This window comes from Streptomyces sp. NRRL F-5630 (assembly GCF_000719475.1).
Taxonomy (GTDB): domain Bacteria; phylum Actinomycetota; class Actinomycetes; order Streptomycetales; family Streptomycetaceae; genus Streptomyces.
Map to the genome: position 1 here is coordinate 1 of NZ_JOGO01000044.1, position 54,886 is coordinate 54,886.

The following is a 54,886-nucleotide window of genomic DNA, read 5'->3' on the forward strand; positions in this document are numbered from 1 at the left end:
CCCCCGGACCCCGCACGGCCCCCGCGCCGCGCGGTCGCACCACCGCACGGCCACGCCCTGCCCGTGGCCGTGCGTTCCGCCCCGCCGCCCCGCCGGGACCCGCCCGCGCCGGAGCGGCCGAACGTCCCTCACTGGAGCACACCTTGTCCGCATCAGGACCGAAGCCGGCAAGCCCCTTCAAGCAACCGAAGGCCGTCTGGGCCGTCGCGTTCGCCTGCGTCATCTCCTTCATGGGCATCGGCCTCGTCGACCCGATCCTCCCCGCCCTCTCCACGAGCCTCGAAGCGACGCCGAGCCAGGTCTCGCTGCTCTTCACGAGCTACCTCGTCGTGACGGCCGTCGCGATGCTCTTCTCCGGCTTCGTCTCCAGCCGGATCGGGGCCAAGCGGACGCTCGTCGGCGGGCTCGTGGTCATCGTCGTCTTCAGTGCCCTCGCCGGTGCGAGCGGCAGCATCGGCGGCATCGTCGGCTTCCGGGCCGGCTGGGGCCTCGGCAACGCGCTCTTCATCGCGACCTCGCTGGCCGTCATCGTCGGCTCCGCGAGCGGCGGATTCGCCGGCGCGATCATCCTCTACGAGACCGCCCTGGGCATCGGCATCGCGATAGGCCCCCTCCTCGGCGGCGAACTCGGCGCGATCAGCTGGCGCGGGCCCTTCTTCGGCGTCTCCGTGCTCATGGCCATCGCGCTCATCGCGACGATCGTCCTGGTCCGGCCGACGCCCAAGCCCGCGCGCAAGGCATCCGTCCTGGACCCGCTGAAGGCGCTGCGCCACCGCGGCCTGCTCACGATGGGCCTCATGGCCCTCTGCTACAACTGGGGCTTCTTCACCGTCCTCGGCTACGCGCCCTACCCGATGGAGCTGGACACCCACCAGCTCGGGTACGTCTTCACCGGCTGGGGCCTGCTCGTCGCCTTCTTCTCGGTCTTCGGCGCGCCCTGGCTCCAGGCGAAGCTGGGCGTCGCGAAGGCGCTCTACCTGAACCTGGCGCTCTTCGCCGCCGACGTCCTCGTCATCGGCCTCAACACCGAGCACCGCACGACCCTCATCGTCGCCGTCATCGTCACCGGCTGCTTCATCGGTATCAACAACACCGTCACGACCCAGGCCGTCATGACCGTCTCGCCGGTCGACCGGCCCACCGCCTCCGCCTCGTACGGCTTCGTCCGCTTCATCGGCGGCGGCCTCGCCCCGTACTTCGCGGGCAAGCTCGCCGACCACTGGAACCTGCACGTCCCGTTCTACGTGGGCGCCGGGGTCGTCGTCCTCGGGATCGTCATCCTCGCCACCGGCCACCGCCTCCTCGCCGAGGCCGAGCGCGCCCAGGCCGCCGACGCCGCGCACCACAGCGCGAGCGCGAACAAGGAGGAGGAGCTCGTCCGCCAGGCCGAGGCCGAGGACCTCGGTTCGGCCACCTGAGCCGACCGGCCCAGGTCACCGGAAACCCGTACATCCGGCCCCGGACGCCGCGCGTCCTCCGCGCCCGGTGTCCGGGTATTTCCGTTTATGCGCCGGTATTTCGGTCTCGTTGCCTCGTGCCTGCGCGTGCGTCGGGCGGCCGGAAAGGCACCCCGGCTGTACGCGGCAGGGTCCGGACGGGTAGACAGGAGTCGTGAACACCGGAGTGAAGGCCCCGTGAGCGGGGCGGCGGAAGCCGCCCGGAAAAAATACGCGAACGGCTGAGTATGACGGCCGGAAGCCGGGGTACACGGGCCGCAGCGCGCCGCGCGGTGCGGCGCAGGAGCTAGGAGGTTTTCATGGGTGCGGTAAGGACCGTCACGACAGCGGGAGAACGGACCGAAGCTGCCCCCGCCCTGCCCGAGATCGCGGAGCCGCACAAGGTGGCTCCCCGGGACGCACGGGAGCTGACCCGGCTCTTCTTCGACCGGCTCGACGCGCTGGAGGAGGGGACGCGGGAGTACCAGGACGCGCGGAACACGCTTATCGAGATGAACATGTCCCTCGTGCGCTTCGCGGCCCGCCGCTTCCGCAGCCGCGGCGACGACATGGAAGACGTCGTGCAGGTGGGCACGATCGGCCTCATCAAGGCGATCGACCGTTTCGAGCTGAGCCGCGAGGTGGAGTTCACGACCTTCGCCGTTCCTTACATCGTCGGCGAGATCAAGCGCTTCTTCCGCGACACCACCTGGGCCGTGCACGTTCCGCGCCGCCTCCAGGAGGCGCGTGTCGAGCTGGCCAAGGCCAACGAGGAACTCTCCACGCGCCTCGGCCGGGCACCCAGGGTCTCCGAACTCGCCGCGCTCATGAACCTCAGCGAGGAGCAGGTCGTCGAGGCCCAGATCGCGGCCAACGGCTACTCCTCCTCCTCGCTGGACGCGACCATCGGCGGCGAGGACAGCGGCGAGGGCGAGGCGGCCCTCTCCGACTTCATCGGTGCCGAGGACCCGGGCATGGAACTCGTCGAGGACCTGCACGCCCTGGCCCCGCTCCTCGCCGGCCTGGAGCCGCGCGACCGGCAGATCCTGGAGCTGCGCTTCGGTCAGGAGCTGACGCAGGCCCAGATCGGCGAGCGTCTCGGCGTCTCGCAGATGCACGTCTCGCGTCTGCTCAACCGCACCCTCAGCACCCTGCGCGCCGGACTGATGTCGGAGCGCTGAGCCCGTCCGCGCGACGACCGGGCCTCCTCCCGCCGTCAGCACGTGACATCCTCGCGCCCCCGTCCCCACGGCCCCCTCACCGGCCGTGGGGACGGGGGCGTCTCGCGTGCCGGTCCGCCGGGGCGGAGCCTCCGCGACCCACCCCGCCGGACGCCGTGGGCGACCGGCGGGAGAGGCCACACGGGCCCGGAAAACACAACGTCGACACGATCCGCGAAGGCGGCTACGTTCACCTGGTCCCCGGTGACCCCGGGCCCCCGACCAGGGAGAGACACATGCCCCTCGCGCTCTACACGTTCGGCGTCCTGAAGTCGCCGCTCGCCGATCCCGCACCCCTCACGCGCGCGTTCCACGACAGGGGCGCCGCCGTCTACGAGCGGATCGCCGCCCACCCCGGATACCTCGCGCACGCCGAACCGGCGCCGGGCGGCCGGGGCACGCACTTCGACCTGGACTGGGGCGCGTGGGGGGAGTTCGTCGTCCCGGACTGGTACGGGAAGGGCCGTACGCCGGAGACCGTCGCCCTGGCCGCGACCCTCTCCCTGTGGACCGGGCCCGGCTCCGCCTTCGACGCCGTCTACGCCGGTCTCCACCGCGAAGCGCTGAACAGGCGCTCCGACTGGTTCGAGAGGACAGGACACCCGGGCCACGTGCTCTGGTGGGCCCCCGAGGAGGCGATACCCACCTGGCGGGACGGGGTCTCCCGGCTGGACCACCTCCACGACCACGGCTCCGCACCTCATGCCTTCACCTTCCAGCGTCTGTTCACCCCGCAGGGGACTCCGACCGGGCGCGAGCGCACCGGGGCGAAGGGAGAACCCGTCGTCTGAGCGCGCGCCCCGCCCGCTCCGTCGCCCCCGAGGCCGCTCGCCGAAGCCCGCGACTCTCCGCGTCACACGCCCCGCCCGCTCCGGTCGTCCCGGCGGGAGCACGCACCGCTGGCCCCGGGAGCGCGCACCGGCGCCCGCTCACGTCTCCCGGTACCGGGCACTCGCCATCGAGAAGGCGCCGTAGCCGAGCAGCCCGATCGCGACGACCACGAGCAGCCACGGACCCGCGGGAGTCTCCGTGAACGAACGGAGCGTGTCGTCCATGCCCTTGGCCTTCTTCGGCTCGAACTGGTACGCCGCGACGAGGGCGAAGACGCCCGCGGCGCCGAAGAGGACGCCGCGCGCCGTGTTCCCCGCGATCCCGAGCGCGTCCACGACATGCTCCGTGCGGCGGCTCATCTCGCCGGTCCTGAGGTGCTTGCGGAACTTGCGCAGCACGGCACGGACGACGAGGCCCACGCCGATACCGACCACCACCGCCCCCGCCACGGCGACGATCCACCGCCCGCCCGGCCAGCCGAGCGCCGTCGCCGTCACGTCCTTCGACTTCTTGTCCGAGGACCCGCCACCGCCGCTGCCCATCGCGAAGGAGAGCACGGAGTAGGCCACGAAACCGTAGAAGACGGCCCGGCCGAGGGATATGAGTCGCTTGCCCGCCTTGTCGCCGTCCGTGCCCGAGGCGCCGAAGGCCGCCTCCGACAGCCGCCACAGCGCCATGCCCGCCGTGGCGATGCCGAGCGCCCACAGCAGGAAGAGACCGAAGGGCTTCTCGGCGATCTCCGCGAGCGCCCCGGAACGGTCCGCCTGTTTGCCGTTCCCGGGGTGGAAGGCGAGTCTGATCGCGATCACGCCGATCAGCAGGTAGATGATTCCCCGGGCGACGAACCCGGCACGGGCGGCGCGGTCCACCGCTTTGCTGTCTGCCGCGCGCTCCGCCTTCTGGTGCGCGCGCCGCGTCGTCGATTCGCTAGTCATGCGGCCCGGTTGCCCCCGCCCGCCGCACGGAAACGGGAAAGCGCTCAGAACGAACACCGTCCGCGCCCAGGCGTGCGCCGCGGGCGACGGGGCACTCGCACACCGGTCCCGCCGGGACCACGGGCCCGCGCGGCCCGCCGCCCTCCCCCGGGAGACACCGTGCTCGCCTATGTCGCCGCGGCCCTCTTCGCGCTCGCCTACCTGCTGCTCGCCACCGGCACGAGCACCGAGACGTGGTGCTCGCCGACCGCGCTCGGCTTCGTCGGCCTGGCCGTCCTCGCCGCCCACCTCGGTGGCGCCTCCTCGCGCCTCGGCGGTCGCCGCCACCGCTGAGCCTCGCCGCGCGAGAGGCGGAGCTGCCCCGGCGGGGGAGAGGCGCAGTGGAACGGCGGAAGGGGCGCGCGGTCACGAGGACCGCGCGCCCCTTCCGGTCGCGTGACGCCGCCTCAGTAGCGCAGCACCGCGGCGATCCTGCCGTGCTCCGCGAGCGCGTCGTCCGGGACGAAGACGACGTCCGCGCCCGTCCCGAGCGCCGTCTCGACGAGCGTGTCGACGATGTCGTCCTCGACGTCCGGGTCCTCGGGTGACGCGGCGGGGCGCAGGTGGGTGGCCTCCGGGATCGCCGAGACCTGGAAGCCGTCCTCGACGAGGAGGAGGTGGACGCGGCCCTCCTGCACGTTCTGCCAGATCTCGTCGGTGCCCGCCGCGAACCGTCGCTGCCCGATGCCCTCGCCCAGCCGGTCGAGGGCCGCGCGCCGCTGCTCGGCGGTGTACTTCTCCCGCGCGGGACGGATGACGTCGAGCAGGAGGTGCCCGGTCAGCTTGTCCGCCCCGGCCCGCTCGACGCGCTCCCCGACGCGCTCCTTGTTCCGGCTGCGCTCCACGAGCGTGTTGATCTGGTTCGCCGTGCCCACGACGTGCACCGGGCCCTTGCCCGTGCGCAGCGCCTCGGCGAGCTTGTCGTCCACGTCGCGCAGGTACTGGCGCAGCCGCTCCTCGCGGTACGGGGAGGGCTGGGTGCCGAAGTTCGCCCCCGGCTCCGCGTCCTGGGGGTCGGGCAGTCCGGGCTTCGCGGGGAAGCCGAAGCCGGTCACCTCGGTGAGCGACTCGCCGGCCCCGTGCCACAGCCTGCTGCCCTCCTCGGACAGGACGAGGACCCAGTACGGGCGCTCGTGCAGCCACGAGGAGACGAGGTTCCGCGTCAGGTAGGTGTCCGCGACGACGACGCGCTCGGGGGGGCGTGACGGGCAGCTTCCAGACCTCCCAGTCGTTCGCCGAGGCGAGCAGGAGCGTCCCCTCGGTGATCTCCGACGCGTCCACCGAAGCCGCGGCCTCGTCGATCCGCGCCCCGACGGCCTGGAGCGCCGCCTTGTCCACGCCGGGATCGTCCGCGAGCCGCTTCTTCGCCTCGGTCACGAGATTGCGCAGCCGGATCGCGTCCTCCGCGCCGTCGGGCGAGGCGGGGTGCGTGGGCAGCAGCAGCGACACCGCCGGGTACGGGCGCGGGGCGCGCAGCGCGGCCAGGGTGTCCGGGTTCAGCTCGAAGGTGTCTCGCACAAGGGGCTCCCACGTGGTCGGTCCTTGTTGGCCAGGGTGGCACCGCCCGCCCCGGCACGCAGCCCGGAAGGGGCCGGGAGGGCGGGGTGCGCTCCCTGGTGTTCCCGATCGGCGGCCGCCTATGATCCCCGGTCATGAGTTCTTCACCGCTTCCCGGCCGCTTCCCCGGGGACTTCCCCTTCGAGGACGGGCAGCGCGCCTCCGACGCCGACAGGGACGTGGTCGCCGAGCGGCTCAGGGAGGCCGCGGCCGAGGGGCGGATCGACTTCGAGGAGCTGGACGAGCGCCTGGAGGCCGCGCTGAGCGCGCGGACGTACGGGCAGTTGCGGCCGCTCCTCGCGGACCTGCCGGCGGCACCGGGACCCGTCCCGCCGCCCGCGCCGCCCGCCGGTGAGCCGCTGGAGCTGCGCGGCGGCACCCACGGGGTCCGCCGTGCGGGTGAGTGGGCGGTGCCCGCGCACCTCGTGGTGCACGGCGGCCTGGGCGGGGTGGCGCTCGACTTCACGCGCGTACGGACGAGCCTCGCCGAGATCCTCGTCGAGGTGTACGGCGAGATGGCCGGCGTGCGGATCGTGGTGCCGGAGTCCTGGAGGGTCGAAACCGACGGCGTCGCACCGGGCCTGGGCGGGGTGCGCGACCGCACGACGCCGCGCCCCGAGCGGGGCGCCCCCCTGCTGCGGCTCACAGGAGCGGCGGGCATCGGCGGCGTGCGGGTCAAGAACCCCGGCCGCCTCGAACGCGCCCGCCTCCGCATGAACCCCCCCACGTACCTGACACCACCGCCTGTCCTGCGCGGCAGGCCGCGGCCGGCCCGGGAGAGGCCCCTCGCGGAAGAAAGCCGTGAGGCCGTCAGCCTCCCGCGCCCCGGGGCCGGAGCATCCCGAGCAGCGCCCGCACCGGTTTGCCCGCCTGCCCGGACACCGGCTCGCCGCGCGTCATCCGCTCCGCCGCGCGCGCGATGTTCCGCGCCATCCCGCCGAAGACCACCGCGTGGAACGGCGACACGCTCCACCAGTACACCTGTCCCGCGAGTCCGCGCGGGTGGAAGACCGCCCGCTGCCGGTACACGGACCGGTCCGGGTCGCCGTCCTCGGCCGGGTCGGCGCGCAGTTCCAGCCAGCCGAGGCCCGGCATCCTCATCTCGGCGCGCAGCCGCAGCAGTTTCCCGTGCTCGATCTCCTCGACCCGCCAGAAGTCGAGCGAGTCCCCGACCCGCAGCCGCCGCGCGTCACGGCGCCCCCTGCGCAATCCCACCCCGCCCTGGAGCCGGTCGAGCCAGCCCCGCACGGCCCAGGCGAGCGGGAAGGAGTACCAGCCGTTCTCGCCGCCGATGCCCTCGATGACCCGCCACAACGCGGACTCGGGGGCGTTCGTCGCGCGCTGCCGCTCGTCGGTGTAGAGCGAGCCGCCCGCCCAGTCCGGGTCGGTCGGCAGCGGATCGCTCGGCGCTCCGGGCACGGAGGCGGAGGACCAGCGTGTCGCCACATCGGCCTCGCGCACGCGCTGGAGCGCGAGCCGCAGCGTCTCGTCGAAGGGCAGGGGGTGACCGGCGCCGTCCGGCACGTACCGGGCGATGTCGTGCTCCGCGCAGACCACCTCGTAGCGCAGTGACTCGGCCAGCGGTCGCGCGAGACCGCGCGGCACCGGCGTGACGAGGCCGATCCAGTGCGAGGACAGGCGCGGGGTGAGCACGGGGACCGGCACGATGAGGCGCTTGCGCAGGCCCGCCACCTCCGCGTACCGCTCCATCATGTCCCGGTAGGTCGTCACGTCGGGCCCGCCGATGTCGAAGTCCCTGTCGACGTCCTCGGGCAGTTCGGCCGCGCCCACGAGGTAGCGCAGCACATCCCGCACGCCGATCGGCTGCACCCGGGTGCTCAGCCAGGTCGGGGTCACCATGACCGGCAGCCGTTCGGTCAGGTAGCGCAGCATCTCGAAGGAGGCCGAACCGGAACCGATCACGACGGCCGCCCGCAGCACGGCCGTGGGCGTCGGCCCGGCGCGCAGGATGTGACCCACCTCGGCGCGCGAGCGCAGGTGCGGGGACAGTTCCTCCTCCGGCACCCCGGCAGGCGTGAGGCCGCCGAGGTAGACGAGCCGCCGCAGCCCCGCCGCGCCCGCCGCCGCGGAGAAGCCGCGCGCCGCCGCGCGGTCCGTCTCCTCGAAGTCCGGGCCCGACGCGAGCGCGTGCACGAGGTAGTAGCCGACCTCCATGCCCTCCATCGCGGCCCGCAGGGACGCGGGGTCCGTGACATCCCCCTTGACGATCTCGACACGGTCCGCCCAGGGGTAGTCACGCAGTTTCCCGGGGGTGCGGGCCAGCGCGCGGACGCTGTGCCCCGCTTCGAGCAGTTCCGGCACGAGCCGGCCGCCGATGTACCCGCTCGCTCCGGTCACCAGACAACGCACCGCGGCCTCCCTCGGAGTGACGTTCTTCCCACCATGGCATCGGCGGGCGGGGAACGCGCGCTCGCGGGAGGCGAGGTCACGGCCGCGTGCGGTCACGGAACGCGCGTGGCGCTCCGTGACCGCACGCCGGGCTCAGTCGGTGATCTCCGTGTGCCCCTTCCGGGCCGGGGCGGGGACGCCCTCGCCCGCCCCCGCGGCACCCGTGTCCCCGGCGCTCGTACCGGCCGTCCCTGTCCCGCCGCCGGTCGCCTTGCGCAGCAGCCCCGTCAGGTCCACGCCGGTCGTCGAGGTGAGCAGTTCCAGCCCCTGCACGACGTTGTTCGCGACGGTACGGGGAAGCTGGCCCGCGCCGTCCGTGGAGATGACCGTGAGCTTGTCGACCGCGCTGAGCGGCTCCGACGCCTTGGCGACGACCTGCGGCAGTACCTCGACGACCATCTGGAGCACCGCCGCGTCGCCGTACTGCGCGAAGGCGTCCGCCTTCTTGCGCATCGCGTCGGCCTCCGCCGCACCGCGCGCCAGGATCGCCGCCGCGTCCGCCTCGCCCTCCAGGCGCACGGCCTCGGCGAGGGCCGCGCGGTGCTCCTTCTCACCCGTACCGGTGAGCCGGGCGCGCTGCGCGTCGGCCTCCGCCTGCTTGACGAGCGAGATGCGCTGCGCCTCGGCCTCCTGCTCCGCGCGGTAGCGGGCCGCGTCGGCGGGCTTGCGGACCTGCGTGTCCAGCTCGCGGTCGGTGAGCGCGGCCTGCCGCTCGGCGACCTTCTCCTGCTCGGTCAGCACCTCCTGGTTGCGCGCCGCCTGCGCGAGCGGCCCGGCCGCCGCCGCACGCGCCGCGGCCTCGTCCGTCTCGGCCTTGATCTCGGCCTGCTTGAGCGCGAACGTGCGCTCCGCGATCGCGATCTCCTCGGCCGCCTTGAGCCGCGCCTGCTCCGAGGCGCGCCGCGCGACCGCCTCGGCGATGTCCGCCTCCTGCTTGGCGCGCGCCGCCTCGGGCCGCCCGAGGTCCTCCAGGTAGGAACCCTCGGTGGTGATGTCCTGGATCTGGAAGGCGTCGAGCACGAGCCCCTGCCCCGACAGGCTCGCCTCCGCCTCCTCGGCGACCTGCCCTGCGAACGCCGCGCGGTCCCTGATGATGTCCTCGACCGACATGCGGCCCACGATCGAGCGCAGCGCCCCGGAGAGCACCTCCTGCGTGAAGCCGACGATGCCGCCCTGCTGCATGAGGAAGCGCTGCGCGGCGGCGCGGATCGAGTCCTCGGTGCCGCCGACCTTGACGATCGCGACACCCTCCAGATTCGCCTTGACGCCGCGCAGCGTCACCGCGCCGCGTACCGCGACCGGGATGTGCCGCGAGGACAGGTCCAGCGTGAACCGCTGCTGCACGAACGGGACGACGAAGACCCCGCCGCCGACCACCACTTTCTGGCCGCTGTTGTCCGTGAAGACCCGTCCGGTCTCCGGGTCCGTACGGGACTTGCCGCGCCGGCCCGTCACGATGAACGCCTCGCTCGGCCCCGCGACCTTGTACCGCGTGACGACCACCAGGGCCACCAGGACGACCAGGACCACGATGCCGCTCACGGAGAGCACCACAGGACTCATCCGCTCCACCCCCTTCACACCCCGCCGCGCGGGGATCACTCTCGTACGTCGTGCTTGTCGTGCGTGCCGGGTGCGCCGCGCGCCCCGGGTGTGCTCAGTGTTCGACGAGGCGTACGCGCACGGCCGTCGACGAGAGGGTCTCCTCGACCCACACCTCGGCCCCGCGCGGCACCGCGACGGCGCTGCGCGCCGCGTACTTGACGGGCTGTCCGCCGAGCGAGAGCAGCACCTCGCCGAAGCCGTCGGTTGGGATCGCGGTGACGACCGCGCCCGAGGTGCCGACGAGGTCGGTGCCACGCGGAGTCGCCGTCGTCGTGCCGCCCATGAGGGCGCGTGTGAGGCGCCAGGTCAGCCAGCCGGCCGCGAGCCCGGCGGCGAGGCCGATCCCGGCTGCCGCGCCCGTGCCGAGGTCCGTCGTGGCGAGCGTGAGCGCGCCGGTGAAACCGAGCATCGACACCGTGCCCGCGACGACGGGCAGCGAGAACAGCCCGTCGAGCAGCCCGTCGAGGAAGGACACTCCGTCGAAGAGCCCTTCGAGCAGTCCGTCCACGACGAGCGAGAGCGCGAGCACGGCGAGCCCCGCGACCCCGGCCACCAGGAACCACGTCACGGCGACACCCCTTCCCGGTCACGCACTCCGCCGGGGACCGCTCGGTCCCGGGCGGGTGCCCCGAGCCTCCCACCGCGCCCGCCGCTCCCGCACTGCCAGGTTCCGGCAGTCTTCATGGCCGGTTTCCTGCGGCTTCTGGCCGGGGACCGCTCGTACGGGTGAGCCCGCGCACGTACCGAGCGGGGCGGCGCCGTGTCGCACGGGGCGCGGAAGGAGGCGCGCGATGCCCGCGACGCCCACGGGGCGCGTCAAGGCGCCCGGTACGGCCCGCCGGGCGCCGCGCGACCGGTCGTACGATGCGGACATGACTGTGCACGATGTCGACATCAGCGCCCTCCAGGGCGGACCCGCCCAGCTCGACCAGTACCGGGGCAAGACCGTCCTGGTCGTCAACGTCGCCTCGCGCTGCGGGCTGACGCCCCAGTACGAGGGCCTCGAACGGCTCCACGAGACCTACCGCGACCGGGGCTTCACCGTGCTCGGCGTGCCCTGCAACCAGTTCATGGGCCAGGAGCCCGGCAGCGCCGACGAGATCGCGGAGTTCTGCTCGGCCACGTACGGCGTCACCTTCCCGATGACCGAGAAGGTCGAGGTGAACGGCGAGAACCGGCACCCGCTCTACCGCGAACTCGTGGACGTGGCCGACGCGGAGGGCCACAGCGGCGACATCCGCTGGAACTTCGAGAAGTTCCTCATCGGCCCCGACGGCGCCGGCGTCGCCCGCTTCGCCCCGCCCACCGAGCCGGAGTCCCCGGAGGTCGTCGCGGCGATCGAGAAGACGCTCACCCCTGCCTGAACCGCCGCGCGCGGCAGGCCCCGCACCGGGCCTGCCGCGCGCCGCGCCGCCGCCGGCTCGGCCCGCAACTCCCGCCCCCGATGCGGCCAGCGGCCGGGAACCGGCCAGGAACCCGCCGCCCCGCCTGTCGCCCCCGCCGACCACCCGGGGCCGGCCAGGAGCCGTCAAGGTCCCGTCAGCGGCGGCCCCACCGGGATCAAGACCCCGTCAGGGCCCCTCCGGCGTCACCCGGCACGGACGTACGTTCCCGGCAGGACGTTCCCGCGACCCGCGGGACCCGAACCACCGGAGCACGCCATGCCCGCCCGCCGTTCCCTGCCCGCGCGGCCCGCCCCCGCGGAGCCGGACCCCGAACCGGAACCCGTTCCCGCCGGGGCCGCCCTCGCCCTCGTCCCGCCACCCGCGCCCCGCCGCTGCTACGTCCCCGTGACCCAGGGCCCGCACGGGCAGTCGCCGCGCCTGTGCCGCACACCGCACGGCCCCCGTACCGCCGTCGCCTTCACCACCGCGGAGGCCCTGCGCGCCGCGCTCGGCACGAGCCAGGCGTGGACCGTCCTGAGCCCCGCCGCCCTGCGCGCCCTCGTCGCGCCGCTCGGCGTCACCACCCTCACGCTGGACCCGCGCCTCGTCCTCGCCGCCGGGAACGCGCATCTCGCCGGAGGTGCCGCATGAGCCTCCTCACCGGCACCGAGACGGACCTCGCGCTCTGGCCCGCCTCCGCGCGCCCCGCCGCCCACGGCGACGTCCGCGTGGGCGGCGTCTCGCTCACCGACGCCGCCGAACGGTACGGCACACCGCTCTACGTGCTCGACGAGGACGAGGTACGCGCCAGGGCCCGCGCCTACCGCGCCGCCTTCCCCGACGCCGGGGTGCACTACGCCGCGAAGGCGTTCCTCTGCCGCGCCCTCGTGCGCTGGCTCGCCGAAGAGGGCCTCGGCCTCGACGTCTGCTCCGCCGGAGAGCTCGAACTCGCCGTCGGCGCGGGCTTCCCCGCCGACCGCGTCCTCCTGCACGGCAACGCAAAGAGCCCCCGCGATCTCGCCTCGGCGCTGCGCCTCGGCGTCGGCGGGATCGTGCTCGACCACGTGGGCGAGATCGCCCGCCTCGCCGCGCTGGTGCCCCCCGGCGCACGGCAGCGGGTCCTGGTGCGGGTCGTGCCGGGGATCAGCGCGGGACACCACGACAAGGTCCGTACCGGCGACGAGGACCAGAAGTTCGGCCTCTCGCTCACCGACGGCAGCGCCCAGCACGCCGTCGCCCGCGTCCTCGCCACCCCGCGCCTCGAACTCACCGGCCTGCACTGCCACATCGGCTCGCAGATCGCCGAGGTGAAGCCGTACCTCGCCGCGCAACGGCGGCTGCTCGGGCTCCGCGCCCGGATCGCGGAGACCTACGGGGTCGTGCTGCCCGAGATCGACCTCGGCGGCGGCCACGCGGTCGCCCAGCGCCCGGGGGAGCGGGGGCTCGATCTCCCCGGCCTCGCCCGGCGCCTCCAGGCCGAACGGGCCGAATCGTGCCGCGCCGCCGGGCTGCCCGTGCCCCGGCTGCTCATCGAACCGGGCCGCGCGCTCGTCGCCCGGGCAGGCGTCGCCGTCTACCGCGTCCTCGCGGTCAAGCGCACCGCGCACCGCGTCTTCGTCGCCGTCGACGGCGGCATGGGCGACAACCCGCGCCCCACCCTGTACGGCGCGCCCTGCGTTCCCCGCCTCCTCGGCCGCGTCTCCGCGTCCGCCCCGCGTCCCGTCGACCTCGTCGGCCGCCACTGCGAGGCGGGCGATGTCCTCGCCCCCAAGGTGCCGCTCCCCGCCGACATCCGCCCCGGCGATCTCGTGGCCACCCCCGTCGCGGGCGCCTACCAGCTCTCGATGGCCTCCGCCTACAACCTCCACGGCCGCCCCCCACTCGTCGCCGTCCACAACGGCGCGGCCCGCCTCCTGATCCGCCGCGAGGAACCGGACGACCTCTGGCTGCGGGACCTCGGCGGGTAGCGGTACGGGGACGATCGAGGCCGGGACCGCCCGGAAAACCGCTGGCCGGGACCGTGCGGGTGCGCGATGCTGCACTCGCACGCTCGGGGGAGCGGGGAGCGTGCACCCGCCCGCGTCTCCGCCGCCGAGGACGTCGCCGACCGGGAGGAAACACACGCGGGTGAGGGTGTCCGAGATGACAGAGGCCGATCTCCCGCGCGTGATGCGCCTGCGCGCCCGGGCCTGGGCCGTCGCCTACGAGGGGCTCGTCCCCGCCGCGTACCTGGACGCCATGGACCCCGCGGCCGACGCCCGCGCACGCGCAGGGTGGTTCCGCGAGAGCCGGGACCGCGTCACCGACCTCCTCGCGCTCGGCACCGGCGACGCCCTGCTCGGCTGGGCCTGCTACGGGCTGCCCCGCCCGGGGGAGGGCCCGGCCGGGGAGCTCTTCGCGCTCTACGCCGCTCCCGAGCACGTCGGTACGGGAGTCGGGCGCCGCCTCCTCGACGAGGTGCACGCGCGCCTCGCCGGACCCGTCGCGCTGTGGGTGCTCGAAGGCAACCACCGTGCCCGCCGCTTCTACGAGCGCTCCGGTTACCGCGCCGAGGGGACGCGCCGCCCCGACGACTACGGCGCGTGGGGCGGGCCTGTGCTCAGCGAACTGCGCTACGTACGGGACTGACCGGGGCGGGGCCGGTCCAGCGCCGCTCGCCGTCCTGCCAGGAACCGTCGGGGCGCAGCCCGAGGGCGCGCGCGACGGCTTCCGACGCGGCGTGCTCAGGGTGCACGTACGCGGTCAGCCGCCGCACCCCCGCCTGAGCGAGCCGCGCCGCCAGAGCCCGCGCGGCGGCCTTCGCGAGCCCGCGTCGCTGCCACGCCGTGCCCACGACCCACGCCACCTCCGCCTCCTCGCCGCGCGTCACCGTCGCCTGCACATACCCGGCGAGAGCGCCGCTCTCCTCCAGCCGCACAAGGAGGTTGACCCACGCGACACCGGTCTCGCCGGGACCGGCGAGCTGCCGCGCGTACCGGCGCTCCAGCTCGGCGACCCCCGGCGGCTCCCCGCCCGTGAACCGGTACAGGGCCGGGTCGGCGAGCACGGCGGCCATCGCCGGGGCGTGCCGGGCGGCGAGCGGGACGAGGCTGAAGGACGGGGGCGCGGGCGGGGTGGAGCACATGACCGCATTCTCTCCGCCTGGGCCATTCGGGGGACAGCCGGTTTTCCGTGGACGCGCGGGGGCACGCGAGTCCCACGAAGCACCACGAACCCGTACCCGCGGGGGTGAGCGATGAGCACGTGCAGAGTCCGAGGGCGGCGGCCCGGGACGGGGAGTCATCCCGTCCCGGGCCGCCGCCCTTTCCTCTGCCCGGACCTCTCTCAGTCCGGCCCGTCCAGCCAGGAGTACAGCGCCTCCCGCGCGTCCGTCCGCCGTCCGCCGCGGTGCGCGAGCTCCCAGCGCTCATCGCCGAGCGCCCGCCGCGCGAACGCCTCGTACCGCTCGCGCAGCGGGGCCAGTTCGGGGGTGCGCAGCGCGTCGAGCGGCGCGGAACGCTCCCGTTCCCGGCCCACGAAGGTACTTCGCGCGTACGGAGTCCGCCCAGGCATTCGCCCCAGCCTCGCGCACGGATTCGGGGGGCGGGGCGAAACAGCGCGGACGGCGCCGGCCTGACGGGGCGTCGGACGGTCCGGGCAGCGACCGGCCGGTAGCCTCGCGTGTGGCCGGGCCGGGCGGGGGCAAGCGGCCGGAGGGGGGCTGACGACGGACCGTACGAGGAGGCAGGGCGTTGTTCGAAGCCGAGGACATCCGGGACTGGCGCGGCCATGACGTGGTGGACGCCGAGGGGCACAAGATCGGCACCCTGGAGGCCGTGTACGTCGACACGACCACCGATCTGCCCGCCTTCGCGACCGTCGTGACCGGGCTGCCCACCAAGCGGAGGCTGAACTTCGTGCCGCTCGACGGCGCGACGGTCAAGCCGGGAGCGCTCAAGGTGCGCTACGACAAGAAGCGGGTCAAGGACTCGCCGTCGATCGATACCGACGGCGAACTCGTCGCCGAGGAGGAGCCGAAGCTCTTCGCCTACTACGACCTCAGCTACCAGAGGGGACCCGCCGGGGCCCGAAGGCTCGGACGGCGCTGAGACGGCAGGCGCGGCGCCGGGCCGGGACCCGAGCGGTGGCCGCCCCCACGGCAGGCGGTGGCCGCCTCGACAGGGGCGGCGGTCCGCGTCCCGGCCCGGCGCCCGACCGTTTCCTCGCTCGCCACCCGCCTCCGCGCCGCCCTCTCCGCCCGGCCCAGTGGTCCGCGCCCCGCGCCGCCCTCCCGCGCTCCGCGCGCAGGGCTCCGGGCGCCCTCGAACCGGACGCACCGCCTTTTGGCCGGATTCATCGTCCGCAATGACTGAAAACCTTTTACTTCACACGCATGAGGCACTTAGTGCCGGGTAAGCGGTCAGAAGACCGCCTGCGGCCCATGTCGGCTGAGCCCGTTTCCGGGGAGGCGACGTCGACGCGAAGAAGTGGAAGGAATCATCGTGCTGATTGCTCACCCTGTCGTGCTGCGCAAGCTGCTGGCCCGCTACGAAGCCCTGAGTGCCGTTCAGGAACCGGGCGCGGAAACGCTCCGGGACCTCGACGACGTCACGTACACGCTGTGCGTCTCCACCGGTACGCGCACGATCGACGCGGCGCTCGGTGTCGCCCGCGAGCGGCTCGCCCGGGCCGCCGTCGAGGAGCGCACGGCATCGATGGCACGCAGTGCCAAGGAGTCGGCGCCCCGCCGGATCAGCGACTCCGGCTCGACCCCCCTCGTCCCCGCCGGGTGACACGTCTGCGATCCTCACGGCGTGAGCCCGTCGCAGCCGGTGGCGGGCCGATGCACAGCCCCTGAGATGGCAGAGAGTCCTTCATTGTGTCTTCCCCCACCCCGATCTACCAGCAGCTCGTCGAGGAGCAGGGTGACGTTCTGAACGACACCCGGCAGACCGCCGACGCGCTTCGCAGGAAGGCGGAGCAGACCCTCGGCAGGCCGTCCGTCCCGGCCCCCGAGCCGCAGCCGCGGCCCGCCGCGGCCCAGGCTCCCGCCGCTTCCGCCGCACCGCCCGCGCCGCCCGCCCAGGCGGCGCGGCCCCACCCGACGACCCCGCCGGCGCAGCCGGGTGCCGTCGCGCCGGGACAGGCCCCGGACGGTCATGCCGCCCCGCCCCCCGGCCCCCAGCCGCGCCCGCTCGCCGACGCGCGGCCGCACGCCCAGGAGCAGCCGCAGGCCGCGGCCCCGGGCCCCGCCGACGAGCGGCCGGAGCACGCGCCGGAGTCCTGACCCCGCCCGTACGGGTGCCGAAAACGCGCCCGTACGGGTCCGGGGTGACCCTGACGACCGGCGCCTCCGGCCCGTCCGTGCGGCACGCTACGGCCTGTGACCGGTCGGCCCGTACGGCCGGCCTCCCTCGGCCCCGTACTGCCGGGCCGAAGGGGCACGCCCAGCGGGAGCAGGCGCGGCGGGGACAGCCCATGCCCGGGCTGTCCCCGCCGCACCCGCTCCCGCCACCGTGTCTTTCCGCACCTCCCCTTTCACCACCCCCTTTTCAGCTCTCGCGCTCGGGGTACACCACTTCACGTACCGATACGGAGTTCCCCAAGGGCTCCCAGTGACGGGGTGAGACCATGCATCACCTGGACCAGGCCGGACAGGCACTCGCGCCCCCCGGCCGCGCCGCCGAAACCGGGCACCACTCCCGGCCCCAGCACGCCGCCGAGGCACGCGAGTCCGTGCGTGTCTTCCTCGACGGGCTCAGCCCCGCCGTCGCGGCCCGTACCGCGCAGCACTTCCTGCTGCTCGTCTCCGAGCTGGTCAGCAACGCGCTTCGGCACGCGGGCGCCGTCAGCGGGCTGAGGCTGCGCGCGACAGCGAGCACGCTCACCGTCGAGGTGTGCGACCCGAGCCCCGAGCGCCCCGCTCCCCGGACCCCGCGCCTGGACGGCACCACGGGCGGCTTCGGCTGGCCGATGATCCGCGAGCTCGCCGAGTCGCTGACCGTGCGCGCCGAGCCGGACGGAGGCAAGACGGTGACCGCCGTCCTCGCCCGCTGAGCACCCCTCCCCAGGCCGCACCCACCCCCGGACCGGGCAGTATGCTTCAGGTTGTCTCGCAGAGGTCCGCCACATGGACGCCTGCTCTTAGTGGGGGTGTGAAGTGGCCGAACGGCCCACGGGGCTCGAATCCTCGCTGCCGCGACCGCGTGCCGGGCACGCCGATCCCGGCTGGGAGCTCGACGTCACCCTGGTGCTGGTCGAGGACGACGCGGGTGACGCGCTGCTCGTCGAGGAGTACCTCGCCGACAGCGCCCTCAACATCGGCCTCACATGGTGCAAGACCCTCGCGGAGGCGCAGACGGTGCTCGCCCGCACGGCGGGCCCCCTGTGCGTCCTGCTCGACCTGCACCTCCCCGACGCCCAGGGTCTCGACGCCGTCCGCCGGGTCCTGGCCTCCGCCCCGGACGCCGCGATCATCGTGCTCACCGGGCTCGCCGAGAGCGATATCGGCCTCGACGCGGTCGCGCTCGGTGCCCAGGACTACCTCGTCAAGAACCGCGTGGACCCCGAGACCCTCGGCCGCGCCGTCCGCTACGCCGTGCAGCGCAAGGTCGTCGAGCGCGCGTCGGCCGCGCTCCAGGTGAGCCGGTTGCGCGCCGAGGAGAACGCCCGCCTCGAACTGGGCCTCCTGCCCACCCCGCTGCTGCGCACCGTGCCCGCCGACTTCTCGGTCGTCTCGCGCTACGAGCCGGGGCGCGACCACGCGCTGCTCGGCGGCGACTTCTACGACGTCGTCCAGACCGCCGACGGCACCGTCCACGCGGTCGTCGGCGACGTCTCCGGGCACGGCGCCGCCGAGGCCGCGCTCGGCGTGTGCCTGCGGGTGGCCTGGCGCGCGGCGGTGCTCACCGGCTGCGTGGGCTCCGACCAGGCGCGGCTGCTCAACGAGATCCTGTGCGCCGAGCGCGCGGGCGAGCACGTCTTCGCCACGTACGTGAGCCTCCGCTTCGCCCCCGACCGCCGCACCCTGCACACCGTACGGGCCGGGCACCACGGCAGCCTCATCCGCACGTCCGGCGGCATCGAGTGGTACGAGCCCGCGGGCGGCATGGCGCTCGGGCTGCTCGGCCCCGACATGCCCGCCTCCGCCTGGCCCGAAGCCGTGCTCGCCGTCGAGCCCGAAACCGCTGTCGTCTCGTTCACGGACGGCCTCTTCGAAGGCCGTACGGGGCCGGAATCACGTCTCGGCGAGTCCGGACTCCTCGACCTCGCCCGCCGCCACAACGACCTGGCGGGTCCCGCGTTCGTCCGCACCGTCGTCGAGGAGGTCACCGCGCTCGCCGGACCGGCGGGCGGGCTCTCCGACGACCTCGCCGTCCTGCACCTCGCCTGGGAGAAGAAGTCATGACACAGGGGCACAGCGCGTCCCCCCGCGCGGGCCGCACCGGGCGCCTCTCCGTCCAGGGCTGGATGAACCTCGTCCTCGCCGTCCTGGGCGTCCTGCTCGTGCTCGCCGCCGCCCTCGTGGCGGCGCAGATATCCCGTACCAACGAGCGCACCTCCGACCTCGTCGACCGCATACAGCCGGCGCGCTCGGCCTCCTTCCGGCTCCAGAAGGCGCTGCTCGACCAGGAAACCGCGGTCCGCGGCTACGCCCTCACGGGAAACAAGTCCTTCCTGGCCCCGTACGCCCAGGGCCGGAAGGACGAGAAGCGCTACGGGGACAGCGCGGCCGGACTCCTCGCGGACTACCCGAAGCCCCTCGCCGACCTGAAGAGCCTGCGCGCGGCGGCGGCGCGGTGGCGCGCGGGCACCGCCGAACCGGTCATCGGCCGGGTCCGGGACGGCGCCCCGGTGTCCTCCGGCACGCTGGACTCCAGCAAGACCGAGTTCGACCACATCCGCGAGCTCTTCACCGTGCAGATCGCGCACCTCGACGAGGTGCGCGACAAGGCGAACGACGAACTCGACGCGGCGAAGCGGCTGCGTGACGGCACCTTCCTCGGCATCCTCATCGTCCTCATCGTGGGCGGCGGCGTCCTCGCAGTCCTCCTGCGCCGCATCGTCGGCCGCCCCCTCACGAGCCTCGAACGCGACGCCCAGCTCGTGCGCGCGGGCGACTTCGACCGGCCCATCGTCATCGACGGCCCCTCCGACGTACGGGCTCTCGGCCTCGCCGTCGAGGACATGCGCCGCAAGATCGTCGCCGAACTCGCCGAGTCCCGCTCCCGCGAGGCGCTGCTCGCCGACCGCACCGCCGAGCTCGACGCCCAGACCGCCGAGCTCCAGCGCTCCAACGCGGAGCTGGAGCAGTTCGCCTATGTCGCCTCGCACGACCTGCAGGAACCGCTGCGCAAGGTCGCCTCCTTCTGCCAGCTCCTGGAGAAGCGGTACGGGGATCAGCTCGACGGGCGGGGCAAGCAGTACATCGACTTCGCCGTCGACGGTGCCAAGCGGATGCAGGTCCTCATCAACGACCTCCTCGCCTTCTCGCGTGTGGGCCGCATGGGCGGCGACCTCGTCGAGATGCCGCTCGGCGCGGCGCTCGACCGCGCGCTGAGCGACCTCGAAGTGCCCATCGAGGAGGCGGGGGCCGTCGTGGAGACCGAGGGCGAGCTGCCCCGCGTGCTCGGCGACCGCACGACGCTCACCATGCTGTGGCAGAACCTGCTCGGCAACGCCGTCAAGTTCCGCCATCCCGAGCGCACCCCGCACGTCCGTGTCACGAGCGTCCGCGAGGGCGACATGTGGCACTTCTCGGTCACCGACAACGGCATCGGGGTCCCCGAGGAGTTCGGCGAGAAAATCTTCGTCATCTTCCAGCGGCTCCACAGCCGCGAGGAGTACGGCGGGACCGGTATCGGGCTCGCGCTGTGCCGCAAGATCGTCGAGCACCACGGCGGCCAGATCGGGCTCGACCACTCCGTCACCGAAGGTGCCCGCGTACGCTTCACCCTCCCGGCCCTGCCCGATTCGCCCCCGGCGGAGGAGACTCCGGCCGACGTCCCCGCCCAGTCCCCGGAACCCCGTTCCTCCGCCCCGCTTGGAGCCACGAAGTGAACACGCCAGTCCAGCCCATCGAGGTCCTGCTCGTCGAGGACGACCCGGGCGACGAGCTGATGACGCGCGAGGCGTTCGAGGACAACAAGATCCGCAACACCCTGCACGTCGTGCGCGACGGGCAGGAGGCGCTCGACTTCCTCTACCGCCAGGGCGAGTACTCCGACGCCCCCCGCCCCGACCTGATCCTCCTCGACCTCAACCTGCCCAAGTACGACGGCCGGCAGGTCCTGGAGCGCATCAAGAGCGACGACGACCTCGCCCACATCCCGGTCGTGGTGCTCACGACGTCCTCCGCCGAGGAGGACATCCTGCGCAGTTACCGCCTGCACGCCAACGCCTACGTCACCAAGCCGGTGGACCTCGATCAGTTCATCGCGGCGGTCCGGCAGATCGACGACTTCTTCGTGACGGTGGTCAGGCTGCCGCGCGGGGCTGGGGCCTGACCGGGGGCCGGGCGAGGGTCCGGAGGAGCTGAGCCCGGCATCCGGTGCGGGCCGTCGCGCCCCGCCCATGCCGAGGGCGGGGGCACGACATCCGGCGGGCGTTCGCCGCGTGGGACGAGCGCGGCACGGCGCTCCGCCACTCCCACCCCGAGGCCGTCGCAGCGGGTGCGGTCACCCGGGCGGCATCGTGCGCAAACCGGGCGGGTCGGAGGCGCGGGCGGCCCGGACGTAATGGGCGGAGTGCCCGGTCCCGCCCCCACCGCTTCGCCGGACCCGCGAGCTTCGGGTCCAGCGGGTGCGGCTTGCCGGTCGCAGCGTGTTCGGGCCGCCCGTCGCAGTGGGCCCCGGCGCGCACGTCACAGCGGGTTCGGGGCGCCCAGGGGGTTCGTGCAGAAGCCGCCGCCGACGTGGGCGGTCTCCTCGGGCGGGGGCTGGGGGGTGTCGCGCAGGAGGTCCGCGTACGTCTCGGCGTTGTCCTGCGGCTCGTAGCCCAGCGCCCGCGCCTCCGCGAGCGAGTAGACGCGACGCGTGTTGTCCGAGACGCCCCACACGAGCCGGTAGCCCGGTGACGGGGCGCTCAGGCAGGCCTCGAAGAGGCGGGCGCAGTCGTCGGGCGAGAGCCAGGTGACGAGGCCGCGCGGGCCGAGCGGCAGCGGCGTCTCGAAGCAGGAGCCGATGCGCAGCGCGAGCACGTCCATGCCGAACCGCGAGTGGTAGAGGCTGCCGAGCGCCTCGATCGCCGCCTTGCTCACGCCGTAGTACGAGTCCGGGCGGGGCGAGGAGTCGGCCGGTAGCCCCTCGGGCCCCGCCTCCTCGACGCGGCGGAAGCCCACCGCGTGGTTGCTCGACGCGAGCAGCACCCGCGTGATGCCCGCCCGCCGCGCCGCCTCCAGGACGACCTGGGTCCCGTGGATGTTCGTCGTGAGCGTCGCCTCCCAGGAGTCCTCGCGGCTCAGGCCGCCGAGGTGGATGAGCGCGTCCGCGTCCGCGCACGCCTTCGCCATCACCTCCGGGTCGGTCACCGAACCCGTCACGATCTCCACGTCCTCGCCCTCGGCGGCCGGCTCCTGCGGCGCGAGGTCGAGGAGCCGCAGCACCCGCCCCGGGCGGCGTAGCCGCCGCCGCATCAACCGCCCGATCCCGCCTGCGGCCCCGGTGATCAACAGCCGCTGTGCTCCCACGGATGTGCTCCTTCGTGACGGCCCCCGGGCGGGGGCGGATGATGACCTCACTGACCCGGCGCGGGGGCCGCTCAGCGAATCCCCGCCCGCCGCAGCTCGCGCCCGAGCCGCGCGGTGACCTCGACGAGCAGCTCGCCGATCTCCCGTACCCCCGCGTCGTCGATCTGGTCCACGGGGAGCGAGCAACTGATCGCGTCGCTCGCCGGGATGCGGTAGGGGACCACGGCGGCGACGCAGCGGATGCCCGGCGTGCCCTCCTCGCACTCGGTCGCGTACCCCAGCTCCCTCGCCCGCTCGCACTCGGCGAGGAGGGCCTCGCGGCTCACGACGGTGCGCGCGGTGAGCGCGGTGAGCGTCGCGGGAAGGAGCCCGTTGACCTCGGCCGGGGTCAGCTCGGCGAGCAGCGCCTTGCCGAGTGCCGTCGCGTGCACGGGCAGCGAACGCCCCACGCGCGAGATGAGGTGCGTGGAGCGCTTCGCCTCGCGGGTCTCCAGGTAGACCACCTGCTCGCCGCTGCGCCGCGCGTAGTGCGCGGTGAACCCGGTGCGCTCCCTGATCTGCTCCAGCGCCTCGGTCGCGAAGGGCATCGCGGCGTCGCGGTCGAGGTACGCGGTCCCGCAGACGAGGGCGCGGATGCCGAGCCGGTAGCGGGCCGCCCCCGCGTCCTGCTCCAGCCAGCCCACGTCGAGGAGGGTGCGGAGCAGTCCGTGGAGGCTGGAGCGCGGGAAGCCGGTGAGCGTGTGCAGTTCGGCGAGGGTGAGCCAGGTGTCGTGCGCGGCGAAGGTCTCCATGAGGTCCAGCGCGCGCCTGGCCGACTTCACGCCCGTACCGCCACCGGCGCGCTCCTCCTCGTCCGCGGCGGCCCGGCCGGCCTGTCCCGTCTCCGCCGCCCGTGCCTGTGCCGTCCGTGCGGTCTCCTGCGTCCCCGGTGTCGCCACGCCCCTCAAGTCCCCTCTGCCTTCCCGGAGTCGAGCCTCCCGGAGCCGTCCGCGCCCACGCGTTCCAGCCGTCCCTGTCCGCTCCGTTGACTTGTGACGGACGCCATATTAGCTTCCGTCGCGTTCATGGAGACGGACAGGTTCCAGTACAGCATATGCGTTCATGTTCGTGAACGCCTCGCGGAATGACGGACGCTGAAAGGAAGTCATCGATGCATGCGTTCGACTGGACGGTCATGTGCGCGTACTTCGGGCTCATGGTCCTGATCGGCTGGTGGTCGCACCGCAGGGTCGGCGACGTGAAGGACTTCTTCACCGCCGGGGGCCGGATGCCCTGGTGGCTCGCCGGGATCTCGCACCACATGTCCGGCTACAGCGCGGTGCTCTTCGTCGCCTACGCGGGGGTCGCCTACACGACCGGGATCACGGTCTACTTCTGGGGCTTCGCGTCCATCGGTGTCGGCGTCGGGATCGGCAGCTGGCTCTTCGCCGCGCGCTGGAACCGGCTGCGCTCGCGGTTCGGCGTCGCCTCGCCCCTCGAATACCTCGCCCGCCGCTACAACGTGGCGACGCAGCAGGCCCTCGCCTGGAGCGGCAGCCTTCTCAAGATCGCCGACATCGCGGCCAAGTGGTTCGCCGTCGCGACCCTGCTCAACGTCTTCGCCGGGATCGACTACAACCTCGGCATCCTCATCACCGGCGTCATCACGCTCGTCTACTGCACGATCGGCGGTCTGTGGGCCGACGCCCTCACCGAGCTGGGGCAGTTCGTCATCCAGGGCGCCGCCGCCCTCGTCATGATCGTCGTGGTGCTCCACAAGCTCGGCGGGATCTCGGCGGTGTGGACGATGTGGGGCGACCTGCCCAGCGCCCACCTGCACCCGGCGACCTCGCAGTACACGACGGTCTTCCTGCTCGTGTACGTCCTCGTCAAGACGCTGGAGTACAACGGCGGGATGTGGAACCTCGCCCAGCGCTACATGGCCGCGCCGAGCGCGAGCGAGGCCCGGCGCGGCGCCCGGCTCTCGGCGGCGCTCTACCTGTTCTGGCCGATCGTGCTCATGTTCCCGATGTTCGCGGCGCCCCTGCTCATCCCCGGCCTCGACAACCCCAACAACTCCTACGCTGTCATGGCCACGACATTCCTGCCGCACGGTCTCATCGGGCTGGTGCTCGCCGGGATCTTCTCGCACACGATGGCGATGGTCTCCTCCGACGCCAACGCGATCTCGGCGGTCATCACGCGGGACATGATCCCCGTGCTCTCGGCACGCGCCCGCCACCGGACCCAGACGCAGGGGCTGAAGGCGGCACGTGTCACGACGGTCGTCTTCGTCCTGCTGACGATGGCGGTCGCGACGCAGGCCGAGAACCTCGGTGGCGTGCTCCAGATCGTCGTCAACTGGGTCGCCGCGCTCATGGGCCCGATATCCGTCCCGCTCCTGCTCGGTATGCTGCCGCGCTTCCGCACCTGCGGACCGCGCGCGGCGCTCGTCTCCTGGGCGAGCGGCCTGATCGCCTACGCGCTCGTCTACTACGTCTTCGACACCTCGCAGACGTGGCTCGTCGCGACCCCGGTCCTCGTCTCGCTCGCCCTCTACGGGGGACTCGGCCTCCTGCTGCCCGAGCCCTCCCCGGCGGCGGAGGACATCCTCGCGCGACTCGCCGCCACCGACGACGACCCCTCGGAGCCGCCGCACGCGAGCGAGGAGAGCCCGGTACGGGCCTGAACGCGCTCCCGGCGCGCGCCCGCCGCGTCCTGGCGCCCCCGCAGGGGCACCTCGACGCACCTCCAGTACGGGCCCGCCGCGACGCGCCTCCGTGGGGGGCGGCCGTGGCGCTCCTCCGGCACGCGGGTCAGTGGTGCCCCGCGCCCGAGGAGCGCAGGCGCGACCGGCGGCCACGGTGCAGCGCCGCCCGCTCGTGCTCGTCCAGGCCGCCCCACACCCCCGACCGCTGCTTGCTCTCCAGCGCGTACTCCAGGCACTCGGCGCGCACCGGGCACCCGGCGCACACGCGCTTCGCCTCCTGCCGCTGCACGGCTCCCGGCCCTTCGGTGCTGACGGGGAAGAAGAGTTCGGGATCGGTGTCCGCGCAGGCGGCGCGTCGCATCCACTCCATGGAAGATCACTCCTCGTATCGGAAACGTTCCGATGCGGGTGACCGGCCCATCCGCCCGCAAACCCCGCCGTGCCGCCTTCACGGGGCCCGCCGCACTCCCTTCACGCGAGCCACGCCGTACCTTCGCGCGACGGACGGGGGCGGACGGGACGGGCGGGGCCGCCGGAGCGAGCAGTGCTCTCGTGGCGTACCGGGCCGTCCGTGCGGGCGGGGCGCTTTCGCCGGACGGGCGAGGGCGGGGGAGGGGCGGCGTGGCCGCGGCCCGGCCGGGCTCAGTCCTCCACGTCCTCGATCTCCTCGGGCACGGTGTCCTCGGGAAGCCCGTAGTACGCGTACAGGGCGCTCTCCTCGGCGGCGTCGATGTGGTCCTCCGCGTCGCCGGGGCGCGGTGCCTCGCGCACCCGTTCCTTCGGCCAGGGGACGGTGATGCGGCGGCCCTCGCGGACGGCGCCCGCGAGCGGCACGAAGTGCTCGCGCAGGCCGAGCAGTCCCGTGCGGACCGTGACCCACTCGGGACGCCCCGTGCGGTCGTCCAGGTAGACCTCGTCGACGCCGCCGATCTTCTCGCCGCCGTCGTCGTAGACATCGAGGCCGTCCAGCTCACCCGGCGCGCCCAGTCGCTTGCTCTTCGCCACCGTGACCACCTCCTCGCCGTGCGGTGTCCTCCCTCCATGGCGCACCCCACGCACCGCCGGGGCAACCGGAGGAACCACGGGTGTGCGAAGCTCTCGGCCATGACCACGGACAGCACGCACACGGTGGGGTGGACGGCGGGGGAGTGGCTCAACCGGCCGCCCGCCGTCCGTACGGACGAGGAGGACGGGGCACTGCTCGTCACGGCGGCCGAGGGCAGCGACTTCTGGCGCACCACCTCCTACGGTTTCCTCCGGGACACGGGGCACGCCCTTCTCGTGCCCTTCGCCGGCGACAGCGCCGTGGAAGTGACCTTCCGCGCCGACCTCCCCGAGCTGTACGACCAGGCGGGTCTCTTCGTCAGGGTGGCCCCCGACACCTGGCTCAAGGCGGGCGTCGAGACGAGCGACGGCCTCCCGCACCTCGGCGCGGTCGTCACCCACGGCACCTCCGACTGGTCGCTCGCCCCCGTCCCCGAGTGGGCCGGCCAGGACGTCACGATCCGGGTGAGCCGCGCGGGCGACGCCCTCACGGTCCGCGCGAAGACGGCCACCAGCCCCTGGCGCATGGTCCGCCTCGCCCACCTCGCCCCGGACGCGGAGGCCGCGGCGGGCCCGTTCTGCTGCGCGCCGGAGCGCGCCGGGCTGACGGTGCGGTTCACCCGCTTCACGGCGGGCCCGGCGGACCGGGGACTGCACGAAGGGGTGTGAGCGGGAGTGGGACGAGGGGGGCGGGCCAGCGGGGGTCCCCCCTCGCGCGTCCGGAGCGGTGTCGGCCGGGCTCTGCGCGTCCGCAGCGGTATCGGCCGTGCTCTGTGCGTCCGGAGGTGGTCGGCTTCGGATGTCCGGTGCCGGGATGGGCCCGGCACGTCCCGAGCGGTGTCAGTCGAGCCGCGTGGCCGCCGCGTGGAGTTCGCGCAGGGCCGCGAGGGTGTGGTCCCCGAGGGTGCCGGGTTCCTCGTCCCGCGCCGGGTCGATCCACCGCCCGTACCCGGTCTTGAAGGCGAGCACGCCCAGTTCGGCGGCCACCCGCGCCGCGACGGCGGGCACTCCCCGCGCGACGAGCGCGTCCTTCATCGCCTCGGCCATGCCGACGCTCTTGAGCGCCTCCCGCTCCTGCAACTCCTTGTTCGCGTCGACGGCCGCGCGCATCAGCGGGCTCAGTTCCCGGTTGAACGTCGTCATCTCCGCCGAGACGCGTGCGAGGCCGTTCGCCACGGCCGCGACGGGGGTCGCGTCCGCCGGGGCCGCGCCGATGCCGTCCGCGAGCAGCCGGCTGAGGGCCTCCTGCCCCGCGGTGAGGATGTCCCGCTTGTCGGAGAAGTGGCGGTGGAACGTGCTGCGTGTCAGACCCGCGTGCGCGGCGATCTGCGCCACTGTCGTGTCGTCGTAGCCGTGCTCGGCGAACAGCCTGAACGCGGACATGATCAGGCGCTGCCGCGCGTCCGGCTTCCATCTCGGCATGAGTGCATTCTAGCGATGCGACATGTGTCGCCTCGCCGGATACAGTGATGAGACATCTGTCGCATCACGTCTGGGAGTACGACCCATGAAGGTTTTCGTCACCGGTGGCACGGGGCTGATCGGTTCGGCCGTCGTCGCCGAATTGCTCCGGGCAGGACACACCGTCACCGCGCTCACCCGCTCCGAGACCTCCGCGGCCAAGGCGGAGGCGGCGGGCGCCACGGCCCTGCGCGGTGGTCTCACCGACCTCGACGTCCTGCGGGCGGGGGCCGGGGAGGCGGAGGGCGTCGTCCACCTCGCCTTCGGCAACGACTTCAGCTCGCCCGAGGCCCTCGCGCGGGCGGTCGCCGAGGAGTCCGAGGCCCTCACCGTGCTGGGCGAGGCGCTGATCGGCTCGGACCGCCCGCTCGTCACCGTGTCGGGCACGCCCTTCGTCCCGGGGCGCGCCGCCACGGAGGAGGACCCGGTCCCGACGGACGGCCCGGTCGGGGGCCGTGGCCGCTCCGTGGAGCGCGCCCTCGCGCTCGCCGCGCAGGGGGTGCGCAGCTCCTCCGTCCGCCTCCCGCGCACCGTCCACCACGACGGCCAGGGCGGCTTCACCGGAATCCTCACCGAGGCCGCCCGCCGCTCCGGGGTCGCCGGCTACCCGGGCGACGGTGCGCAGCGCTGGCCCGCCGTCCACGCGCTCGACGCCGCCGTGCTCTTCCGCCTGGCCCTGGAGAAGGCTCCGGCGGGGACCGCCTGGCACGCCGTCGCCGACGAGGGCGTCGCGGTGCGCGACATGGCCGAGGTCATCGGCGAGCGGCTCGGTCTCCCGGTCGAGGCCGTGCCTGCGGAGTCCTTCGGCACGCTCGGAGAGATGTTCGTGACCGACCAGCCCGCCTCCAGCGCGCACACCCGCGCCGGGCTGGGCTGGGAGCCGAGGCAGCCGGGTCTCCTGGAGGACCTCCGTCACCTCACGAGCTGACACGGGGAGGTGGTGGGCCGCCCGGCGCCCGCACCGGCGGCCCACCATGCGTCCCGGGCGCTGCCCGACGGGTGCGGCGGGCACGGCTCACGGGCCGGTCCGGGTGGACGCGCGAGGTGGCGCGCGGGTGCGCGCGAGCGGCGTGCGGCCCACGCGGCGTCCCGTCCGTGCGCGAGGTGCGCGCGGCGGGTGGGGGACCGGCGGGGCTATCCGGTGGACCCCGCGTTCTCCTCGCGCTTCCTCGCCTCCCGCCTGCCGCCCCGCTGGCCGGGCAGGCGGGAGGCGGGACGGCGGCGGGGCGTGAGGCGGGTCCTGGCGCGCGTCAGCAGGGGGTGCCGTTCGCGTTGTTCACGGGCGTTGCGGTCGAGTTCGTCCAGGAGCCGCTGGGATCGCTGTTCCAGGTCGAGTTCGGCGAGGATGCGGTCGATCTCGGTCAGCAGTGCTCCGTACAGGTACCAGTGGCCGTCCTCCGTACGGGCGCTCTCGCGCAACAGCGTGCCGACGCGGGCGCGTTCACGGCGGGCGGCGTGGAGTTCGGCGGCGAGCCGGTCCTCGGCGGCCTCCGCGCTCTCGCTCACCGGGTGCGTCACGAGGACGGAGAAGCTCACGATCGCGTCGGCGACCTGCGCGAGCAGGCTCTCCACGGCCTGGGCCGCCTTCGGCTCGAAGAGCGCGGCGGTGTCCTCGGACTCCCGTACCCGCGCCAGGTCCGTGAAGGTGCGCGCGAGCACCCGCAGGACCACCGTGCAGATCTCCAGCGTGTCGAGCCCCGTGCGCAGCACGACCCGGTTGAGCAGCCCCTCGCGCACGCGCGGGTTGAACCGCAGGCTCTCCTCCGCCTGCCGCAGTGCCGCGTCCACCTCGGCGATGTCCCTGTCCAGGTCCCGCGCCTCCTGGAGGGTGGCCCGCGCCTCGCGCACCGGGTCGCTGCTGCTCAGCTCCTCACCGATGCGCAGCAGGAGCCGCCGCATCCGCCGGGCCAGGTCCTCCAGCGCGTCCCCCGCGGTCCCGGTCCACACCGGCGGCGCGAGGACGGCGTTGACGAGCAGTCCCACCGCCGCGCCGATCACCGTCTCCAGCACCCGGTCCCAGGCCGTGTCCGTGACCCGGCTGACGCCGAGCACGAGCATCGCGCTGATCGCCACCTCCGGCACGAACTCGCTGACCCGGACAAGGTGTCCGACGACGAGGGCCGCCAGGATGAGCAGCCCGAGGCTCCACCACGTCAGCCCGACGAGCGCGCTGAAGCCGATCGCGACGAGCACCCCCGCGATGACCGCGTTGACGCGCCGGACACCGGTGGTGAGGGTCGCGTAGAGCGTCACCTGCACCGTGAGGAGCGCGGTGAGCGGGGCGGTGAGCGGCGCCGGAGTGTCGCTCACGTGCTGGGCGACGACGTACGCGAGCGTCGCCGCCCCCGCGGCCCGTACGGAGCGGACCACCGTGGCCTCGCGCCACACCCGCTCCCACAGGTGCGCCACGCGCTCCGACGCGCTGCCCTCACCGCGCAGCCGCCGCCACGCCGCCCCCAGCTCTCCCCTGAGCTTCGCCCTCTGTTGATCAAGCACGCCGGTTTCCTTCCCCGCTTCCCGCGAAACCAGCCCTGCGGTCGCGGGTTTCTTGCCCAGCGCACCGGGATCGATCCCGCAGGGGATGAGCAGGACCGCATTCATGCATTGGACGCATTGGATGGGCCATGCATACATTTTCGGGGTGACCCCGCCCCCCGCCGAAGGCCCCTCCGCCGCGGGCTCCCCAGCCCCCGGCCCCCGCCCTCCCGCCGCCCCGCGCGTCCTCCCGCCGCCCCACCACGCGGGAACCCCCGCCTTCCGGCGGGCCTCGGGCGCCCTCTTCGCCGCCGGGCTCGGCACGTTCATGACGCTCTACTGCGTGCAGGCGCTCCTGCCGTCCCTCGCGCACGACCTCGACCTCTCCCCGGCGGGCGCCTCGCTCAGCGTCTCCGTCGCGACGCTCGCGATGGCCGTCGGCGTCATCCCGCTCACCGCGCTCTCGGACGCCTGGAACCGCACGACGATGATGTCGCTCGCGCTCGGCGCGGCGGCCGTCTTCGGCATCGCCTCGGCCTTCGCCCCGAACTTCCCCGTCCTCCTCGTCCTGCGCCTGCTCCAGGGCCTCGCGCTCGCCGGGCTCCAGGCCACCGCGATGTCGTACCTCTCCGAGGAGGTGCACCCCGGCTCGCTCGGCGGCGCGATGGGCCTGTACGTGGCGGGCAACGGCATCGGCGGCATGCTCGGCCGCCTCGCCGCCGACGGCGTTCTCCAGCTCACCCACTCCTGGCGCTGGTCGATCGGCGCGGTCGGCGTCATCGCCGCCGTGTGCGCGCTCGTCTTCCGCCTCACCATCCCGCCCTCCGTCCGCTTCGTCCCCAAGGGCGCCTCCCCGCGCGCCCTCGCGCGCGGCGTCGTCCGGGCCCTGCCCGACAGCGGGCTGCTGCGCCTCTACCTCATCGGCTTCGTCGCGATGGCCGCCTTCGTCACCGTCTACAACTACCTCGGCTTCCGCCTCATCGCCCCGCCCTTCTCGCTCTCCGAGGGCACCGCGGGACTGCTCTTCATCACCTACGTCTCCGGCTCCTTCTCCTCCGCGCTCGCGGGCCGCCTCGTCGACCGCCTCAGCCGCCGCCTCGTCCTCGTGCCCGCGCTGCTCGTCACGCTCGGCGGTCTCGCGCTCATGCTGATACCGAGCCTCGGCGCCGTGATCCCCGGGCTCGTCGTCTTCACCATGGGCTTCTTCGCGGCGCACGCCGTCGCGAGCGGCTGGGTCGGGGCCCGCTCGAAGGCCGTCGGGGCGCAGGGCGCGGCCGTCTACCTGTTCTTCTACTACGTGGGCAGCGCGCTCGGCGGCTCGGCGGGCGGCACCGTCTACGGACACGGCCACTGGAGCGCGCTCACCCTCTACACCGGCGCCCTCGTCGCCGTGGGCCTGCTCAGCGCACTGAGCCTCGGCCGGTCGCGGAAGGCGGGCGGGGAGACGGGGGCCGCCACCTCGGGCGGGAAGCGTCCCGCCACCACGGTGGAGGTGCCGGCCACCGCGCCCCGTACCCCGTAGCGCGTCCCGAGGTGGTGCGGTCACCCGCCGACACCTCTCGTGTTGCGGGCGTCACCCTTTCGGGCCAGATTGGCACTGACCCTCAGAACGTCAGCGCTCACCCCCCGTGTACGGGGGCAGGGGTGTGGGCTTCGGGTAAGGAGCCAAGAGTCATGGCTGGTGTGGTCAACCGCCGCTACCACCTCGCGTGCGAACCCACGCGGGAGCGGCTTTCCCAGATGCGGCGCATCGCCGCCGCCCATCTGCGCCACTGGGGCCTGGACCTCCAGGTCGCGCCCGTGTGCGCGGCCCTGGACGAACTGCTGCGCAACGTCGTGGAGCACGCCGACACCGGGGACGGGCGGTGCGCGCTCGAACTGCGCTGGAGCGGCAGACAGCTCACCGTCTCGGTCTCCGACCGCGACCCGCGCCTGCCCCGGCTGCACTCCGCGAGCACGGGCGGCCTCGCCCGCGTCGCCGCGCTGAGCGACAGCTGGGGCACATGCGCCACCGAGGACGGCGGCAAGGCCGTCTGGTTCACCCGCAAGGTCGCCGACGCCCAGCGGGTGCCCCTGCCGCAGGCCGTCCCCGAGACACTCGCCCCCGAGGCCCAGCCGCTCCCCGTGTCCCTGCCGGTACCGCAGGAGGGCGATCCCGTCCTGGCGGAGCAGCCGCTGCGGGCCGGGGCCGAGGCACGGTGAGCGCCATGGACGGCGTCCGGGCACCGGTCTGGCCCGCCGGGGCGATCCGCCGCACCGGCGCGAGCCGCCCCACGAGGCCCCCACGGCCCGTACGCGAACCGGAGCCCGCGCCCGCGCCCGCCGCGCCCACACCGCTGCGCCCCGAGCGCCGCGCCGTGGCCCGCGTGCTCGACCGCTACCGCGCCTGGGAACGGCTCACGCTCGACCACCCCGCCAACGGCACCGTGCGCCGCCGCTTCGAGGCGACCGCGTACACGCTGTGCGTTCTCATGGCACGCCGGACGAGCCGCGAGGCGGCCCACGCGGCCGAGCACTACCTCGGCGACACCCGCCGCCGGGGCCGTGCCATCGCCCCGCCGGAGCCGGACCGCCCCGAACCGGTGCCGCCCGGCCGCCCCGTGCGGCCCGTCGCGCCGCGCGACGCGGTACCGGTGGGCTGACGTTCCGCCACGGCCCCGCCCCGTACCCGCACGGGGGTGGGGCCGTGGCCTGTCGCGCCGCGCCTCACCCGCGGGTCGGGCGGGGAAGAGCGACGCGCCCGCCCGCGCGTGGCGGATCCCCGGCGGCGAGCGTGCGGAGCACGTCCGCCAGCACGTCGCCGAGCACCACCGGCTCGTCCGCCGTGCCGCGCCCGCCCGCCACCTCCCTGGTCCCGCGTTCCCGAACCACCGTCGTCGCCGTCCCGCTCATCCCGGTCACCCCAGTCCCGTGGGCGCGGTGTCCACGTGCCGGGCATCGTCGCACCGGGGTCTGACAACGGGGTGACGGTACGGGGACGTGCGGGCGAGGGGCCGGGGCTCAACGCCGCTCCAGCACCCCCCGCACGAACGCCGCCTGGCCCGCGTGCTGGTGACAGTCCCCGAGCACGCTCACGAGACGGACGCCGAGCGTGACCGGGGGCGACCAGTTCTCGTCGACGACGCGGTCCAGGTCGGCGTCCGAGAGCCCGGAGACGTACGCGAGGGTCCTCTCGTGCACCGCGTCGAAGTAGCCCAGCAGCGGTTCAGGGCCGCTCACCCGCACCCGGCCCACCTCCGCCGCGCTCATCCCGTAGCCCGTCGCCCCGTCCGGGAACGGCAGCCCGAAGCGCTCCGCCCACCCGGACGCCGTCCACACCTGCTCCTCGCCCGCCGCGTCCGCGAGGTGGTCGTCCTGGACCCGGCTCAGGTGCCACACGAGCCAGGCGATCGAGTTCGCGTCCGGATCGAGCCGCTCCCCGAGCTGTTCGCCCGTCAGGCCCTCGACCGCCGCGTGCACCTCCTCCGCAATCCGCCCGAACCCGTCACTGAGCAGCTCCGCACCACGCATCGCGCACACCACCTCTCGTCGGCACCGGCCTCGGGACACCCCCGGGACCGCCTCCCCCACCATGCCGCCTGCCCCACGCCTCCGCACCCGAACCGGCACCTCGGCGGCCCCGGCCGCGGCGCCGGTCAGCGCGCTCGCCCCGGCCCCTGCGCCGCCCGGCGGCGATCCGTCCGTATGAGGGGACGGGACTCCGGCCGGGGACCTGACCGCCGCCGGGCGCGTCCGCGCGCAGGCCGCCAGGCGCGCCGACGCGGAACGCGCGGCCCCCGCACCCGCCGTCGCCGGGCCCACCACTTGCACCTGTCCGCTCTCGCACCCTGCTGTCAGCTCCCGTGCCCCGGTACCTTCGTCCACCGGAACGACCGATGAGGCGCGGAGGCCGCCGCGGCCCCCGCCGTCGCGGACCGGGCCGCGGCGAGCCGGCCCCGGCCTCCGACATCCACGAAAGGGGCCCTCCCGTGGCCGAGTCGGCGACCCACCTCGACTGGGGCGGTGACGGTCCGCCCGTCGTGCTCCTGCACGGCCTCGCGGGATACGCGGGGGAGTGGGAGTCCGTCGCCGTCCGCCTGCGGGCGCGGGGGCGTCGCGTGGTCGCGATGGACCTGCGAGGGCACGGAGGGAGGGTGCGCCACCCGCGCGACACGCGTGCGAGCGCGCACGCCGACGATGTCGCCCGGCTGCTCGGGCGCCTCGGTGCCGGGCCCGCCGTACTCGTCGGGCAGTCGCTCGGCGGGCGGGTGGCGCTCCGCGCTGCGGAGGAACACCCCTCCCTGGTACGGGGCCTGGCGCTCGTCGAGGCGGACGCGCGGCCCGTGTCCGAGGCGCCGGGCGATGCCGCGATCCGGTGGTTGCGGTCCTGGCCGCTGCCCTTCCCGGATCGCGCGAGCGCGGCGGCGTGGCTCGGCGGGGGAGCGGTCGGGGACGCGTGGGCGGGCGGGCTCGAAGAGCGCGAAGGGGGGCTTCGGCCGCGCTTCGACGTCGATGTGCTCGCCCGCCTCTTCGACGCCCTCCTCCGCGCGCCCTCCTGGCCCGCGTGGACCGCGCCGGGACTCCCCGTCCTGCTGCTCGTCGCCGAGCACGGCATCCTCGCGCCCTCCGCGGTGCGGGCCATGCTCGCCGCGCGTCCCGACGCGTGGTCCCTCGGGGTGCCGGGGGCCGGGCACGACGTGCACCTCGAACGGCCCGACGCCGTGGCCGGGTTCCTCGACGCGTTCCTCGCGGCCCACGTCTGAGGACCCGGCCCCCGGGCTACTCCTTGGTGCTGCCCGCACCCGGCCTCGGTGGCAGGCTGTCGCCCTCGATGTCCACGTTGGGGACCGCCTTGTCGAGCCAGCGCGGGAGTGCCCACGCGTGGCGGCCGAGGAGGGCGAGGACGGCGGGGACGACCGTGAGCCGGACCACGAAGGCGTCCAGGAGCACGCCGATCGTCAGGGCGAAGCCGATGGACTTGATGATCGGGTCGTGGTTGAAGATGAAGCCGCCGAAGACCGAGGCCATGATGAGCGCCGCCGCCGTGACGACCCGTCCGCTGCGCTCCACACCGTGCTCGACGGCGGCACGGGCGTCGCGGTGGTGGTGGTAGTGCTCGCGCATGCGGCTCACGAGGAAGACCTCGTAGTCCATCGCGAGCCCGAAGAGCACCCCGATGAGCAGGACGGGCAGGAAGCTGACGACGGGTGCGGCGGCGGCGACCTGGAAGACGCCGTCGAGGTGCCCGTACTGGAAGACCCACACCACCGCGCCGAGGCTCGCCGCGATCGAGAGCAGGAAGCCGAGCACCGCCTTGAGCGGGACGAGGAGGGAGCGGAAGGCGATCATGAGCAGGAGGAGCGCCAGGATGACGATGATCGCGATGAAGAGCGGCAGCGCGCCGGAGAGCTTCGCCGAGACGTCGATCCCGGCCGCGGTCTGCCCGGCGACGTAGGCGGTGCCGCCCGCGCGGTCGACGGGCTCGGTCGCCTCGTCGCGCAGCCGGTGCACGAGGTCCGTCGTGCGCTGGTCGTCGGGGCCCGACTTGGGGACGATGCCGAGGACCGTGAGGGTGCCGTCCTTGTTGGTGTTGGGCGGCGCGAGCGTCGCGACGTCGGGGTCCTTCTGCACGGTCGCGGCGACCTGCTTGACGATGCCCTCACGCTCCTGGGCGGGCACCTTCGTCCCGTCCACGGCGAGGAGCAGCGTCGCGTTGAAGCCGGGGCCGAAGCCCTTCTGGAGGAGTTCGTAGCTCTTGTGCTGGGTGCTCGCGGTGGGCTGGGTCTCGTTGCTCGGCAGGCCCAGCCGCAGGCTCTTCGCGGGGACGGCGAGGGCGAGCATCCCGACGACGCACACGACGAGCACCGGGATCGGGAAGCGGGTCATGAGGCGCCCCCACGCCAGTCCCCAGGCGCCGGGCGCGCGCCTGCGGCCGGCCTTGCCCGTGGCGCCGTCGGTGTCGCCCGCCGGCTTCGCCTTGGGGCGCAGCCGCTCGCCGAGGAAGCCGAGGAGCGCCGGTACGAGCGTGAGCGCGACGAGTACGGCGACGAGCACCGTGCCTGCCGCCGCCAGCCCCATCACCGTCAGGAAGGGGATGCCCGCCGACGCGAGCGCGGCGAGCGCGATGATCACGGTGATCCCGGCGAAGGTGACCGCGCTGCCCGCCGTCGCCGTGGCCCGCCCGATCGAGTCGTGCACGTCCTCGTCGGGGTCCGCGAGCTGTTCGCGGTGGCGCGAGACGAGGAAGAGGGCGTAGTCGATGCCGACCGCGAGGCCGATCATGAGGGCCAGGATGGTCGCCGTGTTCGTCATCTCGATGAAGCGGGACAGGAACTCCACCGTCATCACGCCCACCCCGACGCCGATCAGGGCGGTGAGCAGCGGGAGCCCGGCTGCGAGCAGCGAGCCGAGCGTGAGCGCGAGCACGACGAAGGCGACGACGACGCCGATGATCTCGGCGGGGCCGCCCACCTCGACGGGCGGTGCGGAGACGGTGCCGCCGAGTTCGGCCTTCAGGCCCGCGTGCCGGGCCGTGTCGAGCGCGTCGTCGAGCTTGTCCTTCGCGGACTGCGGCACCTCCTGCGCGGGCTTGCCGAAGACGGCGTCCGCGTAGGCGATCGTGCGGTCCTTCGAGACGGTGCCCGTCTTCGCGGGGTCGGCGACCTGGAGGACACCGGGGATGTGGGCGACCTCCTTGAGCGTCGCCCCGATGGCGCGCTGCTCCTTCGCGCCCGTCAGCTTCTCGCCCTTCGGCGCCTCGAAGACGACGCGTGCGGTGCCGCCCGCCGCCTCGGGGAACTTTTCCTTCAGGAGGTCCTGGGCCTCCTGCGACTCGATCCCCGGCACCGTGAACTCGGTCGACAGCTTCCCGTGGAGGGTCGTGCCGAGCCCGACCGCCACCGCGAGCAGCAGCACCCACACCGCGAGCACTCGCCCGCGGCGGCGCGCCGCCCAACGTCCCAGCGCGTACAAACGTTGTGCCACGGCAGGCTTCTCCCCTTCGACGGTGCTCCGCGGACCGGCTCCGCGAGATTTCTGCACTCTAATGCATCTTTGCAGTCCTCGGTAAAATTCCTGTTCGCACCGGGTTGCCGGAGTGCTCCGCTGGCTATGCTCGATGTCATGAACAGGGTCACTGACGGGGCGGGACTGAGAGAGCGGGGCAAGGCCAGACGGCGGGCCGCCATCACCCGCGCGGCCTTCGCGCTCTTCGCCGAACAGGGTTTCGACGCCACGACGGTCGCGGAGATCGCCGCAGCCGCCGAGGTCTCGCCGCGCACGGTGACCCTCTACTTCCGCTCCAAGCAGGACATCGCCTTCGCCACCTTCGACAGCTCCGTCGAAGCCCTCACCGAGGCCCTGCGCTCGCGTGCCCCCGGGATCCCCGCCGTACACGCCCTGGAGAGCTGGCTGCGCCAGGAACTCGCCTGTCACGACGACCTCGGCGAGATGGAGGTGCGCATGTTCGAGGCGAACCCCGAGCTGCGGGCGGTGAAGACGGCGCGCATGGCGGCCCTCATCGAGGAGGGCGCCGGTATCCTCGCGAAGGACACCGGGCAGCGCCCCGGCTCCCTCGGTCCACGCCTCGCCGCCGCCGCGGCCGCCGCCGTCGTGACCGAGATCGTCGAACACCCCGAGGGCGCCGACCGCAACGAGGCCATCACGCTCGCGATGGCCTTCCTCAAGGGCGGCGTCGACGCGATGACCGCCTCGGAGAGCGAGAGGCACGCCGCCGCGCGGTAGCCGTCCGCCGCGCCGTAGCCGTGCGCCGCACGGTTGCCGAATGCCGCGCCGTAGCCGTCGGCTACGCGATGCCCGTCCGCCGCGCGGTCGCCGTGCGGAAAAGCCTTTGACGCCGTCTCATGACCCCCCGGAGGATCGCTCGCATGCTGATACGCGAGGTCACGGCGGCCGACTGGCCGGGCATCTGGCCCTTCCTCCGGGACATCTGCGCGGCGGGCGAGACGTTCACCTACCCCCTCCATCCCACGCGGGAGGAGGCCCGCGCGATGTGGATGCTGCCCGCCCCGGCGCACGTCGTCGTCGCCGAGGAGGCCGGCACCGTCCTCGGCACCGCGAACATGTACGCCAACCGCTCCGGCAACGGCGCGCACGTGGCGAGCGCGAGCTACATGGTCGATCCCGCCCACCAGGGCCGCGGCGCGGGCCGCGCCCTCGTCACGTACAGCCTCGACTGGGCGCGCGCGGCGGGCTTCCGCCGTATCCAGTACAACGCCGTCGTCGAGACCAACGCTCCGGCCCTCGCTCTCTACCGCGACCTCGGCTTCGAGATCCTCGGCACCCTCCCCGAGGGCTTCCACCACCCGCGGCTCGGATACGTGGGGCTGCACAGCCTGCACCGGGCCCTCTAGCGGCACGGGGCGGGTCGGACGGGGCGCGGCGACGCCGGGTACAGGGCAGCACAGGGCGCGGTGACGCCCTGTGGGGCGTGTCCGGCGCTGCGTCGCCCCCGCCCCTCATTCCCGTTTCCCGCCCTCGTCCTTCCCCGTCTCGTGGTGCCACGGGTGCCGCAGGCGTACCCACACGTCCCGGGCCTGGCGCCCGGCGTGGATGCGGCTGCGGGCGACGAGGCGGCGGGCCTGCTCGGCCGTCTCGACCATCGGCCCAGAGCCCCTGAGCGGGCGGCCCGCCGTCTCGTGCAGGAAGAACGTCGAGAGGAGCCCGATCGCCCCCGCGACCATCAGGTAGTAGGCGGGCACCATCTCGTCGCCCGTCGCCTCCACCAGGGCAGAGGCGAAGAGCGGGGTGGTGCCGCCGAAGAGCGACACCGAGATGTTGAACGCGATCGACAGGGCCCCGTACCTGATCCGCGTCGGGAAGAGCGCGGGGAGTGTCGAGGCGGACGTGCCCGCGAAGGTCACGAGCAGCAGCCCGAGGATGCCGCTGCCGATCGCGGGGAGGAGGATGCCGCCCTGACGGATCAGCAGGAACGCGGGGATCGACAGGACGATGAGCGCGATGCTGCCGAAGAAGAAGACCGGGCGCCGCCCCCAGCGGTCCGAACCGCGGCCCACCGTCGTGATGGTGAGCACGACGAGCACCATGGTGCCCAGCACGAGGAGCTGGGCGGTCGTCTCGGACTCGTCGAGGGTCTCGGACATGTAGGTCGGCAGATAGGACGTGACCATGTAGTTGGTCACGTTGTAGAGCAGGACGAGCCCCATGCAGATGAGGATCGCCTCCCAGTGGTGGACGAAGATGTCCCTGAGCCTGCCCTTGCCGGACTGCCGGGCCTCCTCGACCGGGTCGTCCTCGGCGAGCGCCTCCTCGCGGTCCTCCTCCTCGCGCTGGAAGGCGGGGGTCTCCTCCAGCTTGAGCCGCAGGTAGAGCCCGATGACGCCGAGCGGTCCCGCGACGAAGAAGGGGATGCGCCACCCCCAGTCGGTGAGGCCGTCCTCGCCGAGCACCGTCGTCAGGACCGTCACGAGGCCCGAGCCGAGCGAGTAGCCGACGAAGGTCCCGAAGTCGAGCCAGCTCCCGAAGAACCCGCGCCGCCTGTCGGGCGCGTACTCGGCGATGTACGTCGTCGCGCCCGCGTACTCACCGCCGGTCGAGAAGCCCTGCACGAGCCTGCACACGAGCAGCAGGATCGGCGCGGCGAAGCCGACCGAGGCGTACGTGGGCAGCACGCCGACGGCGAAGGTGCTCACCGCCATCATGATGATGGTGACGGCGAGGACCTTCTGCCGCCCGATCCGGTCCCCGAGCGGCCCGAAGACCAGCCCGCCGAGGGGGCGTACGAGGAACGCCGCCGCGAAGGTCGCGAAGGTCTGCACGACCTGAGCGCCCGGCGAGCTGGACGGGAAGAAGACCTTCCCGAGTGTGCCCGCGAGATAGGCGTAGACCCCGAAGTCGAACCACTCGATGGTGTTGCCGAGCGCCGCGGCGGTCACCGCGCGCCGGATGCGTGGCGGATCGGTGACCGTCACGTCCTGGGCCGCGTACATCTTCTTGCGGCGGCGCAGCAGGGTCCGCAGCATCCGGTCGGTGGCCTGCCGGTCACCTTTCCTGGCCCGGTCCGTGCTGGGCCGCCGTGTCCGTTCAGGCATCCCGCTCCCTCTCCCCGTGTCGTACGGTCCCGTTCGGGCTTCGCCGCCCCATGCGTCGCGGCCCGCCCTTGCGTACCCTCCTGCCCCCGCGTACCCCGTTGCCGCACGGCACGGCCGAAGAGGTGAGGACACAGCCCGTACGGTCCACCGCGAACGCCCGCCTGAGCGGCCCGGACCGGGGTATCCGGACGCTGTGCGTGTCTCCTGCACGTACGCCGGGGAGGGAGCGAGGACCCATGAGCGAGGCCAACGATGTCAGGGAGCGCGAGGACGCGGCGCGCGCACCGGGGCGGCCGGGCGACACCGCGCCGGATTCCGGGGAGGGTGCCGCGACCTCGTCCACGAGCAGTGACGCGCACACCAAACTGACCGTCTGGATCGCGCTCGCCGCGAACCTCGTCATCGCCGTCGCGAAACTCGTCGGCGGTCTCTTCGCCGGCTCGCCCGCGCTGCTCTCGGAGGCCGCCCACTCCGTGGCCGACAGCCTCAACGAGGTCTTCCTCCTCGCCGCGCTGCGCCGCAGCAAGCGCCCCGCCGACCCCGGCCACCCCTTCGGCTACGGCAAGGAGCGCTACTTCTGGTCGCTGCTCGCCGCGGTGGGCATCTTCGTGATGGGGGGCTGCTTCTCCGTCTTCCAGGGCGTCGAGGCGCTGCGCTCCTCCGAGCAGGAGTCGACGAGCGGGTACATCGTCGGGCTCATCGTGCTCGGTGTCGCCCTCCTCGCCGAGGGAACCTCGCTGGCACGGGCGCTGCTCCAGGTGCGCGGGCAGGAGGGCGGCATCGGCTCGGACCCGGCGCTGCGCACGGTCGTCGCGGAGGACGGCACGGCGGTCCTCGGCGTGTTGCTCGCCATCGCGGGCATGGTGCTCCACATGACGACGGGACAGGTTGTCTACGAGGCCGCCGCCTCGCTCGCCATCGGCGTGCTGCTCCTCTTCGTCGCCTTCAAGCTCGGCGCCGACGCCCGGGATCAGCTCATCGGCGAGGGCGCCGACCCCGACACCCGGGAGGCGATCACCGCCTACCTCGACGCCCAGCCCGAGATCGACGGCGTGGCCACCCTGCTCACGATGCGCCTCGGCCAGGACTCGCTCCTCGTCGCGGCCCGCGTGGACCTCGCGCCGGGCCACGAGAGCGAGAAGCTCGAACTGGTCATGGAGCGGGTCAAGGCGGGTCTCACCGAGCGCTGGCCCGAGGCCGACCAGGTCTTCCTCGACGTCACGGAGGCCCCGGAGGCGACGAAGGACCACACGAGCCCGGACCTCACGGCCTGAGACGCCACCGGCGCCCAGCGCTCCCCGCCCCCGGCGGGCTTCCCCGCGGAGTCGCGGCCGCCCGGGTCCCCCTGACGCCCCGTCCGCAGGCCGTCCACGTCCCGGCCGGGCGGCCCGGGACGGCGCGGCCTACCGTGGCTCCATGACCGCGTCCCGTCCCCGCTTCCCGCACGGTTACCCGCTCGCCGCGGCGGTCTTCGCCGTCGGCATGGCGGGAACGACCCTGCCGACCCCGCTCTACGGCCTCTACCGCGAGCACCTCGGCTTCGGCCAGCTCATGGTGACGATCGTCTTCGCCGTGTACGCGGTCGGCGTCATCGCCGTGCTGCTCCTCGCCGGGAACTGGTCCGACCTCGCGGGGCGGCGCGCCGCCGTCTGGTGGGGCCTCGGCTTCTCGGCGGCGAGCGCGCTCTGCTTCGTCTTCGAGGGCGGTCTGCCCGCCCTCTTCGCGGGGCGGCTCCTCTCCGGCTTCTCCGCCGGGCTCTTCTCCGGCGCCGCCACCGCCTACGTGCTCGACCTGGCCCCGCGACGCCGCGCCGCGCGCGCCTCGCTCGCCGCCACCGCGGCGAACATGGGCGGACTCGGCTGCGGTCCGCTCGTCGCCGGGATCCTCGCCGAGTACGCCCCCTGGCCGCTGCGCCTGCCCTACCTCGTCCACCTCGGCCTCGTCGTGCTCGCCGCGCTCGCCCTGCTCACGCTGCCCGAGCCGGTGCGTGACGCCCGTCCCCGCGCCGTGCCCCGTCCGCACGGACTCGCCGTGCCGCCCGAGGTGCGCGGCCTCTTCGTCCCCGCAGCCTGCGCGGCCTTCGCCGGTTTCGCGCTGCTCGGCCTCTTCACCGCCGTCTCGCCCAGCTTCCTCGGCGAGACCCTCGGCGTGCACAACCTCGCGGCGACCGGACTCGTCGTCTTCCTCGTCTTCGCCGGATCCATCGCCGGACAGAGCGCCTTCGGCCGCTTCGGCGTGCGCCGCGCGCTCCCCACGGGCTGCTTCGTGCTCGTCGCCGGGCTCCTCCTGGTCGCCGCGGGGCTCGCCTGGGAGGGGCTGTGGCTCCTGATCGCGGGCGCCGTGCTCGGCGGCATCGGGCAGGGACTCGCCTTCCGCGCGGGAACCACCGCGGTCGGCGTGCGGACACCCAGCGAGCGGCGCGGCGCCACGCTCTCCGCGTACTTCGTCCTCGCCTACATCGGCATCTCCCTGCCCGTCATCGCCGTCGGCGCCCTCGCCGAGGGCGTCGGGCTGCGCACCGCGGGACTCACCTTCTCCTTCTGCGTCCTCGCCCTCGCCGCCGGGGCCGGGGCCTACGTCCTGCGCCCCCGCGTGCGCGCCCTGCTGCCCCACTGAGGCCCGCCCCCCGGCGCGGCGCTCACCCGAGTGGCGGGCTCCCCGCGCGCGTAGTCCCCTGGAGTCATGAGCGAAGAAGCGATCGAGCAGTGGACCGTCCGCCTGCGCGAGACAGCGCCCGGCAGCGAGGAGGAGACCGCCCGCGGCTTCGTACGCGAGTTGTACGACGCGGCGCGGGAGGACCTGGACGAGGAGGCGGCCCAGGCCGACTTCGAGCGGGAGGAATGAGCGAGCCCCCCGGCGGCCGGTGCCGCGGGGGGCTCGCGGGCGCCGCGCCTCAGCCGCGGCCCACCGAAGGCACCGCCTCGTCGGGGGGCACCGGGCCCGGCGGCGTGCCCTCGCCGAACGGGGAGCCGCCCAGCTCCTCGCGGTGGTGCGGGGTCAGCCACGCCGACAGGGGCTCGGGGCCGCGCGGCACGATGCCGGTCGGGTTGATGCCCCGGTGCACCTCGTAGTAGTGCCGCTTGATGTGGCCGAAGTCGACCGTGTCCCCGAAGCCCGGCGTCTGGAACAGGTCACGCGCGTAGGCCCACAGGACCGGGTCCTCGGCGAGCTTGTGACGGTTGCACTTGAAGTGGCCGTGGTAGACGGCGTCGAAGCGCACCAGCGTCGTGAACGCCCGGATGTCCGCCTCCGTCAGCGTGTCCCCGACGAGGTACCGCTGCCGCTCCAGACGCCGTGACATCCACGCCAGGCGCCGGAAGACGTCCTCGTACGCCTCCTCGTACACCTCCTGGGTGTCGGCGAAACCCGCCCGGTAGACCCCGTTGTTGAGGTCGCGGTACACGCCGTCCATGACCTCGTCGATCTCGTCGCGCCGCGCCTCGGGGTAGAGGTCGGGCGCGCCCGGACGGTGCAGTTCCTTCCACTCGGTCGCGAAGTCGAGCGTGAGCTGCTGGTAGTCGTTGGTCACGAGGCGGCCGCTCGGGACGTCCACGAGGGCGGGCACGCTCACCCCGCCCGGGTAGTCCTGCTCCCGCGCGTCGTAGGCCTCCGCCAGGTAGCGGATGCCGAGCACCGGGTCGCGCCCGTCCGGATCGAGCGTGAACCGCCAGCTGCGGTCGTCCTGGATCGGGTCGGCGACCGCGAGCGAGATCGCGTCCTCCAGGCCCAGCAGCCGCCGGGAGACCAGCGCCCGGCTCGCCCACGGACACGCCCTGCTCACCACGAGCCGGTACCTGCCCGCCTCCACCGGCCAGCCGTCCCGCCCGTCCGCCGTCACCCGGTCCGCGAAATGGCTGCGCGAGCGCTTGAACGGCTTCTTCCCGTACGCGGCGTTCCCGCCGCCTTCCCCCGGGTTCCCCGCCGAGGCACGCTCGGCCCCGTCCGTCGCGTCCGTCATCGTCCTGGCTCCCGTCGTCACCGCCCCCGCCCGGCACGGCGAGGGACCTCGTCCCGTCCCCGCACCCCTACCCGCCCCGTGCCCTCCCGCCTCCTTCGCCGCGCGCGAATCACCTGCCGGGCCCCGCGCGCCGGGCGGGCCGCTCCTGCCCGCGTGGCCAAGATGAGGCAATGCCCGAAGTGCCCGCACCCGTGACCGCCCTGGCGCGCAAGGCGCCCGCACCCGTGAGGGGCCTGGCGCGCAGGACCGCCGAGCCCGTCGTCACCCAGACGCTGCGGTCGACATCGGCCGCCGTCATCTCGTACGTCCTCGCCGTCACCCTGCTGCCGCAACCGGCCCCGCTCACCGCGCCGCTCACCGCCCTGCTCGTCGTGCAGGTCACGCTCTTCGCGACGATCAGGACCGGCATCCGCCGCGTCAACGCCGTCATCGCCGGGGTGCTCATCGCGAGCGGCTTCTCCTCGCTCGTCGGCCTCACCTGGTGGAGCCTCGGGCTGACGATCGTCACCGCGCTCGTGATCGGCCGCCTCGTGCGGGTCGGCGAGTTCGTCCCCGAGGTCGCCATCTCGGCGATGCTCGTCCTCGGCGTCTCGCAGGTCGCCAACACCGCGCTCGACCGCGTCTACGAGACCCTCATCGGCGCGGGCGTCGGCCTCGCCTTCAACCTCTTCCTCGCCCCTCCCGTGTACGTGCGCACGGCGGGCGAGGCGATCACCGCGATGGCCCGCCGCAGCAGCCGCCTCTACAACGAGGTCGCCCTCCAGGTCGGCGAGGACTACAACGCCGCGCGCGCCGCCGACTGGCTGCACGCCGCGCGCCGCCTCGACAACGACATCGCCGAGGTGGACGAGGAACTGCGCCAGGCCGAGGAGAGCACCCGCCTCAACCCCCGCGTGCGCGAAGGACTCCTCAACCGCGTCGTCCTGCGCACCGGGCTCGACGCCCTGGAGATCTGCGCCGTCGTCCAGCGGGTCCAGTTCCGCACCCTCACCGACCTCGCCGCCAAGCGTCCCGGCCGCCGCCCCCTGCCCGAGGAGGCCGCCGACAGCTACGCGCGGCTGCTGCTCCACATGGGCAGCGCCGTCGAGAGCTTCGCCGCGCTCATCACCACGCCCCTGTCGACCGGCGCGGAGGACGCCGAGGACGCGCTCATCCGCGCCCTCGACGCGAGCCACGCCGAACGCGACCACCTAGCGGCGCTCCTCCTCGACCTCGTGCGCACCGAGGCCGCGCAGTGGCAGCTCTACGGCGCCCTGCTCGCCGAGGCCGACCGCGTCCTCGACGAACTCGACGTCGAGAAGCGCTCGGCCCGTCTCATCGAGGAACTCGACCGCAGCGCCTCGCGCCAGCGCGAGCGCTACCCCCGCCTCGCCGCCCTCCGCGCCCGCCTGAGGCACGGCGTCCCGCGCCCGTCCGGGCGCGGGGGCGCGGGCGGCAGGCGGAGCGGCGGGGAGACGGGGGACGGGTGAGCCCTCGCGCGCCCGGCGTGCGCTCCGCCCGGCTGGCCGTCAGCCGTTCAGCTCGCGGTCGAACTTCTCCTCGCACATCCGCTGCTCCTCGGGCGACTGCGCGTGCTGGAGGCACTCCGAGTAGCTGCGGAAGGAGCGGTACGAGTCCTGGAAGTCGTCCGACGAGGCCACGGCGATGACCAGGCCGAGGGTGATGGCGCCGCCCACGAGGCCGACGGCGCCGACGATGACGCCCGCGAGCCCGATCCCGTGGTGGGGTGCCCCGGTCCTGCGCGAGCGGCGCATGGCGATGATCCCGAAGATGATCCCGAGCACCCCGAGGACGATCCCGCCCGCGATGGTCCAGCAGAAGACCACGGCCGCGATCCCGCACACCAGCGCGGCCACGGCCATGCCACCGCCCGGAGGCTTCCCGCCCTGCCACTGCGCGCCGTACTGCCCGGCCCACGGCTCCTGCCCGGGGATGTGGCCCGGCATCTGCCCGTAGGCGCCGGGTCCCGCCGGGTAAGGGGTCTGGGCGTACGGGCCGGGAGCCGGGCCGTACGGACCTGGCGCCTGGGCGTACGGACCACCGGCGTGCTGGCCGTGCTGCCCGCCGGGGGCCTGGGCGTACGGGCCCGGGGCGCCCTCGGGGCGTGGGGGCTCGTCCTGTACCGCGAACGGACCGCGCTCCCTGGGCGGCTGCTCGGGCGCCGCGGGCTTGGAGAGGTCGGGTCGCTCCCCGGCGCCGCCCGGGCGCTCGCTGTCGTCGGGGGAGTGGGACATGCGCGGTCCTGCTTTCTCGCTGCGTCCGGTGTGCCCGGAGGAAGAGGGGTGGTCCCGCCCGGCGCGGCGGGGCCCCTCATTCTCCCTGTACTCGTGGTGGATCCGTTCAACGATTGCGTCACGAAGCGGCAGACCGGCCCTCCCCGCCCCCGACGGGCAACGCCTCGACGCGGCGGGGACGGGCGGCGGCGCCGCGTACGTGAGGGCGGGCCCCTCCGTACGCGGCGCCGCCGCCCGCCCCCGCGCGGGCGCGCGCCGCCCGGCTCTGCGAGCCCTCCGCCGGGGCGGCTCAGGCGGGGGCCGGGGCCTGCTCCGTCGCGTACCAGCGGTCGCCCCGCCGCTCCGCGACGCCGCGCTCCGCGAGGCCGCTGAGGTGTTTGCCGACCGTGTTCGGCTGGAAGCCCGCGCGCTCGGCGAGCTCGTCGAGCGCGAGCCCCTCGGCGCCGCCCTCCTTGAGCTGGGCGAAGGTGCGCGCGGCGCTGCGGCCGAGGCCCCCGGCGGAGGCGGGGGCGAAGAGGTCCCCGGTCTCCACCACCGGCGCGGGACGGTGCGCGGGACGGGGGACCTCGCGCGGGGCGGGCGCCTCGGGCGCGGTGGCGGGAGCGTCCCGCCGCACCGGGGGAGTGGACGCGGCCGGGGTGGTGGCGGGGGCTGTCGCGGGGGCGTCGGGTGTGCCGGCCGGACGTGGGCGCTCGGGGCCTCCGGCCGCTGCCACGAGCCGGGCGGCACCCGTGCGGGTGACCGGACGCGGCGTCCGGTTCACCTGGCGGTGCTTGCGGCCCTTCTGCTGGCGACGCTTGGCCATTGTGCGCTCCGTTCTGTAGCGGTCATGGGTCAACGTCGTGAACGTGCGTCCGCCGATCAGGGTTACGGCACAGCGCGCGTGGGGGTGAACTCCCGGCATGTCCCCGGATGCGGCGGGCCCCGGCCCGGCCCAAGATGAACGAGCCCGCCCGCGCGCGGACGGCACGCGTTCAGGCACCCCCAGCCCCGGGTCCCGGCCCCCGGGCACCACAGGAAGGCGGCCCCAGGTGACGGCGGACAGCCCCGCTCAGCAGCGCCACGAGGAGCGCGCACTCGGCTCCCGGGGCGCGGTGAACCTCATGACCCACGACCTGGGCGAGTCGCAGCGCTTCTACGGCGCGGTGATGGGCTGGACCTTCCGGGGCAACGCGCTCGGCCACGAGTTCTGCGTGGCGGAGGACGCCGAGGGCGGGACGGTCGCGGTGTTCGGCGCGGTCGCCTCCACGTACCAGGTCGCCGTCGCCTGGATTCCCTTCTTCGCCGTCGCCGCCATCGACGACACCGTCGCCCGCGTCCGCGAGCGCAGCGGCACCGTCGCGATCGGCCCGCTGCGGTTGCCGCGCGGCCGCGGAGCGCTCGCCGCCGACCGCGACGGCGCCGTCTTCGGCGTCTGGCAGGACGACGGCACACCGGGGCACATCGGCAGGCGCAGCCGCCTCGCCTGGGTCGAGCTGCGCACCCGCGACTCCTTCGAGGCGGCGATCTTCTACGGCGAGGTGCTCGGCTGGGGCACGGAGGCCCCGGGGGCGCCCGAGGTGCGGTACGAGGAGGAGGCGGTCGTGGTGCGGGACGGGGACAACCAGCTCGCCCGCATCAGCTCGGGCGCCGTCGAGGCCGCGCCCGACCCCCTCGTACGGCCCATGTGGCGGGTGCACTTCCCGGTCGCGGACCTGGACGCGGCCGTCGCCGCGGCCGCGCGGCACTCCGGTGCGCTCGTCGAGCGGCGGGACGGCCCCGATTTCGCCCGGGCCGTGCTGCGGGACCCCGCCGGGGCGATCTTCACGCTCGCGCAACGAACCGGCGGCTGATCCCTCCCGCCGTCCACCGCCCTCGGGGGCACGCCCACGGGTCCCGCCCCGGCCCAGGAAGGCATGAGCCATGACACCGGTATCGCAGTTCACCGCCCCCGGGGGCGGCCCGGGCAGCGACGTGGGCCGGCGCATCGCGCACAGCAGGACGCAGGCCGGGCTGAGCCGCGCCGAACTCGCGAAGGCCGTCGGCGCCGATCCCTCGTACCTGCGGTACATCGAGGAGCAGGACGCGGCGCCCGGTACGGCGGTGCTGCTGCGGATCGCCAACGCCCTCGGTGTGAGCCTCGCGGAACTGCGCGGGACCGCCGCCGCGTCCCCGGACGGGCGCGGACGCGCCGCCGCCGAGCCGGTCCTGGAAGAGCTGGGCGAGGAGGAGTGCCGCCGCAGGATCGGCGCGCACGGCGTGGGCCGCCTCGGGTTCACGACGGAGGCGACGGGCCCGCTCGTCCTCCCGTTCAACTACACGCTCGTGGACGGTGAGCTGACGCTGGGCTCGACGGAGCGGGGCCCGCTGGCGCAGGCGGCGGGCGGCACGGTCGCCTTCGAGGTGGACCGCGTCGACGAGGCACTGAGCGCCGGGTGGTCGGTCCTCGCGACCGGCACGCTGCGCCGGGTCAGCGACCCCGCCCGCGTGAAGGCCGTGGAACGCGCCGCGTGGCCGGGCCCCTGGGCGGGACACGACCGCACGGCGTGGTTCGCGCTGCGGCCGGAGCGGCTGACGGGGCGGATCATCCGTACCTGAGGCGGCCGGGCGGGGTTCACGCCCTGCGCACCAGCAGCAGCGCCGAGTCGTCCCGGTGCCCGGTGCTCCCCGCCGTCGACATCACGTACAGCGCGAGGATGTCCAGGGGCTCCTGGCTCTTCAGCGTCAGCAGGTCGCCGACGCGGCGCAGGCCCTCGTCGGCGGTGAACCTCGGACCCTCCACCACTCCGTCCGTGAGCAGCGCCAGGATGCCGCCGCGCGAGAAGTCGTACGCGCGCTCCGGGTAGCGGGCCCCCTCCAGGACGCCGAGCGGCGGCCCCGTCTCGTCCTCGCACACGGTGGCCGCGCGGCCCGCGTCCAGGCACACCATCGGCGGGTGCCCGGCGCGCGCCGTGCGCAGCCCGCCGTCCGGCATCAGACGCACGTACAGGCACGTCGTGAAGACCCGTACCCCCATCTGGAGCAGCAGCTCGTTGGTGCGCTCCAGGACCGGGCCCGGCCGCGGGTCCTGCCAGGCGTACGCGCGCAGCGCCGTGCGCACCTGGCCCATGAGCCCCGCCGCGTGCAGGTCGTGGCCCTGCACGTCGCCGATGACGAACGCCGCGCCGCCGTCCTGGAGCGGCACCACGTCGTACCAGTCGCCGCCCACGTCGAGTCCGGTCGGCGCCGGGTGGTACAGCGCCGTCAGCTCCACCCCCGCGACCGGCGGCAGTACGTCGGGGAGCATGTTGCGCTGGACGAGGCGCGCGAGTTCGACGCGCGCCTCCTGGAGCCTGATCCGCTCCAGGGCCTGACCGGCGAGCGTGCCGAGGGTCCGCATCAGGGTGCGGTCGCCCTCCGTGAGCGTCCCGGGCTCGGGGAAGGTGATGACCCACGCGCCGAGCCGCCGGCCCGCCCCCAGCGCCACCATCGCGAAGGACTCCGCGTCGGTCGCGTCGAGCAGGCTGTGCGCCATCGGCCACCGCGCGCGGTACTCCTCGCGGCTCGCGATGAAGACCGCCTCACCGGTCCGGATCGCCTCGGGCAGCGGTTTGGGCGCGCTCAGCGGCAGCCCGTCGAGTTCCTTCGCGAGCGCCCGGTCGATCTCGTCGCCGAAGACGACCCGCAGGTGCCCGTCCTCGCCGTACGCGAAGAGCGCGCCGACCCCGCCGAACGCCGGGGCGAGCCGGTGCAGCACCGCCTGGGTCAGCTCGTCCTCAGTGGCCGCCGAGATGAACGCCGAGGCCAGCTCCCCGACGAGCCGGCCGCGCTTGCGCTCGGTGACGTACGCCGCCTGGAGCGCGTCGAGCCGCTCGACGAGCGTCGTGGTGTCCTCCGTGGTGCCGATGACGCGGCGCGCCCCGGTGAAACCGAAGCGCGCCGCGCGGGCCCGGGTGCGCAGCTTGCGGTAGCCGGAGGGCGTCCCGTTCCCGCGGAGACGGAAGAGCAGTTCACCGCTGTCGGTGCGCCCGGAGACGAGCGAGTCCAGGAAGGCGGCGACGGAGTCGAGGTCCTCGGGATGGACGCGGGCCAGGAGTTCCTCCGGGCCGGCGTCCCGGTCGGGGCCCATGAGCGAGAACGGCGGTTCGCCCTCCAGCCAGCGGAAACGCTCCGCCTCGTCGTCGTACAGCCACAGCGACTCACCGGCGAGGACGGCCCCCAGGCGCAGCGCCTCCCAGCGGTGCTGCGGAGCCTCCTCCTCGATCCGTACGAGGAGCACGCCCTCCTCGCCACCGATGCGCCGGGCGCTCGCGGTGCAGACGACGGGGCCGCTCGGGACGGCGAACTCCAGGGGTTGCAGCGCCTTGTCCGACGCCCGGCCGCGCGGGAGCGAGGCCCCGTCCAGGAGCAGGGCGATGACGCTGTTGCGGCTCCCCTCCGCCACGAGGCCAGTGAGCCGTTCGCCGACGAGTTCCTCGGGGGCGCGTTCCAGGAGGCGCGCGGCGCGGCGCGAGACCTCCACGACGCGGCTCTCGGCGGGACCGGTGCGGGCGTCCACGAGCAGCCAGGCCGTTCCTTCGCCGGGTGCCGCACTGCCGGGGCCCTGCACGGGGGCGGGGGAGGTAGTCATGACTCACCGGTACGGGGAGAACGGGCGGAGCCGGTGCGGGGCCTCCGGAGGCCCGTGCTCGGGCCCACCTCTCCAGGGTCGGCGCCCGCCCGGCGGCCCGCCACCGGTCCGGGCCTCTTGGAGCTACGGGACCTCCGGCCGCCCCGCCCGCCGGAAGGTGCGGCGATCAGTTTTTGCAGCACCGCACATTAATGTTAGCGTTGCTAAATATTGGCATACGCATGCATATCCATGAAGCGCGCATCGACGAGGAGGCGAAGGCACCCCATGGTGCGATCGGCACCCGGCACGGCAGGGAACCCCGCGACAGGCACGGCGTCGGCCCCCGCCACCGCACCGGACCCCGCGCCCCGCTCGGCACCGGACCCCGGGACGAGCGGTGAGGGCTCCAGGCGTGAGGCCGCCCTGACGCTTGTCCGCACCCTGTGGTTCCCCGCCTTCATGTTCGCCGGGTTCCTCGTCTGCTACCTCCTGCCCTTCCACAATCCGGTCCCGCACCACGTCAGGGTCGCCGTCCCCGCCGCCACCGCCACGTCTCTCCAGCACGCCCTGGACCGCAGCGTCCCGGGCGGCTTCGACGTCGTACCGGTGCACGACGCCGACGCCGCCCGCGCCGCCGTCACCGGCCGCGACGCCGTCGCCGGGTACGTCCCCGGCCCCGGGGCACCCGAACTCTTCACCGCCAAGGCCGACGGCTACTCGCTCGAATCCGTCCTCCAGAGGACGTTCACCGCCGTCGCCCAGCACAGCGGCGATCAGCGGGCGGGCGGGCAGTCCGCCCTCAAGGTCACCGAGGTCGCCCCCATCGCCGCGGGTGACGGCATGGGCACCGGGCTCTTCTACGTCGTCCTCGCCTGCACCATCCCGGCCTACGTCATGGTCATGATGATGCTGCGGGCCACGACCTTCGGCCGACGGGACAAGATCCTCGTCCTCGCGGTCGCCGGGGCCGTCCTCGCCCTCGTCGCCTACGGCGTCGCCCGGTGGATGAACGTCATCCCGGGCGACCCGCTCGCGATCCTCTTCCTCTTCCTCATGACCCAGGCCGTCTCGCAGACCGCGCTCGGCCTCGTGCCCTTCGTCAAGCAGTACCTGCCCGGCGTCGCGATGGGCCTGTTCGTGCTGCTCAGCATGCCGTCCAGCGGCGGCGCCATCCCGGTGCAGATGGTCCCCGGTTTCTTCCGCGCCCTCCACCCGGTCATGCCGATGGGCAACCTCATCGAAGCCCTGCGCGGACTCTTCTACTTCGGCGGCAAGGACGTCGTCCCGCACGTCCTCGTCCTGCTCGCCTGGGTCGCCGCGGCCTTCGTCCTGCACGGCCTCGGCGCTCTCCACGCCCGCCGCGCAGCCGCCCGGGGCACCGCGAAGGACGCCGTGCCCGAACCACCCGTCGAGGACCCGGCCCTGGAGACCGCGCAGCCCGAGGCACTGCCCCCGCACCGGGCCGCGAGCCTCCTTCCGCTGCCCCAGCTCACCGGGCGCGTCACCGACACCGCCGGACACCCCCTGCGCGACGTCGTCATCACCGTCACGGGCACCCACGGCAGGGAACTCCTGCGCGCCACCACCGACGACGACGGCGCCTACGCCGCTGCCGGGCTCGCCGAGCAGACCGTCGTCGTCATCGCCTCGGCGCCCTCCCGGCTCTCCGCCGTCGCCCGCGTCGCGATACGGGACGGGCACCCCGCCCGCCACGACTTCCACCTCGCGAGCCGGTCCTTCGCCACCTGAGCGCTCCACCAACCGGGTGCACCGGGCTGGGCCGATCGGGCGGTCACCGCCCCGCTCGGTCCTCGCGCACCGCGTGTCGTTCGTACTCTTCCGTCGCCATACGGGTGCGGGCGGGAACTCCCGCCCGCCGCCTGACGAATGACGAATGGAGACCGAGTGAGCTCGGCAGACACCCTGGTGGACTCCCGTCCCCCGACGCCCCCCGGCCCCGTACGGCGGAGGTATCCAGGGGGCTGGGTGATCCGCTGGATCACCAGCACCGACCACAAGGTGATCGGCACCTCCTACCTGGTCACCTCGTTCACCTTCTTCTGCCTCGGCGGCGTCCTCGCCCTCGTCATGCGCGCCGAACTCGCCCGGCCGGGCCTTCAGATCGTCTCTCCCGAGCAGTTCAACCAGGCGTTCACGATGCACGGCACGATCATGCTGCTGATGTTCGCGACACCGCTCTTCATCGGCTTCGCCAACTGGATCATGCCGCTCCAGATCGGCTCGCCCGACGTCGCGTTCCCGCGCCTGAACATGTTCTCGTACTGGCTGTTCCTCTTCGGCTCGCTCATCGTCATCAGCGGCTTCCTCACCCCTCAAGGGGCAGCCGACTTCGGCTGGTTCGCCTATTCACCGCTCAACGACTCTATCCACTCGACGGGCGTGGGCCCCGACCTGTGGATCATGGGCCTCGCCCTCCAGGGCTTCGGCACGATCCTCGGCGCCGTCAACTTCATCACCACGATCATCACCATGCGCGCTCCCGGCATGACCGCGTTCCGCATGCCGATCTTCGTGTGGAACGTGCTGCTCACCTCGGTGCTCGTGATCTTCGCCTTCCCCTGCCTCGCCGCCGCGCTCCTGTGCCTGGAGGCGGACCGCAAGTTCGGCGCGCACGTCTTCGACCCGACCAACGGCGGGGCGCTGCTCTGGCAGCACCTCTTCTGGTTCTTCGGCCACCCCGAGGTCTACATCATCGCGCTGCCGTTCTTCGGCATCGTCACGGAGATCCTCCCGGTCTTCTCGCGCAAGCCCGTCTTCGGCTACGTGGGCCTCATCGGCGCCACGATCGCCATCGCCGGGCTCTCCATCACGGTGTGGGCGCACCACATGTACGTGACGGGCGGCGTGCTGCTGCCCTTCTTCTCGTTCATGACCTTCCTCATCGCCGTGCCGACGGGTGTGAAGTTCTTCAACTGGATCGGGACCATGTGGAAGGGGTCCCTCTCCTTCGAGACACCGATGCTGTGGTCCGTCGGCTTCCTCGTCACCTTCCTCTTCGGCGGCCTCACCGGCGTCATCCTCGCCGCGCCCCCGCTCGACTTCCACGTCTCCGACTCGTACTTCGTCGTCGCGCACTTCCACTACGTCGTCTTCGGCACCGTCGTCTTCGCGATGTTCGCCGGTTTCCACTTCTGGTGGCCGAAGTTCACCGGCAAGATGCTCGACGAGCGGCTCGGGAAGATCACCTTCTGGACCCTCTTCGTCGGCTTCCACGGCACCTTCGCCCGCCCCCGCGGCACAACTTCAACGCCCTGCCCCGTATCCGCAGCGAGTCCCCGGCCTTCGAACTGCACCACCCGGCGATCAACGCGATGGACCAGACGGTCAACGCCCCGCACGAGTCCGTGACCATCGCCCCCGGCGAGCGCGACAACCGCGGCGAGTGAGGTGGTGGGGCCGCCCGGCGCGGCCCACCACCCCTGGCACCCGCAGCCCTGACGCAGAGCCCCTGTGACGCAGACAGCAAGGAGCCGTACGTGGAGCAGCCCACCCCCGACAGCGCGCGCGGACTCGTCCAGCTGGAGGGGTACCTGCTGTGGAACGCGGAGGTGGCCGAGGCCAGGCGGCGGGCGCGGTGCTTCACCGAGCACCTGCCCTGGCTCACCACCGCGCAGCGCGAGGACATCGAGCGCGCCTACACCGCCGACCGGCTCGACGACTCCAAGGAGATGCTGCGCCGCGTCGCCGCCCGCTCCGTGAGCCTGCGCGCCGAGTACACGGCACGCTATGAGCGACTGCGCCGCCGCTGCGTGGCCACGGCGCTGCTGGGCACGGCCGTCGCCGTCGCCAGCCTGCTGTGCGGGCTGCTCACCGTGCTCGCCGGCGACTGAGCACCGGTACACGGCGGGCGTACGCGGCCGGAGCGGCACCGCGAGGCCGGACAGGGGAGGGGCCCGGCACCTGTGACAGGTGCCGGGCCCCTCCCGCGCGACGTACGGGGCGTGCCCCCGCTCAGCCCTGTGGAGGCAGTCCGCGCGGCCGGCCCCGGCCCCGCGTCAGCACGTACCCGCCGATCCCGCACAGCGCGCCGAGCACCGCGCCGCCGCCGGTCCACCACCAGCGGTCGTTCCAGCGGCCCGACGACCAGCCGTCCTCCGGCTCGGGCGCCTGCGGCGCCGCGGCGGGCAGGAGCGGCTTCGAGAGCTTGCCACCCACGGCCTCGGCCCCGCCCTTGTCGACCGTGGACACGTCCACGGCCGCGTCGACCGGCAGGCCCATGTCCTGGGCGGGTGCGTCGAGCACCGTCAGGCGTATGTAATAGGCGCCGGGCAAGGGGTCGTTCGCCCACGGCTCCGCCCAGGC

Annotated in this window: 54 protein-coding genes and 2 pseudogenes (1 of these 56 cut by a window edge); 34 read left to right on the forward strand and 22 right to left on the reverse strand. The window is 73.9% G+C overall.

The window, feature by feature from the left end:
- Positions 1–143: 143 nt before the first annotated feature.
- The 3 genes from IF99_RS0119960 (at position 144) to IF99_RS0119970 (ending at position 3,447) form a co-directional block, all read left to right on the forward strand.
- Complete coding sequence (locus tag IF99_RS0119960) at positions 144–1,418, forward strand: MFS transporter (RefSeq protein ID WP_078655180.1); 1,275 nt, start codon at positions 144–146, stop codon at positions 1,416–1,418.
- 338 nt (positions 1,419–1,756) lie between these two features.
- Positions 1,757–2,617, forward strand: a complete 861-nt coding sequence (locus IF99_RS0119965; RefSeq protein WP_030997962.1) for a SigB/SigF/SigG family RNA polymerase sigma factor — start codon at positions 1,757–1,759, stop codon at positions 2,615–2,617.
- A 275-nt stretch (positions 2,618–2,892) separates the two neighbouring features.
- Complete coding sequence (locus IF99_RS0119970) at positions 2,893–3,447, forward strand: DUF3291 domain-containing protein (protein ID WP_030997963.1); 555 nt, start codon at positions 2,893–2,895, stop codon at positions 3,445–3,447.
- Between the two features lie 138 nt (positions 3,448–3,585).
- Here the strand turns inward: IF99_RS0119970 and IF99_RS0119975 are convergent, their stop codons facing one another.
- Positions 3,586–4,422, reverse strand: a complete 837-nt coding sequence (locus tag IF99_RS0119975; protein WP_234340770.1) for a DUF1206 domain-containing protein — start codon at positions 4,420–4,422, stop codon at positions 3,586–3,588.
- 159 nt (positions 4,423–4,581) lie between these two features.
- Between IF99_RS0119975 and IF99_RS34410 the strand changes: the two genes are divergently transcribed.
- A complete protein-coding gene (locus IF99_RS34410; RefSeq protein ID WP_199806525.1) occupies positions 4,582–4,755 on the forward strand; it encodes a hypothetical protein in 174 nt (57 codons plus the stop codon).
- A gap of 113 nt (positions 4,756–4,868) precedes the next feature.
- On the opposite strand, the gene IF99_RS35050 is transcribed toward IF99_RS34410, so the two are convergent.
- Entirely contained in the window at positions 4,869–5,807 is a 939-nt protein-coding gene (locus IF99_RS35050) for a hypothetical protein (RefSeq protein ID WP_324604387.1), read from the reverse strand.
- Positions 5,808–6,113: 306 nt separating this feature from the next.
- Here IF99_RS35050 and IF99_RS35625 point away from each other — a divergent pair.
- Positions 6,114–6,269 (forward strand): annotated as a pseudogene (locus IF99_RS35625) (DUF1707 SHOCT-like domain-containing protein); the annotation flags it as partial.
- Positions 6,270–6,828: 559 nt separating this feature from the next.
- Here the strand turns inward: IF99_RS35625 and IF99_RS0119995 are convergent.
- The 3 genes from IF99_RS0119995 to IF99_RS0120005 all read right to left on the reverse strand — a co-directional run bounded on the left by IF99_RS0119995 (position 6,829) and on the right by IF99_RS0120005 (position 10,600).
- Entirely contained in the window at positions 6,829–8,388 is a 1,560-nt protein-coding gene (locus IF99_RS0119995; RefSeq protein ID WP_030997966.1) for an SDR family oxidoreductase, read from the reverse strand.
- A 132-nt stretch (positions 8,389–8,520) separates the two neighbouring features.
- Entirely contained in the window at positions 8,521–9,990 is a 1,470-nt protein-coding gene (locus IF99_RS0120000; RefSeq protein WP_030997967.1) for a flotillin family protein, read from the reverse strand.
- Positions 9,991–10,084: 94 nt separating this feature from the next.
- Positions 10,085–10,600, reverse strand: coding sequence for a hypothetical protein (locus IF99_RS0120005; RefSeq protein WP_030997968.1), 516 nt, complete (start codon positions 10,598–10,600; stop codon positions 10,085–10,087).
- A gap of 304 nt (positions 10,601–10,904) precedes the next feature.
- Between IF99_RS0120005 and IF99_RS0120010 the strand changes: the two genes are divergently transcribed.
- From IF99_RS0120010 to IF99_RS0120025, 4 genes are all read left to right on the forward strand, one after another.
- Positions 10,905–11,396, forward strand: coding sequence for a glutathione peroxidase (locus IF99_RS0120010; protein WP_030997969.1), 492 nt, complete (start codon positions 10,905–10,907; stop codon positions 11,394–11,396).
- A gap of 297 nt (positions 11,397–11,693) precedes the next feature.
- Entirely contained in the window at positions 11,694–12,068 is a 375-nt protein-coding gene (locus IF99_RS0120015) for an SAV_915 family protein (protein ID WP_030997970.1), read from the forward strand.
- Complete coding sequence (gene lysA / locus IF99_RS0120020; RefSeq protein WP_030997971.1) at positions 12,065–13,384, forward strand: diaminopimelate decarboxylase; 1,320 nt, start codon at positions 12,065–12,067, stop codon at positions 13,382–13,384. Before IF99_RS0120015 ends, lysA begins: the two co-directional genes overlap by 4 nt.
- Positions 13,385–13,559: 175 nt before the next feature.
- Complete coding sequence (locus tag IF99_RS0120025) at positions 13,560–14,045, forward strand: GNAT family N-acetyltransferase (protein ID WP_030997972.1); 486 nt, start codon at positions 13,560–13,562, stop codon at positions 14,043–14,045.
- On the opposite strand, the gene IF99_RS0120030 is transcribed toward IF99_RS0120025, so the two are convergent.
- Both IF99_RS0120030 and IF99_RS0120035 read right to left on the reverse strand, forming a co-directional pair.
- Positions 14,017–14,541, reverse strand: coding sequence for a GNAT family N-acetyltransferase (locus IF99_RS0120030; protein WP_030997973.1), 525 nt, complete (start codon positions 14,539–14,541; stop codon positions 14,017–14,019). The two genes, IF99_RS0120025 and IF99_RS0120030, sit on opposite strands and share 29 nt — an antisense overlap.
- Positions 14,542–14,741: 200 nt before the next feature.
- Entirely contained in the window at positions 14,742–14,969 is a 228-nt protein-coding gene (locus IF99_RS0120035; protein ID WP_158716629.1) for a hypothetical protein, read from the reverse strand.
- 179 nt (positions 14,970–15,148) lie between these two features.
- Between IF99_RS0120035 and IF99_RS0120040 the strand changes: the two genes are divergently transcribed.
- The 7 genes from IF99_RS0120040 to IF99_RS0120070 all read left to right on the forward strand — a co-directional run bounded on the left by IF99_RS0120040 (position 15,149) and on the right by IF99_RS0120070 (position 20,902).
- The gene (locus tag IF99_RS0120040; RefSeq protein ID WP_030997975.1) at positions 15,149–15,505 is read left to right on the forward strand and encodes a PRC-barrel domain-containing protein; all 357 of its coding nucleotides are present in this window, start codon (positions 15,149–15,151) and stop codon (positions 15,503–15,505) included.
- 393 nt (positions 15,506–15,898) lie between these two features.
- The gene (locus IF99_RS0120045) at positions 15,899–16,189 is read left to right on the forward strand and encodes a DUF5133 domain-containing protein (protein ID WP_030997976.1); all 291 of its coding nucleotides are present in this window, start codon (positions 15,899–15,901) and stop codon (positions 16,187–16,189) included.
- A gap of 86 nt (positions 16,190–16,275) precedes the next feature.
- Positions 16,276–16,683: a hypothetical protein gene (locus IF99_RS0120050; protein ID WP_051703586.1), complete on the forward strand. Its 408-nt coding sequence runs from the start codon at positions 16,276–16,278 to the stop codon at positions 16,681–16,683.
- Positions 16,684–17,027: 344 nt separating this feature from the next.
- Complete coding sequence (locus tag IF99_RS0120055) at positions 17,028–17,453, forward strand: ATP-binding protein (protein WP_030997978.1); 426 nt, start codon at positions 17,028–17,030, stop codon at positions 17,451–17,453.
- Between the two features lie 103 nt (positions 17,454–17,556).
- Entirely contained in the window at positions 17,557–18,804 is a 1,248-nt protein-coding gene (locus tag IF99_RS0120060; protein ID WP_030997979.1) for a PP2C family protein-serine/threonine phosphatase, read from the forward strand.
- Positions 18,801–20,456, forward strand: a complete 1,656-nt coding sequence (locus IF99_RS0120065) for a sensor histidine kinase (RefSeq protein WP_030997980.1) — start codon at positions 18,801–18,803, stop codon at positions 20,454–20,456. Before IF99_RS0120060 ends, IF99_RS0120065 begins: the two co-directional genes overlap by 4 nt.
- Positions 20,453–20,902: a response regulator gene (locus tag IF99_RS0120070; RefSeq protein WP_030997981.1), complete on the forward strand. Its 450-nt coding sequence runs from the start codon at positions 20,453–20,455 to the stop codon at positions 20,900–20,902. The genes IF99_RS0120065 and IF99_RS0120070 overlap by 4 nt, the downstream gene beginning before the upstream one ends.
- A gap of 356 nt (positions 20,903–21,258) precedes the next feature.
- Here the strand turns inward: IF99_RS0120070 and IF99_RS0120075 are convergent, their stop codons facing one another.
- The gene (locus IF99_RS0120075) at positions 21,259–22,083 is read right to left on the reverse strand and encodes an NAD-dependent epimerase/dehydratase family protein (RefSeq protein ID WP_030997982.1); all 825 of its coding nucleotides are present in this window, start codon (positions 22,081–22,083) and stop codon (positions 21,259–21,261) included.
- Between the two features lie 71 nt (positions 22,084–22,154).
- The gene (locus IF99_RS0120080; protein WP_030997983.1) at positions 22,155–23,021 is read right to left on the reverse strand and encodes an IclR family transcriptional regulator; all 867 of its coding nucleotides are present in this window, start codon (positions 23,019–23,021) and stop codon (positions 22,155–22,157) included.
- A gap of 212 nt (positions 23,022–23,233) precedes the next feature.
- On the opposite strand from IF99_RS0120080, the gene IF99_RS0120085 reads away from it, so the two are divergent.
- A complete protein-coding gene (locus IF99_RS0120085; RefSeq protein WP_030997984.1) occupies positions 23,234–24,751 on the forward strand; it encodes a sodium:solute symporter family protein in 1,518 nt (505 codons plus the stop codon).
- Positions 24,752–24,878: 127 nt separating this feature from the next.
- Here IF99_RS0120085 and IF99_RS0120090 read toward each other — a convergent pair whose 3' ends face one another.
- Both IF99_RS0120090 and IF99_RS0120095 read right to left on the reverse strand, forming a co-directional pair.
- Positions 24,879–25,142, reverse strand: coding sequence for a WhiB family transcriptional regulator (locus IF99_RS0120090; protein ID WP_030997985.1), 264 nt, complete (start codon positions 25,140–25,142; stop codon positions 24,879–24,881).
- 272 nt (positions 25,143–25,414) lie between these two features.
- Entirely contained in the window at positions 25,415–25,777 is a 363-nt protein-coding gene (locus IF99_RS0120095) for a PRC-barrel domain-containing protein (protein WP_234340771.1), read from the reverse strand.
- A gap of 99 nt (positions 25,778–25,876) precedes the next feature.
- On the opposite strand from IF99_RS0120095, the gene IF99_RS0120100 reads away from it, so the two are divergent.
- A complete protein-coding gene (locus tag IF99_RS0120100) occupies positions 25,877–26,485 on the forward strand; it encodes a DUF1349 domain-containing protein (RefSeq protein WP_030997987.1) in 609 nt (202 codons plus the stop codon).
- A gap of 171 nt (positions 26,486–26,656) precedes the next feature.
- Here the strand turns inward: IF99_RS0120100 and IF99_RS0120105 are convergent, their stop codons facing one another.
- Positions 26,657–27,238, reverse strand: coding sequence for a TetR/AcrR family transcriptional regulator (locus IF99_RS0120105; RefSeq protein WP_030997988.1), 582 nt, complete (start codon positions 27,236–27,238; stop codon positions 26,657–26,659).
- 85 nt (positions 27,239–27,323) lie between these two features.
- On the opposite strand from IF99_RS0120105, the gene IF99_RS0120110 reads away from it, so the two are divergent.
- Positions 27,324–28,205, forward strand: coding sequence for an SDR family oxidoreductase (locus tag IF99_RS0120110; RefSeq protein WP_030997989.1), 882 nt, complete (start codon positions 27,324–27,326; stop codon positions 28,203–28,205).
- Between the two features lie 206 nt (positions 28,206–28,411).
- Here IF99_RS0120110 and IF99_RS0120115 read toward each other — a convergent pair whose 3' ends face one another.
- Positions 28,412–29,773 carry an aromatic acid exporter family protein gene (locus IF99_RS0120115; RefSeq protein WP_030997990.1) on the reverse strand — a complete coding sequence of 454 codons (1,362 nt, stop codon included), beginning with the start codon at positions 29,771–29,773 and terminating at the stop codon, positions 28,412–28,414.
- Positions 29,774–29,918: 145 nt separating this feature from the next.
- On the opposite strand from IF99_RS0120115, the gene IF99_RS0120120 reads away from it, so the two are divergent.
- The 3 genes from IF99_RS0120120 to IF99_RS32675 all read left to right on the forward strand — a co-directional run bounded on the left by IF99_RS0120120 (position 29,919) and on the right by IF99_RS32675 (position 32,394).
- Positions 29,919–31,274, forward strand: coding sequence for an MFS transporter (locus tag IF99_RS0120120; RefSeq protein ID WP_030997991.1), 1,356 nt, complete (start codon positions 29,919–29,921; stop codon positions 31,272–31,274).
- Between the two features lie 152 nt (positions 31,275–31,426).
- The gene (locus tag IF99_RS0120125; protein ID WP_030997992.1) at positions 31,427–31,954 is read left to right on the forward strand and encodes an ATP-binding protein; all 528 of its coding nucleotides are present in this window, start codon (positions 31,427–31,429) and stop codon (positions 31,952–31,954) included.
- Positions 31,955–31,959: 5 nt separating this feature from the next.
- Positions 31,960–32,394, forward strand: a complete 435-nt coding sequence (locus IF99_RS32675) for a DUF5133 domain-containing protein (protein ID WP_078655181.1) — start codon at positions 31,960–31,962, stop codon at positions 32,392–32,394.
- A 64-nt stretch (positions 32,395–32,458) separates the two neighbouring features.
- Here IF99_RS32675 and IF99_RS0120135 read toward each other — a convergent pair whose 3' ends face one another.
- Positions 32,459–32,644 carry a hypothetical protein gene (locus IF99_RS0120135; protein WP_030997994.1) on the reverse strand — a complete coding sequence of 62 codons (186 nt, stop codon included), beginning with the start codon at positions 32,642–32,644 and terminating at the stop codon, positions 32,459–32,461.
- Positions 32,645–32,752: 108 nt separating this feature from the next.
- Positions 32,753–33,262, reverse strand: coding sequence for a mycothiol transferase (locus tag IF99_RS0120140; RefSeq protein ID WP_030997995.1), 510 nt, complete (start codon positions 33,260–33,262; stop codon positions 32,753–32,755).
- 458 nt (positions 33,263–33,720) lie between these two features.
- Between IF99_RS0120140 and IF99_RS0120145 the strand changes: the two genes are divergently transcribed.
- Positions 33,721–34,494: an alpha/beta fold hydrolase gene (locus tag IF99_RS0120145; protein ID WP_037827224.1), complete on the forward strand. Its 774-nt coding sequence runs from the start codon at positions 33,721–33,723 to the stop codon at positions 34,492–34,494.
- A gap of 16 nt (positions 34,495–34,510) precedes the next feature.
- Here the strand turns inward: IF99_RS0120145 and IF99_RS0120150 are convergent, their stop codons facing one another.
- On the reverse strand, positions 34,511–36,715 hold the full coding sequence (locus IF99_RS0120150) for an MMPL family transporter (protein WP_158716630.1): 2,205 nt from the start codon (positions 36,713–36,715) through the stop codon (positions 34,511–34,513).
- A gap of 138 nt (positions 36,716–36,853) precedes the next feature.
- Between IF99_RS0120150 and IF99_RS0120155 the strand changes: the two genes are divergently transcribed.
- Both IF99_RS0120155 and IF99_RS0120160 read left to right on the forward strand, forming a co-directional pair.
- Positions 36,854–37,474, forward strand: a complete 621-nt coding sequence (locus IF99_RS0120155) for a TetR/AcrR family transcriptional regulator (RefSeq protein WP_234340772.1) — start codon at positions 36,854–36,856, stop codon at positions 37,472–37,474.
- A 143-nt stretch (positions 37,475–37,617) separates the two neighbouring features.
- Entirely contained in the window at positions 37,618–38,103 is a 486-nt protein-coding gene (locus IF99_RS0120160) for a GNAT family N-acetyltransferase (RefSeq protein ID WP_030997999.1), read from the forward strand.
- Between the two features lie 105 nt (positions 38,104–38,208).
- Here IF99_RS0120160 and proP read toward each other — a convergent pair whose 3' ends face one another.
- A complete protein-coding gene (gene proP / locus IF99_RS0120165; protein WP_030998000.1) occupies positions 38,209–39,732 on the reverse strand; it encodes a glycine betaine/L-proline transporter ProP in 1,524 nt (507 codons plus the stop codon).
- 305 nt (positions 39,733–40,037) lie between these two features.
- On the opposite strand from proP, the gene IF99_RS0120170 reads away from it, so the two are divergent.
- The 3 genes from IF99_RS0120170 (at position 40,038) to IF99_RS34415 (ending at position 42,645) form a co-directional block, all read left to right on the forward strand.
- Positions 40,038–41,075 carry a cation diffusion facilitator family transporter gene (locus IF99_RS0120170; protein WP_030998001.1) on the forward strand — a complete coding sequence of 346 codons (1,038 nt, stop codon included), beginning with the start codon at positions 40,038–40,040 and terminating at the stop codon, positions 41,073–41,075.
- 142 nt (positions 41,076–41,217) lie between these two features.
- Positions 41,218–42,417 carry an MFS transporter gene (locus tag IF99_RS0120175; RefSeq protein ID WP_030998002.1) on the forward strand — a complete coding sequence of 400 codons (1,200 nt, stop codon included), beginning with the start codon at positions 41,218–41,220 and terminating at the stop codon, positions 42,415–42,417.
- 66 nt (positions 42,418–42,483) lie between these two features.
- Entirely contained in the window at positions 42,484–42,645 is a 162-nt protein-coding gene (locus IF99_RS34415; protein WP_199806526.1) for a hypothetical protein, read from the forward strand.
- A gap of 49 nt (positions 42,646–42,694) precedes the next feature.
- Here IF99_RS34415 and IF99_RS0120185 read toward each other — a convergent pair whose 3' ends face one another.
- The gene (locus IF99_RS0120185; RefSeq protein ID WP_030998003.1) at positions 42,695–43,759 is read right to left on the reverse strand and encodes a glutathione S-transferase family protein; all 1,065 of its coding nucleotides are present in this window, start codon (positions 43,757–43,759) and stop codon (positions 42,695–42,697) included.
- A gap of 170 nt (positions 43,760–43,929) precedes the next feature.
- Here IF99_RS0120185 and IF99_RS0120190 point away from each other — a divergent pair, with 170 nt between their 5' ends.
- Positions 43,930–45,228 (forward strand): FUSC family protein, encoded by a 1,299-nt coding sequence (locus tag IF99_RS0120190; RefSeq protein WP_030998004.1) that lies wholly within the window; start codon positions 43,930–43,932, stop codon positions 45,226–45,228.
- 39 nt (positions 45,229–45,267) lie between these two features.
- On the opposite strand, the gene IF99_RS0120195 is transcribed toward IF99_RS0120190, so the two are convergent.
- Both IF99_RS0120195 and IF99_RS0120200 read right to left on the reverse strand, forming a co-directional pair.
- Positions 45,268–45,993, reverse strand: coding sequence for a DUF4190 domain-containing protein (locus IF99_RS0120195; protein ID WP_037827226.1), 726 nt, complete (start codon positions 45,991–45,993; stop codon positions 45,268–45,270).
- 289 nt (positions 45,994–46,282) lie between these two features.
- A complete protein-coding gene (locus IF99_RS0120200) occupies positions 46,283–46,798 on the reverse strand; it encodes a hypothetical protein (protein WP_030998005.1) in 516 nt (171 codons plus the stop codon).
- A gap of 226 nt (positions 46,799–47,024) precedes the next feature.
- On the opposite strand from IF99_RS0120200, the gene IF99_RS0120205 reads away from it, so the two are divergent.
- Complete coding sequence (locus IF99_RS0120205; protein WP_030998006.1) at positions 47,025–47,825, forward strand: VOC family protein; 801 nt, start codon at positions 47,025–47,027, stop codon at positions 47,823–47,825.
- Positions 47,826–47,895: 70 nt separating this feature from the next.
- The gene (locus tag IF99_RS0120210) at positions 47,896–48,570 is read left to right on the forward strand and encodes a helix-turn-helix domain-containing protein (protein ID WP_030998007.1); all 675 of its coding nucleotides are present in this window, start codon (positions 47,896–47,898) and stop codon (positions 48,568–48,570) included.
- A 16-nt stretch (positions 48,571–48,586) separates the two neighbouring features.
- On the opposite strand, the gene IF99_RS0120215 is transcribed toward IF99_RS0120210, so the two are convergent.
- Complete coding sequence (locus IF99_RS0120215) at positions 48,587–50,581, reverse strand: SpoIIE family protein phosphatase (protein WP_030998008.1); 1,995 nt, start codon at positions 50,579–50,581, stop codon at positions 48,587–48,589.
- 267 nt (positions 50,582–50,848) lie between these two features.
- On the opposite strand from IF99_RS0120215, the gene IF99_RS0120220 reads away from it, so the two are divergent.
- The 3 genes and pseudogenes from IF99_RS0120220 (at position 50,849) to IF99_RS0120230 (ending at position 54,414) form a co-directional block, all read left to right on the forward strand.
- Complete coding sequence (locus tag IF99_RS0120220) at positions 50,849–52,312, forward strand: carboxypeptidase regulatory-like domain-containing protein (RefSeq protein WP_234340773.1); 1,464 nt, start codon at positions 50,849–50,851, stop codon at positions 52,310–52,312.
- 138 nt (positions 52,313–52,450) lie between these two features.
- A pseudogene (locus IF99_RS30960) lies at positions 52,451–53,970 on the forward strand (cbb3-type cytochrome c oxidase subunit I).
- Between the two features lie 90 nt (positions 53,971–54,060).
- Positions 54,061–54,414, forward strand: a complete 354-nt coding sequence (locus IF99_RS0120230) for a hypothetical protein (RefSeq protein ID WP_030998010.1) — start codon at positions 54,061–54,063, stop codon at positions 54,412–54,414.
- Between the two features lie 121 nt (positions 54,415–54,535).
- Here IF99_RS0120230 and IF99_RS0120235 read toward each other — a convergent pair whose 3' ends face one another.
- A protein-coding gene (locus IF99_RS0120235; RefSeq protein ID WP_030998011.1) for a hypothetical protein crosses the window boundary here: on the reverse strand, positions 54,536–54,886 show its 3' portion. It continues 432 nt past the right edge of the window; the window shows 351 of its 783 coding nt (coding positions 433–783); its start codon lies beyond the right edge, outside the window; it ends in the stop codon at positions 54,536–54,538.

Bases quoted from the DNA above. Each gene is read 5' to 3' on its own strand.
- IF99_RS0119965 (WP_030997962.1), top strand. From the start codon at position 1,757: ATGGGTGCGGTAAGGACCGTCACGACAGCGGGAGAACGGACCGAAGCT.
- IF99_RS0119970 (WP_030997963.1), top strand. From the start codon at position 2,893: ATGCCCCTCGCGCTCTACACGTTCGGCGTCCTGAAGTCGCCGCTCGCC.
- IF99_RS0119975 (WP_234340770.1), bottom strand. From the start codon at position 4,422: ATGACTAGCGAATCGACGACGCGGCGCGCGCACCAGAAGGCGGAGCGC.
- IF99_RS0120000 (WP_030997967.1), bottom strand. From the start codon at position 9,990: ATGAGTCCTGTGGTGCTCTCCGTGAGCGGCATCGTGGTCCTGGTCGTC.
- IF99_RS0120010 (WP_030997969.1), top strand. From the start codon at position 10,905: ATGACTGTGCACGATGTCGACATCAGCGCCCTCCAGGGCGGACCCGCC.
- IF99_RS0120015 (WP_030997970.1), top strand. From the start codon at position 11,694: ATGCCCGCCCGCCGTTCCCTGCCCGCGCGGCCCGCCCCCGCGGAGCCG.
- lysA (WP_030997971.1), top strand. From the start codon at position 12,065: ATGAGCCTCCTCACCGGCACCGAGACGGACCTCGCGCTCTGGCCCGCC.
- IF99_RS0120025 (WP_030997972.1), top strand. From the start codon at position 13,560: ATGACAGAGGCCGATCTCCCGCGCGTGATGCGCCTGCGCGCCCGGGCC.
- IF99_RS0120030 (WP_030997973.1), bottom strand. From the start codon at position 14,541: ATGTGCTCCACCCCGCCCGCGCCCCCGTCCTTCAGCCTCGTCCCGCTC.
- IF99_RS0120035 (WP_158716629.1), bottom strand. From the start codon at position 14,969: ATGCCTGGGCGGACTCCGTACGCGCGAAGTACCTTCGTGGGCCGGGAA.
- IF99_RS0120055 (WP_030997978.1), top strand. From the start codon at position 17,028: ATGCATCACCTGGACCAGGCCGGACAGGCACTCGCGCCCCCCGGCCGC.
- IF99_RS0120065 (WP_030997980.1), top strand. From the start codon at position 18,801: ATGACACAGGGGCACAGCGCGTCCCCCCGCGCGGGCCGCACCGGGCGC.
- IF99_RS0120085 (WP_030997984.1), top strand. From the start codon at position 23,234: ATGCATGCGTTCGACTGGACGGTCATGTGCGCGTACTTCGGGCTCATG.
- IF99_RS0120090 (WP_030997985.1), bottom strand. From the start codon at position 25,142: ATGGAGTGGATGCGACGCGCCGCCTGCGCGGACACCGATCCCGAACTC.
- IF99_RS0120100 (WP_030997987.1), top strand. From the start codon at position 25,877: ATGACCACGGACAGCACGCACACGGTGGGGTGGACGGCGGGGGAGTGG.
- IF99_RS0120105 (WP_030997988.1), bottom strand. From the start codon at position 27,238: ATGCCGAGATGGAAGCCGGACGCGCGGCAGCGCCTGATCATGTCCGCG.
- IF99_RS0120110 (WP_030997989.1), top strand. From the start codon at position 27,324: ATGAAGGTTTTCGTCACCGGTGGCACGGGGCTGATCGGTTCGGCCGTC.
- IF99_RS0120125 (WP_030997992.1), top strand. From the start codon at position 31,427: ATGGCTGGTGTGGTCAACCGCCGCTACCACCTCGCGTGCGAACCCACG.
- IF99_RS32675 (WP_078655181.1), top strand. From the start codon at position 31,960: ATGGACGGCGTCCGGGCACCGGTCTGGCCCGCCGGGGCGATCCGCCGC.
- IF99_RS0120135 (WP_030997994.1), bottom strand. From the start codon at position 32,644: ATGAGCGGGACGGCGACGACGGTGGTTCGGGAACGCGGGACCAGGGAG.
- IF99_RS0120140 (WP_030997995.1), bottom strand. From the start codon at position 33,262: ATGCGTGGTGCGGAGCTGCTCAGTGACGGGTTCGGGCGGATTGCGGAG.
- IF99_RS0120155 (WP_234340772.1), top strand. From the start codon at position 36,854: ATGAACAGGGTCACTGACGGGGCGGGACTGAGAGAGCGGGGCAAGGCC.
- IF99_RS0120160 (WP_030997999.1), top strand. From the start codon at position 37,618: ATGCTGATACGCGAGGTCACGGCGGCCGACTGGCCGGGCATCTGGCCC.
- proP (WP_030998000.1), bottom strand. From the start codon at position 39,732: ATGCTGCGGACCCTGCTGCGCCGCCGCAAGAAGATGTACGCGGCCCAG.
- IF99_RS0120170 (WP_030998001.1), top strand. From the start codon at position 40,038: ATGAGCGAGGCCAACGATGTCAGGGAGCGCGAGGACGCGGCGCGCGCA.
- IF99_RS0120175 (WP_030998002.1), top strand. From the start codon at position 41,218: ATGACCGCGTCCCGTCCCCGCTTCCCGCACGGTTACCCGCTCGCCGCG.
- IF99_RS34415 (WP_199806526.1), top strand. From the start codon at position 42,484: ATGAGCGAAGAAGCGATCGAGCAGTGGACCGTCCGCCTGCGCGAGACA.
- IF99_RS0120185 (WP_030998003.1), bottom strand. From the start codon at position 43,759: ATGACGGACGCGACGGACGGGGCCGAGCGTGCCTCGGCGGGGAACCCG.
- IF99_RS0120190 (WP_030998004.1), top strand. From the start codon at position 43,930: ATGCCCGAAGTGCCCGCACCCGTGACCGCCCTGGCGCGCAAGGCGCCC.
- IF99_RS0120195 (WP_037827226.1), bottom strand. From the start codon at position 45,993: ATGTCCCACTCCCCCGACGACAGCGAGCGCCCGGGCGGCGCCGGGGAG.
- IF99_RS0120200 (WP_030998005.1), bottom strand. From the start codon at position 46,798: ATGGCCAAGCGTCGCCAGCAGAAGGGCCGCAAGCACCGCCAGGTGAAC.
- IF99_RS0120210 (WP_030998007.1), top strand. From the start codon at position 47,896: ATGACACCGGTATCGCAGTTCACCGCCCCCGGGGGCGGCCCGGGCAGC.
- IF99_RS0120215 (WP_030998008.1), bottom strand. From the start codon at position 50,581: ATGACTACCTCCCCCGCCCCCGTGCAGGGCCCCGGCAGTGCGGCACCC.
- IF99_RS0120220 (WP_234340773.1), top strand. From the start codon at position 50,849: ATGGTGCGATCGGCACCCGGCACGGCAGGGAACCCCGCGACAGGCACG.